This is a genomic window from Paenibacillus sp. CECT 9249 (genome assembly GCF_918697855.1).
In the GTDB taxonomy this organism is placed as follows: domain Bacteria; phylum Bacillota; class Bacilli; order Paenibacillales; family Paenibacillaceae; genus MSJ-34.
Map to the genome: position 1 here is coordinate 287,990 of NZ_CAKKLI010000001.1, position 57,671 is coordinate 345,660.

43 protein-coding genes and 1 riboswitch (2 of these 44 running past the window's edge) are annotated in these 57,671 nt (G+C 51.8%); of the genes, 9 read left to right on the forward strand and 34 right to left on the reverse strand.

Going from position 1 to position 57,671, the window contains the following annotated elements; translation table 11 throughout:
• From LQ229_RS01370 to LQ229_RS01385, 4 genes are all read right to left on the reverse strand, one after another.
• Positions 1–732: the 5' portion of a beta-glucanase/beta-glucan synthetase gene (locus LQ229_RS01370; RefSeq protein WP_230190747.1), read on the reverse strand. The gene continues 102 nt to the left of window position 1, outside the view; the window shows 732 of its 834 coding nt (coding positions 1–732); the start codon lies at positions 730–732; the stop codon falls past the left edge of the window.
• A gap of 256 nt (positions 733–988) precedes the next feature.
• Positions 989–2,308 carry a M56 family metallopeptidase gene (locus tag LQ229_RS01375; protein WP_230190748.1) on the reverse strand — a complete coding sequence of 440 codons (1,320 nt, stop codon included), beginning with the start codon at positions 2,306–2,308 and terminating at the stop codon, positions 989–991.
• Positions 2,309–2,323: 15 nt separating this feature from the next.
• Positions 2,324–2,701 carry a BlaI/MecI/CopY family transcriptional regulator gene (locus tag LQ229_RS01380; RefSeq protein ID WP_216537259.1) on the reverse strand — a complete coding sequence of 126 codons (378 nt, stop codon included), beginning with the start codon at positions 2,699–2,701 and terminating at the stop codon, positions 2,324–2,326.
• Between the two features lie 102 nt (positions 2,702–2,803).
• On the reverse strand, positions 2,804–6,193 hold the full coding sequence (locus LQ229_RS01385; protein WP_230190749.1) for an AAA family ATPase: 3,390 nt from the start codon (positions 6,191–6,193) through the stop codon (positions 2,804–2,806).
• 135 nt (positions 6,194–6,328) lie between these two features.
• On the opposite strand from LQ229_RS01385, the gene LQ229_RS01390 reads away from it, so the two are divergent.
• Entirely contained in the window at positions 6,329–7,102 is a 774-nt protein-coding gene (locus LQ229_RS01390) for a copper amine oxidase N-terminal domain-containing protein (protein ID WP_216537257.1), read from the forward strand.
• Positions 7,103–7,189: 87 nt separating this feature from the next.
• Here the strand turns inward: LQ229_RS01390 and LQ229_RS01395 are convergent, their stop codons facing one another.
• The gene (locus LQ229_RS01395) at positions 7,190–14,458 is read right to left on the reverse strand and encodes a carbohydrate-binding protein (RefSeq protein WP_230190750.1); all 7,269 of its coding nucleotides are present in this window, start codon (positions 14,456–14,458) and stop codon (positions 7,190–7,192) included.
• A gap of 444 nt (positions 14,459–14,902) precedes the next feature.
• Between LQ229_RS01395 and LQ229_RS01400 the strand changes: the two genes are divergently transcribed.
• Entirely contained in the window at positions 14,903–15,193 is a 291-nt protein-coding gene (locus LQ229_RS01400; RefSeq protein WP_230190751.1) for a hypothetical protein, read from the forward strand.
• 1,588 nt (positions 15,194–16,781) lie between these two features.
• On the opposite strand, the gene LQ229_RS01405 is transcribed toward LQ229_RS01400, so the two are convergent.
• From LQ229_RS01405 to LQ229_RS01415, 3 genes are read right to left on the reverse strand one after another with little or no spacing between them, the layout of a single operon-like run.
• A complete protein-coding gene (locus LQ229_RS01405) occupies positions 16,782–17,447 on the reverse strand; it encodes a class II aldolase/adducin family protein (protein WP_230190752.1) in 666 nt (221 codons plus the stop codon).
• Between the two features lie 20 nt (positions 17,448–17,467).
• Positions 17,468–18,955, reverse strand: a complete 1,488-nt coding sequence (locus LQ229_RS01410; protein ID WP_230190753.1) for a rhamnulokinase family protein — start codon at positions 18,953–18,955, stop codon at positions 17,468–17,470.
• 59 nt (positions 18,956–19,014) lie between these two features.
• Complete coding sequence (locus LQ229_RS01415) at positions 19,015–20,805, reverse strand: L-fucose isomerase (RefSeq protein WP_230190754.1); 1,791 nt, start codon at positions 20,803–20,805, stop codon at positions 19,015–19,017.
• Positions 20,806–21,017: 212 nt separating this feature from the next.
• On the opposite strand from LQ229_RS01415, the gene LQ229_RS01420 reads away from it, so the two are divergent.
• Positions 21,018–22,025, forward strand: coding sequence for a LacI family DNA-binding transcriptional regulator (locus tag LQ229_RS01420; protein WP_230190755.1), 1,008 nt, complete (start codon positions 21,018–21,020; stop codon positions 22,023–22,025).
• Positions 22,026–22,086: 61 nt separating this feature from the next.
• Here LQ229_RS01420 and LQ229_RS27070 read toward each other — a convergent pair whose 3' ends face one another.
• The 3 genes from LQ229_RS27070 to LQ229_RS01440 form a co-directional block, all read right to left on the reverse strand.
• Positions 22,087–23,091, reverse strand: a complete 1,005-nt coding sequence (locus LQ229_RS27070) for a globin-coupled sensor protein (RefSeq protein WP_290369998.1) — start codon at positions 23,089–23,091, stop codon at positions 22,087–22,089.
• Positions 23,092–23,296: 205 nt separating this feature from the next.
• Complete coding sequence (locus LQ229_RS01435) at positions 23,297–23,698, reverse strand: hypothetical protein (RefSeq protein WP_230190756.1); 402 nt, start codon at positions 23,696–23,698, stop codon at positions 23,297–23,299.
• 186 nt (positions 23,699–23,884) lie between these two features.
• Positions 23,885–25,780, reverse strand: a complete 1,896-nt coding sequence (locus LQ229_RS01440) for a PrkA family serine protein kinase (protein WP_216538494.1) — start codon at positions 25,778–25,780, stop codon at positions 23,885–23,887.
• A 181-nt stretch (positions 25,781–25,961) separates the two neighbouring features.
• Here LQ229_RS01440 and LQ229_RS01445 point away from each other — a divergent pair, with 181 nt between their 5' ends.
• Positions 25,962–26,735 (forward strand): DUF2161 family putative PD-(D/E)XK-type phosphodiesterase, encoded by a 774-nt coding sequence (locus LQ229_RS01445; RefSeq protein ID WP_216538495.1) that lies wholly within the window; start codon positions 25,962–25,964, stop codon positions 26,733–26,735.
• 57 nt (positions 26,736–26,792) lie between these two features.
• Here the strand turns inward: LQ229_RS01445 and LQ229_RS01450 are convergent, their stop codons facing one another.
• Together LQ229_RS01450 and LQ229_RS01455 are read right to left on the reverse strand one after the other, a co-directional pair.
• Positions 26,793–27,998 (reverse strand): PLP-dependent aminotransferase family protein, encoded by a 1,206-nt coding sequence (locus LQ229_RS01450; protein ID WP_216538559.1) that lies wholly within the window; start codon positions 27,996–27,998, stop codon positions 26,793–26,795.
• A gap of 30 nt (positions 27,999–28,028) precedes the next feature.
• Positions 28,029–29,276, reverse strand: a complete 1,248-nt coding sequence (locus tag LQ229_RS01455; RefSeq protein ID WP_230190757.1) for an MFS transporter — start codon at positions 29,274–29,276, stop codon at positions 28,029–28,031.
• 456 nt (positions 29,277–29,732) lie between these two features.
• Here LQ229_RS01455 and LQ229_RS01460 point away from each other — a divergent pair, with 456 nt between their 5' ends.
• Both LQ229_RS01460 and LQ229_RS01465 read left to right on the forward strand, forming a co-directional pair.
• Positions 29,733–30,134, forward strand: coding sequence for a hypothetical protein (locus LQ229_RS01460; protein WP_216538561.1), 402 nt, complete (start codon positions 29,733–29,735; stop codon positions 30,132–30,134).
• Entirely contained in the window at positions 30,131–31,201 is a 1,071-nt protein-coding gene (locus LQ229_RS01465) for a phosphodiester glycosidase family protein (protein ID WP_216538496.1), read from the forward strand. Before LQ229_RS01460 ends, LQ229_RS01465 begins: the two co-directional genes overlap by 4 nt.
• Before the next feature lie 279 nt (positions 31,202–31,480).
• On the opposite strand, the gene LQ229_RS01470 is transcribed toward LQ229_RS01465, so the two are convergent.
• A complete protein-coding gene (locus LQ229_RS01470; RefSeq protein WP_216538497.1) occupies positions 31,481–31,735 on the reverse strand; it encodes an AbrB/MazE/SpoVT family DNA-binding domain-containing protein in 255 nt (84 codons plus the stop codon).
• A 112-nt stretch (positions 31,736–31,847) separates the two neighbouring features.
• Positions 31,848–32,315 (reverse strand): tRNA (uridine(34)/cytosine(34)/5-carboxymethylaminomethyluridine(34)-2'-O)-methyltransferase TrmL, encoded by a 468-nt coding sequence (gene trmL, locus LQ229_RS01475; protein ID WP_216538498.1) that lies wholly within the window; start codon positions 32,313–32,315, stop codon positions 31,848–31,850.
• A gap of 279 nt (positions 32,316–32,594) precedes the next feature.
• Between trmL and rsgA the strand changes: the two genes are divergently transcribed.
• On the forward strand, positions 32,595–33,656 hold the full coding sequence (gene rsgA, locus LQ229_RS01480; RefSeq protein WP_216538499.1) for a ribosome small subunit-dependent GTPase A: 1,062 nt from the start codon (positions 32,595–32,597) through the stop codon (positions 33,654–33,656).
• Between the two features lie 177 nt (positions 33,657–33,833).
• Here rsgA and serC read toward each other — a convergent pair whose 3' ends face one another.
• From serC to metA, 17 genes are all read right to left on the reverse strand, one after another.
• Positions 33,834–34,922: a 3-phosphoserine/phosphohydroxythreonine transaminase gene (gene serC / locus LQ229_RS01485; RefSeq protein WP_216538500.1), complete on the reverse strand. Its 1,089-nt coding sequence runs from the start codon at positions 34,920–34,922 to the stop codon at positions 33,834–33,836.
• A 167-nt stretch (positions 34,923–35,089) separates the two neighbouring features.
• Positions 35,090–36,154 (reverse strand): 3-deoxy-7-phosphoheptulonate synthase, encoded by a 1,065-nt coding sequence (gene aroF, locus LQ229_RS01490; protein WP_216538501.1) that lies wholly within the window; start codon positions 36,152–36,154, stop codon positions 35,090–35,092.
• Between the two features lie 595 nt (positions 36,155–36,749).
• Positions 36,750–37,697: a 4-hydroxy-3-methylbut-2-enyl diphosphate reductase gene (locus tag LQ229_RS01495; protein WP_216538502.1), complete on the reverse strand. Its 948-nt coding sequence runs from the start codon at positions 37,695–37,697 to the stop codon at positions 36,750–36,752.
• 85 nt (positions 37,698–37,782) lie between these two features.
• Positions 37,783–39,219, reverse strand: a complete 1,437-nt coding sequence (locus tag LQ229_RS01500; RefSeq protein ID WP_216538503.1) for a HAMP domain-containing sensor histidine kinase — start codon at positions 39,217–39,219, stop codon at positions 37,783–37,785.
• A gap of 2 nt (positions 39,220–39,221) precedes the next feature.
• Positions 39,222–39,914 (reverse strand): response regulator transcription factor, encoded by a 693-nt coding sequence (locus LQ229_RS01505; protein ID WP_216538504.1) that lies wholly within the window; start codon positions 39,912–39,914, stop codon positions 39,222–39,224.
• An 87-nt stretch (positions 39,915–40,001) separates the two neighbouring features.
• On the reverse strand, positions 40,002–41,594 hold the full coding sequence (locus LQ229_RS01510) for a trypsin-like peptidase domain-containing protein (protein ID WP_230190758.1): 1,593 nt from the start codon (positions 41,592–41,594) through the stop codon (positions 40,002–40,004).
• Between the two features lie 288 nt (positions 41,595–41,882).
• Positions 41,883–42,533: a response regulator transcription factor gene (locus LQ229_RS01515; RefSeq protein WP_216538506.1), complete on the reverse strand. Its 651-nt coding sequence runs from the start codon at positions 42,531–42,533 to the stop codon at positions 41,883–41,885.
• Positions 42,505–43,563, reverse strand: a complete 1,059-nt coding sequence (locus tag LQ229_RS01520) for a sensor histidine kinase (protein ID WP_230190759.1) — start codon at positions 43,561–43,563, stop codon at positions 42,505–42,507. The genes LQ229_RS01515 and LQ229_RS01520 overlap by 29 nt, the downstream gene beginning before the upstream one ends.
• The gene (gene liaF, locus LQ229_RS01525; RefSeq protein WP_216538508.1) at positions 43,564–44,391 is read right to left on the reverse strand and encodes a cell wall-active antibiotics response protein LiaF; all 828 of its coding nucleotides are present in this window, start codon (positions 44,389–44,391) and stop codon (positions 43,564–43,566) included.
• A 158-nt stretch (positions 44,392–44,549) separates the two neighbouring features.
• Positions 44,550–44,687, reverse strand: a complete 138-nt coding sequence (locus tag LQ229_RS01530) for a hypothetical protein (protein WP_216538509.1) — start codon at positions 44,685–44,687, stop codon at positions 44,550–44,552.
• Positions 44,688–44,708: 21 nt separating this feature from the next.
• A complete protein-coding gene (locus tag LQ229_RS01535; protein ID WP_230190807.1) occupies positions 44,709–45,200 on the reverse strand; it encodes a 3D domain-containing protein in 492 nt (163 codons plus the stop codon).
• A 269-nt stretch (positions 45,201–45,469) separates the two neighbouring features.
• Complete coding sequence (gene thrS, locus LQ229_RS01540; RefSeq protein ID WP_230190760.1) at positions 45,470–47,410, reverse strand: threonine--tRNA ligase; 1,941 nt, start codon at positions 47,408–47,410, stop codon at positions 45,470–45,472.
• Between the two features lie 402 nt (positions 47,411–47,812).
• Positions 47,813–48,739, reverse strand: coding sequence for a putative sporulation protein YtxC (locus tag LQ229_RS01545; protein ID WP_230190761.1), 927 nt, complete (start codon positions 48,737–48,739; stop codon positions 47,813–47,815).
• A 186-nt stretch (positions 48,740–48,925) separates the two neighbouring features.
• Complete coding sequence (mqnC, locus tag LQ229_RS01550) at positions 48,926–50,059, reverse strand: cyclic dehypoxanthinyl futalosine synthase (RefSeq protein ID WP_230190762.1); 1,134 nt, start codon at positions 50,057–50,059, stop codon at positions 48,926–48,928.
• 164 nt (positions 50,060–50,223) lie between these two features.
• Positions 50,224–51,399, reverse strand: a complete 1,176-nt coding sequence (locus tag LQ229_RS01555; protein ID WP_230190763.1) for an aminotransferase class I/II-fold pyridoxal phosphate-dependent enzyme — start codon at positions 51,397–51,399, stop codon at positions 50,224–50,226.
• A 5-nt stretch (positions 51,400–51,404) separates the two neighbouring features.
• Positions 51,405–52,574 (reverse strand): PLP-dependent transferase, encoded by a 1,170-nt coding sequence (locus tag LQ229_RS01560; RefSeq protein ID WP_230190764.1) that lies wholly within the window; start codon positions 52,572–52,574, stop codon positions 51,405–51,407.
• 32 nt (positions 52,575–52,606) lie between these two features.
• Positions 52,607–53,548 carry a homoserine O-succinyltransferase gene (gene metA, locus LQ229_RS01565; protein ID WP_216538515.1) on the reverse strand — a complete coding sequence of 314 codons (942 nt, stop codon included), beginning with the start codon at positions 53,546–53,548 and terminating at the stop codon, positions 52,607–52,609.
• Positions 53,549–53,630: 82 nt separating this feature from the next.
• A riboswitch (SAM riboswitch) is annotated at positions 53,631–53,739 on the reverse strand.
• Between the two features lie 452 nt (positions 53,740–54,191).
• On the opposite strand from metA, the gene corA reads away from it, so the two are divergent.
• A complete protein-coding gene (corA, locus tag LQ229_RS01570) occupies positions 54,192–55,127 on the forward strand; it encodes a magnesium/cobalt transporter CorA (protein WP_216538516.1) in 936 nt (311 codons plus the stop codon).
• Positions 55,128–55,237: 110 nt separating this feature from the next.
• Here the strand turns inward: corA and LQ229_RS01575 are convergent, their stop codons facing one another.
• Positions 55,238–56,245: an HRDC domain-containing protein gene (locus LQ229_RS01575; RefSeq protein ID WP_230190765.1), complete on the reverse strand. Its 1,008-nt coding sequence runs from the start codon at positions 56,243–56,245 to the stop codon at positions 55,238–55,240.
• Positions 56,246–56,493: 248 nt separating this feature from the next.
• Between LQ229_RS01575 and LQ229_RS01580 the strand changes: the two genes are divergently transcribed.
• On the forward strand, positions 56,494–56,784 hold the full coding sequence (locus LQ229_RS01580) for a DUF3055 domain-containing protein (RefSeq protein ID WP_216538563.1): 291 nt from the start codon (positions 56,494–56,496) through the stop codon (positions 56,782–56,784).
• A gap of 490 nt (positions 56,785–57,274) precedes the next feature.
• Here the strand turns inward: LQ229_RS01580 and LQ229_RS01585 are convergent, their stop codons facing one another.
• Positions 57,275–57,671: the 3' end of an ROK family protein gene (locus LQ229_RS01585; protein WP_290369999.1), read on the reverse strand. It continues 485 nt past the right edge of the window; 397 of the gene's 882 nt are visible here — the last part of the coding sequence; its start codon lies beyond the right edge, outside the window; the stop codon is at positions 57,275–57,277.

The window sequence follows — 57,671 nt, forward strand, 5'->3', positions numbered from 1 at the left end:
GTCCTCCAATTTCTCCAGTTCAATCTCGGCATTGAACACCGCCACATCGCCTTTGGTCAACATCGTTTCGAAGAATGTGCCGTCCTTGGCGCTGATGGCTTGATGGTTGATGTAAAACGTATTCCTGTAACGCACCCCGGGATGGCCGAACAGTTTGAAGGTCACGTGAAGAGCGCCTTTTTTCCCGACCTGATAATGGTCTTGCCGCTCAGCGCCGTCTAGTTGCAGTTCACTGTACACATTTGTATCCAGCGACTCAAGATCGACCGTTCCAAACCCGCTTCTCTTCTCCAGCAAATCCTGCGTCACCGGTTCGCTTGACAGCCGGACATCGCGTAACGCCTCTTGCCGCGGAATGGAGGAAGCATCGAGCGCATCGGCGTCCTCGTTAAAGTGCAGCAATCCTTCCATCCCAAGCGTCGTATGAAAGCCTCCGTAGGAAGCCGTTTCCTTCATATCCGGCATAAACTCCGGGTTGTATACGCTGGCGATACTGACGGGAAGGGTATCCCCCTTCTTGCCTGTGACCGGGGTAAACACGAAGGTGAACAGCGTGTCCTGATCCTCCCCCTGCAGATCAAAAACATGCATGTACTCGTAAGGAGCGTCGCTCGTATTAAACTTGTAAGGCTGCGGTTTTCCGTCAACAAATACGAGAAAACCGACATTTTTGGCGTTTCCGGAAGCATGCACTTTATAATCGATTTTCAATTCGCCCCCATGATATTGCAAGGGGAGTCTCCTCCCCTGTTCGTCTAGCGGAGGGTCGGCCAACCCATGACCTATACTGTTCATTATCTGGCTATTGGGTTCGTTCGCCTCGAACGGGTTCCCAGCCGGTTCGACGGAAGCGTCAGTTTCGTCAGGCTCGATATTCTTGGGGGAACACCCCGCCGCTAATATCGCAATAATGGCCAGAAAGAATAGAAGTCTATATCCCCTTTCCTTGTTCACAATGTTCCACTCCCTATTCTTGTTTTTCTACCTGTTATCGGCGGGAATCGCCGGGACCGTCAAACAACCTAAGCGTCGGCTTATTCTCCTCCCGCTTGGCTTCCGGAGATGCCGAAACGGAAGAATTCTGCTCGGAATCCTGCACAAGTGTAAAGATGTCATCGGAAGCGCTCGGCGCTGGTTCTCCCTTACTCTCCTTCGGGTCGACCGCCTGTAATCGCGTCGTATCGTCTTCAACGGCATCGCTGCCTTCCCGGATGCCGGATTCCATGCCGTCCCCGCTCTGCTTGTCTTCCGCCGTGTCCGCCGGGGTTGCGGAATCGTCTAACGAATCGTTTGTTTCCCTTTCCGCCCCATCGACCGTCGTCATGGGCCATGTCTGTTCCGGCGTTGCGGTTTCAGACGGCGCAGGGCTTAGCTGCAACACGACCCCGGTGCCTACCGTAGCCACTACGATGACGGCCAATAGGGAAATTCCCCATTTCTTGCTTCGGGTATCCATAATCGAGAGCACCCTTTGCTTCATGCTTAGCTTGCTGTCGGAAAAACTGGTGGAAAAGGCGCTTTTTCCCCTAGATCGTTGTCTCATCACACCAATAATGGCTTCGACATACTGTTGCCGCTTCGTCAAATCGGAATGCTTGATTACTTCCTCATCGCACGCAAGCTCGCATTGAAGCGCGATCTCCCGGGCGATACGGTAGACGAGCGGATTGAACCAATGCAGAGAGGCGGCCAACAACACAATGGTTTTGAACCATACATCCTTGCGTTTCCAATGTACCAATTCGTGTTTTAATATGAGCGAAAGCCCGTCTATGGAAATAGAGTCTGACGGAAGCAATACGGTTGGGCGGACAAAGCCGAGCAGCATGGGACTGGAAATGCCGGGACAAGCGCGTAATCGGACTTGCTGCGTTACCCCCAACTTCGCTTGCACCTCATGCAATACGCCCAGCGTTTCCCGATCGGAAACGGGGGCGCCCCAACGTCTCACCATTTTCAGAAAACGTCTGTGCCGAATGGCGTGACAAGCCAGAAAAACGATCGCTCCCGCAAGCCATATGCCGCCGGCAAGCATATACCACGGAAAATTCGGCGAAGTCGCAGCCGTGTGAGAAACCGCCTGGTCCAGCGCGGCATTCGTCGTCTTCATAGCGGGTATGAGCGTATCAAGGCGGATAACCGCAGCTTGCGGATGCAATCGGAACGGAATAATAAATCCGACGATAATGACCAACCATGTATAGTAACGTCCCTTGGCCGAGAACTTCTTGGCCAGCCAAGGCGTAATCGCGATGTATAGGAGCGCAATCGCGGACATCGTAATCGAACTCTCAAGCAATGCAATCATAAATTCCCGCAACGGTTACTCCCTCCGTTCTTTGGCCCATTTCAACAGATCGTCCAATTCTTGGTCTGTCAGCCGTTTGCCGTTATACAACGTATTGACGAAACTTAAAAACGAATTTTCGTGATATTGCTTCATAAAATGCTCCGTTTCCAACGCAAGGTAATCCTCTTTGCGAATCAGCGGATAATAAGTTCGTTCTTTCCCTTCCTTTTCCGTTTGCAAAAAGCCTCGCTCCACCAAACGCAGCATCAGGGAAATGACGGTCGGAGCTTTCCACTTCCGTTCGTTCCCGATTTGCTCCATAATCATTGCGGTCGTGATCGGCGGCTCGTTCGCCCAGACCACCCGCATAATTTCAAATTCGGCATCGGGCAGCTTTTTTATATTTTTCATGCGCATACACTCCTTTTTAGACAATTGTCTTTTTTATATTTTACACTTGTCAAAATTAGACGTCAATAGCTGGCGCAAATATTTTTTACAGTTGTCGTTATTTTAAAATTCGGTTTCAAGCAATCGATCGAGTTCCGCCAGAACGTTTGCGGCGATCCTTTTGTTCCGCGCGGCCTCCGCCGCAAGCTGCGGCATCGGGCGCGCCGCGGCCGCAACGCCCGGACCGCCAAGCTCGCGGCATCGGTCGAGGTATTCCTGCTTGGCCGACTTCCGGTAAAGCTCTTCGTTTAACCGGAGCGCATCCGCCCGCTGCCCGGCAGCTTCGGGTTCCAACTTCCACGCCGCGAAGCGGACGGCAGCCTGTTCCCGCCCACCCGGGTATTGGTCCAACAGCCGTTCCAGCCGATTCTTCGCTTCGTCCGGACTCAACCTTCCGATCCCCGTCTCCAAATCGCATAACTGCACACGAAGCCTGACCTGCATGTCTCTGCGTTCGAGACGGTCGGCGATCGCCAACGCTTCTTCCGCTGCCTCTACGGCGCTCTCATATTGATTCTGACGCTGCCTCAATATACACATGAAATAAAGCGCTTCGCACGCAAAATAAGGGGTGCGCAATTGTCGAAACAAACGAACCGAGCGCCCGAGCAGAAGATCGGCCTCCTCCAACCTTTGCTGAGCCAGGAGGTTGCGCCCTTCAAAACTGAGCGCGATAGCCGCGATTCGCAAATCCTTGACCGCGACCGCTTCCTCGAGACAGAAAGCGAGGCAAGGAGACGCATGCTCATAGTGCCCGAGATACCAATAATACTTGCCAAGCATACAAAGGGCGATGGCGAACCCCATGCGGTCCCCGATCGATCGGCTAATTGCCATTTTGTCTGCAAGAAAGCCGAAAGCAAGATCCATTTCATCGATGTCCATATAGATCATCGCCAATACGCCCATGGCTTGCTCGATTGTATAATGATCCCCGCTCTCCGCGGCGAGCCCGATCTGCTTCTTGATCCAATGAATCGCTTGCTCATATTCGCATTGATCATAAAATACATGCCCTATAATACCGAAAAATCGGCAATCCTCCTGGGACCGATTTGCAACAGGCGGCAATTCCGCTCTTTTCACCTGATAATCGAGCACCTTGTCGTAATTTCCTAAATAGTAATCCAATATCCCGAGCGTTACATAGACGGAACTCAGTCCCGAATGATCGTCGATCAGTTCAAAACAGCGCAAGGCTCTTTCCAAATAAAATTTCGCTTCTTCGTATTTGGCCTGCAATCGCAAACAATTGCCCAGCGCAACATCGCATAGCGATCGTTCACGGATCGAGACGGAGTGATCGGAACGTTCGAGCCATTGTCTGTACGTTGTCTCCGCTTCGCTCCAATTGCCCGCAATGATTAACGCATCGCCCAGTTTCATCAGGACGGGCAATATTCGGTCCGTAGGCAGCAAAGTGCGGAGCTTCCGATAATACTTGATCCTTGTTTCGTTGGCGTATATTTTCTCCGCTGCCGATGCGGCCATCTCGTAATAAACGACGGCCTCCTCTTGCATGCCGGCAAGCTCGTAGTGAAAAGCGATTTCCGCCGCGACGGCTTCCGTCTTTCCTTGGTGAAACTCGAGCAGGCCGCTTGCGATTTGCCGATGGCGTATGCGGCGCCTGTTTTTCTCGTCCGCCCGGTACACGTTTTCCCTTAGAATATCATGGGTGAATTCGTACAGGCCGCCGGCTGCCTCCTGCAAAATTTTCATTTGCGTCAACCGATCGATGCTATCGAGAATCGCATCTTCTTCCATGTCCGTCAACAGCGGCAGCAGCGCAGCCGATACGGGCCGGCCGACGGCGGCGATTGCGGAGGCAAGCCGCCGCTGGTCCGGCGAAAGCCTGGCTAAGCGGTTTTCGATGACGGTTCTGGCCGTAGACGAAAGCCGAAATTCGCTCTTCCCCCCAACCGCTTGCCATTCGCTTAACATTTCCGCAATGAAGAGCGGGTTGCCGCCGGTTTGCGCGTATATAACGGGCCCATGACGGTCCGCCGGATCCTCGCCGACGGTCTCGGCGATCAACCGCTTCGTGTCTTCCTCGTTCAGCGGAGCAAGCTCGATTTCGGTCAGCTTCCGTTCGATTCGCAGCCCGGCGAGGAAATGTTCGACCGCCTGACCCGGACTCTCGTCCGTTCGCATCGTCGCGATCACTAGCAGCTTCGTTCCGGAATCGCTGCGGAGAAGGTAGGAGAGAAGCTGCAACGTTTCCGCATCGCTCCATTGAAGATCGTCAAGGATAAGCAGCAGCGGTTGCTTATCCTGCAGCGCCCGTTCGATCGCCTCATACCATCGGTTCAACTGCCAATTCTCCTTAATGGGATTCGGCATCGGCAAATCGGGGTGGCGTTCGTACAGTTCCGGCAGCAAACGGGCAAGTTCCGACAGAACCGCCGGAGCAAGTTGCGTCATGGGAAAGCTTCTAAGCCATGCCGCAACCGGAACGTAGGACAGCGATCTGATCGAAGGAAAACAGCCGGCAAATGCGGTACGTCCCCCTCTCCGTTCCATGTTCGCTTTGAACTCCTGAGCCAATCTTGTTTTGCCGATTCCCGCCTCCCCCTTCATCAGCAGCAGAACGCTTCCCTGTGCCGTTGCTCCCTTCCAAGCGCCGACCAGTCGCTCCCATTCGTCGATTCTGCCGATGAGCGGCGTCGGCTTGTATGCAGCGTCCGAACGATTGCCGTCATTACGCATGAGTCGTTCCAACAGGTTCATCGTTTCCTCCGCCGGTTCGACCCCGAGTTCGGTTTGCAATACGTTGCAAAGCTCCCGGTAAGTCTTCATAACGCCTGCCCTGTCTTGATTCAAGGCATACAGACGCATTAGGATACGATAGGTTTCCTCCTTTAACTTGTTGTGAATCAGCAGCTTATCGGCCAGTACGATCGCCGACACATATTCCCGCCGGCTTTCCAAAATCGGAATAAGCTTCGCCAACACGTTTCCGTACATTTGCGCAAGCTGGCCGCGCTTCGCTTCGAGCCATTCCTCGTAAAAACCGGGCAGCAGTTCCCCCTTGTACAATTCCTCCGCTTTTCGCAATTCGTAAAGGGTGTGACCTTGCGCCGCCTGTTCAAACTCCCGCACATCCGAATAGAAAGAAAGTTCCTTATTCCACTGAATGTAAGTGGGGGTCGCAATCAGGTACCGGTCCAATTGCGGAAGACATTCCCGCAGATCGTGAAGCAGTTTCCGCAAGTTGGAAAGGGCTTGTTTCTCGGTTGAATCCGGCCAGAAATCAAAAGCGGTTTTTTTCCTGCCTTGCGGAATGTCATAGGCGAGAGCCAAGTACGCCAACAACAGCCTCATTTTTCTGCCCGGAATCGCCGCTGCGGCCGTCACGCCGTCAAAGGCGACGTTCATACCCCCTAAAAGCTGAAAACTGCAACCTTCCAATACGATCCCCCCATTCCTTAAACCGATCGTGATCTTGACACTCATTGATTTCCATATTGAAGCGCAAATTCCTGTACATTTTCATGAGGCTAACATCTTGATTTTGAAGCGTTTTTGAAACGCTCTCCTTCTTAAAATTAATATATCGGTTTTCATTACACTTAGGAAGGATGAACAAGATTGAAGAAGCAGATAAAGCTAAACAAATGGGTGAGGGTTGCTTTGCTTGCAGCGGTTCTAGCGGTCAGTTCCCTCGGGTCCGCCTATGCGGCGGCCAATCTGGAGCCGGTCAATGCGTTTTTCAACCGGGGCGTATCGTTTGTGTTGGAGGGGGAACGATGGCAGCCTAAGAATGAATCCGGCGAACCGCTGACTCCGCTATATTACAACGGCAGTAACTATTTGCCGATCCGCGCCGTAGCCGAAGCGTTAAAAGTCGCGATCGAATACGATGCCGGAACGCAAACCATCTACATTGGCGAAACGCCGGGTGAAAAAATGCCGATATTCGCCATGCCGATGGAAATCGACAATATTTATGTGACCCAATCGAAAGATCCGAAGGAAACGAAAATAAAAGGAAAGAAGTTTCAAGAAGTGCTGAAGATCGATCAATACGGGGATATTTATTTTACTCTTGACCGCAAATATAAGCGCCTCGTCTTGGATGCCGCAGTCATAGATCCCGGAGAACATGAAGTGGACTTTACCCTGTACAACGCGGGGAAAGCGGCGGGAAACACGGCCGATACGGTTCTTGAGAAACATACTGTCAGTCCGGAGGACGATGTGAAACAGCTCATCTTTAACGTCGAAGGTCTGGAAAAAATTAAAATCCACGTGCAAAGCCCGCAGTTGAATCCTTATATTTATGCGCGAATCGTCGATACTTCCTACTTCGATAACGAGGATTATGCAGCCACTGACAGCCAGAAGGAGCCGGTTATCAAATAAAAATCCACGATCAAGAGGCTTTATCCGCCAGGCTTTCTCAAACGGCAAAAGGCCGCCCGCAGCGTGTTGCTGCGGGCGGCCTTTATGTTACATAAGCTGCATCATTCGGTACAAGATAACGGCCACTTCGGCTCTCGTCGCGTTAGCCATAGGTTTGATGCGGTTTCCGTCCCCTTGCACAATTCCTTTATGAGCCAGAATCGAAACGCTCTGCCGCGCATAGGAAGCTACTTGCTCGTAATCCGCAAAGCCGCTCGGACCCGGTTCCGTCTTTTCCCGTTGCAATTTGCCCGCTACTTCCAACGCTCTTGCCGCGAGCGTCATCATATCTTGCCGCGTTATTTTCGCGGCCGGGCGGAACTCGTCTCCCGTTCCTTTGGCAATGCCAAGCGCTTTCGCAACGGCGAGGTCGTCGTAATAATATTTCGAACGGTCCGCGTCGGCGAAATTAGTGTCCGTTTCGGCCTTGAAACCGAACGCCCGCACCAGCATAACGATGAAATCCGCTCTGGTAATATCCGCTCCCGGCGCGAATTTGCGGTCGCCGGTACCCTTCAGGACGCCTTTCGCGGCGAGTTGTTCAATCGCTTCCTTCGCCCAAGGGTAAGCGTCGATATCGTCGAATGAAACGGGAGATTCATACACGAAAGCTACCGCGTAAGTGCCTTTTTGCGCCGCTTGGAACGTGATGTCTCCGAGTTCGGCGTCATAGGTTCCGTCCAAAACGGCGGCAACCTTGCCTTGCTCGTCGAGCAGCCAGATCTTCAAATATTCCGTATGATTGCGTTCATCCGCTTTCAGCTTGTACGGAATCGTAATCGTTGCCGGCGCCTGCGGGTTATTCCAATCCAGCGCCAGGCCGTCTGCGGTTACTTGCCATGTCACGACAGGTCTGTTCCCGATGGCGCCTTTCGTGTCGGGGCTTGCCGCATCCGGCACAATTCCTTTGCCGATCGTAAGTCCGATCGTCGAAGGCGAATCAAGGCCGCTGCCCGCAAGCATCCCCGTAGACACAACGAAGCTCCCCAATTCCGTGTTCACGCGTATGCGGTCTGCCCGTGTATCGCCGGAGGCCAACGCTTGCTGCGGCAGCTCCAACGTATAGGACGTCGCGCCCGCCGTCTTTTCCATCTCGACCGTAACGGTTTTCACCCCGTTCGCATCCGCTCGCGCTTGCCGCAGCGCTTCGCTTACGGCATTGGCGGTCAGTGCGCCTTTCGCGTTCCCCGTTGTTCTGTCGAGGGTCGGGCGAATGCGGATGATTCCGTCCTTAGCGGCGCCCGGCTCGTTGGCGTTCGTACCCGAACCGCCCGCGGAACCGCCGCCCTGGCTAGGCTTCTGGCCCGGATCGGGATCAGGCCCCGGACCTGGGCCCGGTCCCGGATCGGTTCCTCCGTCATACGCGAACTCGATCCAGTCCAAATTAAATCCGTCTCCGGCAATTTCAATTTCGATCGTCTGCACGCCCGCACTTAGCCGTACGCGATCCGAAACGGTTTGCCATTGCTGCCAACCGCCGGTATTCGTCACGTTCGTCGTTGCGAGCGTTTGTCCGCCCGATTTCATGACCGCCTTCGCATTGCTTTGCTGCGTGGCGATCCGGTAACGCACCTCGTATTCTCCTGCCCTGCTTGCTTGGACTTTATATTGAATGATGTCTCCCGCATTTACAAATCCGAGATTCGTAACGCCGTTCTCTCCGTCCTGAATCGCCCCATGCGTAATCGAATGGAAATCTTCCGCTTCGATTTTGCCCGGCAGGACATGCGGCTCCGGTATCGGTTCGAACTTCAGCCAGCTAATGTCATACGTTCCGCTGCCCGCGTTATAGAGCCGCAGCGTTTGCCGGCCTTTTTCCAGACGAACGGCGCCTTTTAATACGACCCAGTTGCCCCATAGCTGCATAATGTCGAGCGTTTTGATCGCCTCGTTCCCGCGTCTGAGCTCAAGCCCTTGCGGCGCGCCGTTCTCGCTATTGACGCGGAAGCCGACCATATACTCTCCCGCCGCAGGCACATCCAGCTTATAATCCATCCAATTACCGCGCTTCGCCACCCGAACGACGGTTCCTTCTTTCCCCGCCGTCTCAAGCGTTACGCCCGACATCAGGGCGTACGCATCCGCACGAATCTTGCCCGGTACGGGATGATAAGGCATGCTGCCTCCGTCGCCTTCCCGCATGAGTTCCGCGGCCAGTTCCGACTTCCCTTCCGAATCGGAGTAGGCCGTGGTCGGAACAACGACTTGAAAACGCAAGTTTTCGCGTATATCCGTCGCATTCCACTTTAAATCGATATGGACATGCCTGTTATCCGCATAGATTACATCCGTCACGGTTGCCGTTCCGTTGTCGATGGCGAAACCGTTCAAACGGATATCCCCGATTCTTTGTTCGACAAATGTTCCTCCATCCAATTCCAGAACGATACGATCGAAGTTGTCGCCGTCCCAATCGGCCAGAAGAGACGTTTCCTTGTATTTCCCCTTGAAGAACAACGTATCGGTGAGCCGTTCGTACACCGCATCCGTCGCCGTCAGATCGTATACAACGGCCGTAACGCTCACCGGGCGCTCCGAATCGTAGGCTTCCAGCGTATTGCCGATCAGCGGAATCGTCGCGCTTCCGCCGTCTTCGCCGATTTCGGCATCTCCGGCCTGCACTCCGAGCGGCAAGTTCCCTACAATCCATTCGGATACGCCAAGTTGCGCGAAACTGTTGTTGATCAATTCAACGCGAATTTGCTTGCCGTCCTCGCTGCCTTCCTCGATATCGCCCGTGGCGTTGATCGCATTGCCGACGGCGAACCAAGCTGCATTAAAGCCTTTGCCAACTTCGATCGCGATCGTCTGCTCTCCCGCTTCGAACGTCGCCATGCCCGTAACCGTCTCCCATCGTTGCCAACCGCCGGTGTTCGGGACGGCAACGGAAAGAAGCTCTTGCGAGCCGCGCTTCAATTTCAAGCTTGCGCCTTCCTGTTCCGTCGCGACCCGGAAACTAACCGGATACGTTCCCGCTTCGGCCACATTCACACGGTATTCGAGCGTGCCGCCGTCGCGCAGATCGCCTACGTTGGTTCCGCCCTCGGCGGAAGGCTCGATATAGGCGTTGCTAGCCTTGTAATATCGATCCGCGTCGATTTTACCCGGGAGCGCAAGCGGCTCGGCGACGCGGTCCAGCCGGAACCAATCAAGATTGAACGAGCCCCCTTCGAAATTCAACCGCAGTTTTTGCAATCCTTTGTTCAACTCGACAGGCTCTTTGATTGTTCTCCAGTTGCTCCACCACCAAGTGGTGGGCACTTCGATTCTGCTTACAAGCCGGCCGTCGGACTCCAGCCGAATCGCCCGCGCTTGATCTGCCCAATCTCCCGTCGCGACCCGGTACTCGATCGCGTATTCGCCGTCTTCCGGCACGTTCACGAAATATTCGGCCCAATCGCCGTCGTCGATTTCGCCGATATATTGGATCGGCCGCTGCCCTTCAGGCTTCTCTTCTCTTACAGCCGCGCCCGACACGCTCTCGTAATTTTCCGCTTCGATACGGGCAGGTATGGCAACCGGTTCGCTCATCCGTTTCCACAGATAGGTGCCGACCGTCTTCGCCGGCAGCTTCGCTTGAAACTGTACGCCGCCGTTTGCAACCTTGAACCATTGGTCTTCGGAGGTCTGATTAATGACGACGGCAACGATCGTGTCGTCAGGGTTGAGGAAAGCGACATTGGTCACCGTGTTCGGCGAGCCGTAATTGCTCTCGATCCGTTTCGCTCCCCGCTGCACGAATTTGGAGAATTGTCCCGTCAAGTAATACTCCGGCAATTTCCAATACCGGTTCCGGTCGGCCGTATCCTGAATCAGCATCGTCGGATCCGGCGTTCCGACCCATTGCTCCGGCTCGATCGCTTTGTCGAGCATCGTTACCCAAGCGTTATAGCTAATCGCCCAGTTGCGGAAATATTGCGCGATCCGGTCGGCCCCCGCCGTACCCCAAACGGAACGTTCGGACAGCATGACGTCCTTGTCCGGATACTCGTTATGCATATCGGTCATCGTCTTCGGATCGCCGCTGTAATCGTGGAAAGCGATGCCGTCGATCGCGTCGTAGCCGGCCTGATCGCTCAGGATCGGCGTCATATAGGAGAACGCGTCGCTGAAGTTATGGTCGAACGCCCATAATTTCGTGGATAATCCGTGCTCCTCCAATTCCTTTTTCAAGGCGATCGCAAGCCGCTTTTGCTGCTGCGCCGTCATCCCCATACTCGGGTATTCGATTTCCAGCAACGGCTCGTTCTGCATCGTCATGGCGTAGATCGGAATGCCTTGATCCTCGTAGGCTTGCACGGCTTTGCGATAATAGGCCGCCAGTACGTCGACGTATTCGTCCTTCAGTTTCCCCGCGATCAGGCTGTCGGACGTCTTCATCCATCCCGGCGGGCTCCACGGCGAAGCCAGAAATTTCACGTCCGGATTGATCTCCATCGCCCGCTTCACCGTGCTAATAATATGATTGTCGATGTCCTTCCGTATCGAGAAGCGGCTTAACGCCGGATCGGTTTCGCCTTTCGGCATATCGTTATAGGAGTAGAATTGCTGTGCCGTAAAATCCGGCGAACCGAAACTGATCCGCAAAAAGTTAATGCCCGCCCCATCCTGCCGATCGAGCAAATCTTTCAGCACTTGATCGCGTTTATCCGCAGACATGAGAGAAAGATTGTAAATCGTCGATTCTTCCAAGGAAGTGCCGATGCCCAAAATTTCCTGGTACTGCTTGCGCGGATCGATTTGAATCGTCGGAATGGTCGCGTCGCCCCGTTCGGTCAAATTCAGATTCGCTTGCCGCTCCAGCCTGTACGCAATTCCACTTTCCTTCTCCTGCGGCTGCAAATACCAACGGTAATCCGAAGGGTCCTTCTCCGAGCTCAGCCATACTTGCACCGCATCTTGAACGACCACGGGCGGTTCGGACGGATCGGGCTCCGGACCCGGATCGGGACCCGCTTCGCCGATAAGCGTCAGCTCGAACCAGTTAAAGTTCCATCCTCCGTTCCCCGCCGTAATCCGCAACGTCTGCGGTCCGGCGTCCAAGACGATTTCCGCAGAGACGGTCGTCCAATTTTGCCATCCGCCCGTCCGCGGTATGTCCGCCGCGGCGGCTCGCGAACCGCTTTTCGCCCGGATCGCTCCCGGAGAACCGTCCTGGCTGGCTACCCGGAAATCGATCCGGTAAGCCGCTTTCTTCTCCGTGCGAATCCGGTATTCCATCCAATCGCCCGGGTCGATCCAGCCCACATTTTTACCGCCGCCGGCATCTTGCGTATTTTCCGTATCGACGCCCGCGCCGGCATGATAGTTTTCGGCCTCGATTCTCGTCGTTCCGCTTGCCGGCACATCCGTATATTGCGGCTCCGGCTTCGCCGGTTTCGGCGGCAACGGTTTCGGCGCGTCTTTCAGGCTCATGCCGAAGCCGTACTCAAACAGCGGTTTGTAGTTCGCATCGCCGACATTGAGCGGAATTTGCTCCATATACCACGGCCAACTCATCGGCAGCTTGCCGGTAAAATCGTAATCGCCGAACAGCACTTGGGCGATCCCGTCACCTTCCGTGCCCGGCAGCCAAGCCGCCACGAAAGCGTCCCAATCCGCGATTTGTTCGTCTACGATCAACGGGCGCCCGGAGATCATGACGACCGCCATCGGCACGCCGGACATCTTCACGCGATGCAGCATAATGATGTCGTCTTTGGTCAGCCGCAAATCCTGGGAGTCGCCGAACATTTCCGCATACGGCTTCTCGCCGAGCACGACAACCGCCACATCATGCTTGTCCTTGCTCGCGCCCCTGCCCTCGCGATCGTAAGTCACTTGCGCTTCGGGCGCGACTTTGCGGATGCCTTCCACAATCGTCGTCCCCGGCGTAATATCGCCCTCTTGCCCTTGCCATGCGATCGTCCAGCCACCGGATTGCAAGCCGATATCGTTCGCATGCCGTCCGGCCACGAAAATGCGCTGATTTTTCTTCAGCGGCAACAACTGCCCGCCGCCGTTCACCTTCTCGTTCTTAAGCAAAACGGCGGATTTGCGCACCGCTTCGCGCGCGATATCGCGATGCTTCCCGGAACCGAACGAACCGGAAGCTAGCAATTCCCGATCCGTAAGAGGATGCTCGAATACGCCGGCTTCGAACTTCACCCGCAAAATACGGGAGACGGCATCGTCGATGCGCGACATCGGAACTTTCCCTTCGCCTACGAGCCCGGTGAGCGTCGCAATGAACGGCTTCCAGCTTTCGAGCATAAACATGTCGATGCCCGCATTGACGCTTTTCTCGACAGCCAGCTTATATTTTTGCTCTCCGGTCAAGTTCGGATCGCCCCAATCGTGATGGTCGGCCAAATTGTTGACGCCGTTCCAATCCGAGACGACAAGTCCGTCAAAATTCAGCTTACCTTTCAAAACGTCCGTAATTAAGTACTTGTCCCCGTGCGTTTTCAGCCCCTTCCAACTGCTCAGCGTCACCATGACCGAGCTTGCGCCGGCGGCGATCGCCTCCTTGTACGGTTCCATATACTTCTCCAGCTCGGCTTCCTCCAGCGCGACATCTCCCTGATCGACGCCGCCTGTCGTCGCTCCGTCGCCTACCCAATGTTTGATCGTGGCGACCAGTTTCGTTCCTTTCATAAATCCGGGAGACTGCGGTTCGCCCTGCAAGCCTTTCACATAAGCGGCGCCTAAACGGCCGGCCAATTCCGGCGTCTCCCCGAAGCCTTCGTACGTTCTGCCCCACCGTTCGTCGAGCGGAACGGCAAGCGTCGGCGCGAACGCCCAATGGATCCCGGTCGCCCGCACTTCCTCGGCTGTGGCTGCGCCGATTCTTTCCGTCAACGCCGGATCGTTCGCCGCCCCGATTCCGATATTATGCGGGAAGATGGTCGCCCCTTTGACATTGTTATGCCCGTGCACCGCATCGACGCCGTACAGGATCGGAATGCCCAGCCTTGTCTGCAAGGCGCTTCTTTGATACTGATCCACCATATCCGCCCATGCCTGCGGCGTATTCGGCTCAGGCAGCGAACCGCCGCCGCTAAGCAGCGAGCCGATATAGTACGTTTTGACATCTTCCGCTGTCGTAAACTTCCGTTCCGCCTGAACCATTTGGCCGATCTTCTCCGGCAGCGACATCCTTGCCAGCAAATCCGCCACTCTCCGTTCGACCGGCGCATCGGCGTCCCGGTAGACGGGATCCGCAGCCGCCGAAACCGTTTGCATGAATCCCGTCAGCAACGTTCCGCCCAGCATTGCCGCTATAGCGGTCAAGGCGACCGTGCGTTTCAGCTTCCGGATCGGTTTGAACCTGTTCAATGGTTAGCCCTCCTTTGTTCATATCGCTTGAATAAGTCAGCGTAGTTTTATCATAAATGGCGGCTAACGGAACAAACATGTAGCATTATTTAGAAGAGGTATGCGATTTTTACAATCTTTTCGCCGAACGTTCGCCCACAGGGATTCAGAAATGATTCCACATCAACACACTGTATCGCCTAAAACTCATTTTCCGTCGGATTAGCTCCAAAATCTGGAGGTAATTTACGTTTATCGACTGAATCTACTTCCTTAACGGTAAAAACTACCGCTATCTATTGCATAGACAACCCTTTCGCCCAACCCGCTCGAAATTACCTCCGCAAAATACCGTTCGTTTCGTTCCTTCCTCGTTATGAACAAAATTAACTCCATCATTTACAGCTAAATGAATGCATTAACCTTTCATTCAGAAACCTGCAATTGTGCATCCTTTAAATCGTTTTGATCGTTGCTGGGGCAAAGCCTGCGAAAATGCGCGAAAATGCATCTTTTTTCTCACTTCGAAGGGGAATGGGCTGGTTTGGGGCGGAATTCCTGCACAATGAGTCAATTTCATATTTCGCCACCGTTGATGAAACTGGCTTTATTGCTCATACAGAAGGAGATGCCCCCCTACGTTTCGAAGGCGTTTCGCGCGGCGCTCTGTTTGGCGCTGACGAAACTGACAATCCTTATTGGGCTCAAAATGAAGACGCTCCCAACCTAACGAAAGTGCGTATCGTTATTCATTGAAAATTGGCCGTTTTGCCGCCTTTTTCCCCTTCTTAGCGTGTTTTAGTTTCGTTACACTGGCAACAAGGTGATTTACGGGCTAATAGCGTGTATATGTTTCGTCCCTCGCCCGCCCGACGGGTCGTCAGCCGCTGCGGTATGATGGAAATTGACGCTTGCATCAATCAATATGCCGGAAAATCCCGGCGCATGAGACCCGTTTCGCTTTTCGACGCGTCTGTTCGAAGCCGTTGTATACTTGTAACGGATCTCACAGCCGTTATTGCGGCTCAATAGGCGGTTTTGCAAAATGCAACGGATGTAGGGGACGTTATTGTGCCAATAGAACGCCTTTCCGAACATTTACGAGCAAATAGCGTCGTCTGGATCCGTTACATTTTCAATTATGCTAAAAAATCGAAAATAAGAGCGCTCATTTCCGTTACAGTTGCTCGACCGGCGATTCAAGGCTCGCAGCAGGGCGCATAGGCAGCATTACGCGGCTAAGCAGCTCGCACCGCGAGGCACGGGCTCGCAGCGTCCCGCGCCCACGGCGCATAGCGCCCATACCGCGTAGCGCCTCTCGCCCGTGCAGCCCGAGCGCGGCGTGCGGCAACATGCATCTTTTTTCTCGCTTCAATGGAAAATGGGATAGTTTGTAGCGGAATTCCTGCATTATAAGCCAATCTCATAATTCCTTTCGTTCAAAGCGGGTTGTACCAGACCAAGATGGCGGATTCAATTTTTTAACATTTACGAAGCTTTCTTCGCTTTACGGATGCTTTGGTTCGACGGTCTAACGCGAGTTTGCATAGGTTGGATGTCAAACAGCTTAAGTCCAGCTCGATAAAAGCGCGCTTCTTAAGCTTTCGGCTTGAGCCCAATTCCATATACAGTTTCAAATAGCAAAAACACATTCAATCGCTGTTCGCTGCTTGAATAGTTTGGCAAACATCTTGCTTGCAGGTCGGGCGGAAGTGCTTATCCACGCCTCCGGGTAGCTTGCTTCGATGGATAAGCGAAATGACCGGAAATCAATCCACCAAGAGATTCAATTTGTTGCCATGCCAATAAGTAAATAAAGGCAGAGCCCAAAAAATCGGACTCTGCCTAATTTAGTTTAGATCAATTGCGATATACGGTCGGGAAGTTTTTGTCATGATATTAGAATAAACATTGGAATTTGTTTGAATTCGTACACTTCACCAAATATTGCGTTACCATGGCGATATGGCTCCATGATCGGATCCGTATCAAATATCATATCCGGTGGAACATTCCCTGCTACATGAATAATTAGTTTCTAATAACTATAAAATTGCATATTATATCCCTTCTTTGATTTGTACAAATATAATTTTGCTTGATTTGCAGCCGTTGCCAAATTACTCGCTCATAATGTTGTTGGAAACAAGAAAGTAGCTATGCAGCTATCCCACTTCCAATTTTTCATAAAATCCACCTTCATATTATTGATATTTTACAACCATAACGTTATCTACGAAGAAATATTGCCGATGTTTAAGTAAAAATTAATAGCTTTTGAATCATTTCGTCCCCACAAAAAAAGCGGTCAGGACTCGTGCTCCCGACCGCTTTTTATCAAGGCTTATTTCATCTTCTGCAACAGTTCCACCCGGTACGCTTCGCTCTCCAGCGAGGCGATTTCCTTATATTCCTCTTCCGTCAGCACCTTCGGATTGCCGACCGATTTGGCGATCAAATAAATTTTGGAGCTCTCCTCCACGACTTCCGTTCTGTAGTAAGCCTCCCGTAAATTTTTGCCGACCGTAACGAGACCGTGGTTTTCCAGAATGATCGACGTAAACTCCGGCACCTTGGCGGCCACGGCGTCCGCGAGCAAATCCGTCGTCGGCAGCACGTACGGCACGAACGTTAAATCGCCGACAAGCGCCGCCTGGTCGGGAAACAAGGTGGGCAGTTCGTTCGCCACAAGGCTTAATGCGATACAATACGGCGGATGCGTATGAACGATCGCCGTCATATCTTGGCGCGCGCGGTAACAGTATAGATGCATCAATACTTCCGAAGAAGGACGGAACGTCATATCCAAGATTTCTCCCGTCTTGACCGAGACCGGAACCCATTGGTCCGGCTCGATCTCCTCCAAAGCGAATCCGCTCGGGGAGATATACATCGTATCCCCCCGGATCGCGCTTATGTTGCCGCCGGGGCCGACGACGAGTCCTTTATCGACGATTTTTTTCGCATATTTGCTTAATTCCAATCTTATTTTCACATCTGCGTTTTGCATTTCTGACATCCTTTCTACGATCATAAAGCGAATTGCCGCACGACCGCTTTATACCGTTCGTATCCTTCTTCCCAATGCGCCGCATGTTCCGGTTCGTATCGGACGATCGGGAAGGAGTTGCGCACCACTTGCCGAATTTCTTCGATCGTGCCGATCTCCCCATGGGCCATCGCTTGAATTAATATATTGCCCGCGGAAGTCGCTTCGACAGGCCCGGCGATAACCGGCCTTCCCGTCGCATTCGCCGTCAATTGGCATAGCAATTCGTTCTGAATGCCGCCCCCTACCATATGAATGACGGGAAGACGATAGCCGACCAGCTCTTCCAATTCGTCCAACGTTTGCCTGTATTTCAGAGCCAAGCTTTCTACGACGCAGCGAATCAGTTCCGCCTTGCTATGCGGAACCCGCTGCCCGGTATCCGAGCAGAAGGCTTGAATCCGCGCGGCCATTCCTCCCGGAGCCATAAACCGGTCGCTGTCCGGATCGACGAAGCAAGCCAGCGGCGTTGCCCGCGCGGCTAGCGACTGCATATCGCCGTAGGACAACCCGCTTCCCGCGGCATCCCATTCGCGCTTGCATTCCTGCAGCAGCCATAGACCGGTTATATTTTTCATGAACAATAACTTCCCCGCAGCCCCTCCCTCGTTGGTAAAGGACAACCGGGCCCGATCGTTAATAATCGGAGTATCGCTTTCCACTCCCATTAACGACCAAGTTCCGCAGCTGATATAAGCATAAGACGAACTTTCCGCCGGTACGGCGGCCACGGCGGAGGCCGTATCGTGGGAAGCGGTGTTTACGACTTTCATATCGCCTGCAAGCAGTTCCTCCCTTACCTTCTTGTCCAGCGATCCCAAGACAGCGCCCGGGAAAGCGACCGGCGACAGCAAAGACGGCGGGATGTTCAACCGCTCCAGCACTTCCGTCGACCATGTCTTCGAGTAAGGGTCCAATAAACCGCTCGTACTTGCGATGCTGTATTCCGCCGCCTTCTCCCCCGTCAAGAAGTATTGGAACAAATCCGGCGTAAAGAGAAGCGATTCGGCGGCCGCGAGCATCGGCGAAGAACCGCGGATCATCGAGTACAGTTGAAACACGGTATTAATCTGCATCGTTTGAATTCCGGTCAGCGCGTACAGCCGGTCTTCAGGCAATAATTGGAAGACTTGCTCCATGATGCCGTCCGTGCGCGTATCCCGATAATGGTACGGGTTGCCCAGCAAATGGCCGTCCCGATCCAGCAATCCGAAATCGACGCCCCATGTATCTACCGCCAGCGAAGCGGCTGAACCGCCGGTTTCCGCCGCGAAGCGCCGGATGCTTTGCTTCAATTCATGGAACAGTCTCGGAAAGTCCCAGTACAGCCCCGAGCCGATGTGCACCGGTTCGTTCTGGAACCTGTGAATTTCCCGAAGCGCCACCTTATTCCCGTCATAGCTCCCGACGACCGCCCGTCCGCTGCTCGCGCCGTAATCGACGGCGAGCATATTGAGCGTTTGACTCACGTTACTCACTCCCATGCTGCATAGTAATGCGCGATCGCGCGATGAACCGGGGACTCTTCTTACCGGTACAGCGGTCCGAACGCGGAGCAAGCTCTGAAATCGGCCGATTCCGGCGACTCCGTGCCGAACGATCCCCATACGCGCGGACGAAAGCATTGATCATCGGCCACATTATGCATCGCGACAGGAATGCGCAGAATGGAAGCGAGCGTTATCAAATCCGCTCCGATATGGCCGTAGCTGATCGAACCGTGGTTGGAGCCCCAATGGTTCATGACCGAGTACACGTCGGTAAAGGCGCCCTTGCCTGTAATATTCGGGGCAAACCAGGTAGTTGGCCAGGTCGGATCCGTCCTTTGATCCAAAATGTCATGCACCTTCTCGGGAAGATCGACCGTGTAGCCTTCCGCAATTTGCAAGACGGGACCGAGCCCCTTCACCAAATTGAGGCGGGACATCGTGACCGGCATGCCGCCTTTGGTCAAGAAATCCGAAGAGAACCCGCCGCCGCGGAAATATTCGACAGATGCCGGTCTCCACGAAGTCGCTTTCAAGCATTTATCCGCTTCTTCCTGCGTAATTTCCCAGAACGGCTTCATGACAGGCTGGCCGTCGCGCGTCTGTTCTCCCGTCCCGTCCAATGTCGCCGGACCGGAATTGATCAAATGAAGGATTCCGCCTGCGGCTTTGCCGCTCAGCGTATGTCCCGTCACTCTTTGCACCGCTTCCGGACTCCAGTACGTTCTTACGTCGGCGAATATTTGCGCCGTATTCGTCAGCAAATACCCGAACAGCATCACGACGCCGTTAAGGCTGTCGTTCTCCGTCGCCACCAAATACGGCGCGCGAATTCCGTTCCAGTCGAACGAGGTGTTAAGCATCGCTTCCATGAAGTCCCCGTTCGGGAAATGATCCGTCCATTGCCGCTGCCCCTGAAAACCGGACAAAATCGCGTTATGGCCAAGCGCTTCTTCCCCGAAGCCCAACTCTTCCAATTTCGGGTTGCCTACCATCAAATCTCGGGTAATGATCGTCATCTTCACGACCGTTTCCCAGTCCGCGTCTTTCTTCTCGCGCGATTGCCGCAGATGCGCCGGATTGTTGTCCGGTCCTTCCGCGCAATTCTCCTTAACCCACGCGAGCGCTCTCTCAAGCTCTTCTTTATCGTATATTTCCTCTTCGATTCTGCGAATCAATTCGGAACTGTCGACATATTCGTTGCGCATGCCGAGATATTCCTGAAAAAACGTATCGTTGACGATGGAGCCTGCTATTCCCATCGAGACCGAACCGATCGAGAGATACGATTTGCCGCGCATCATTGCGGCGGCCAGTCCCGCCTTGGCGAAACGAAGCAATTTGTCCCGCACGTCCGCCGGAATGGAAGTGTCGGAGGAATCTTGCACGTCCTTCCCGTATATCCCGAACGCGGGCAAGCCTTTTTGGGCGTGGCCTGCAAGCACGGCAGCCAAATAAACGGCGCCTGGCCGTTCCGTTCCGTTAAATCCCCAGATGGCCTTCGGCACGAGAGGATCCATATCCATCGTTTCCGTGCCGTAGCACCAGCAAGGAGTCACGGTAATGGATACGCCGACCCCTTCTTTCCGGAATTTGTCCGCCGTCTGGGACGCCTCGGCCACACCGCCGATGCAGCTGTCTGCAACCACGCATTCGACCGGTTCCCCGTTCGGATATCGCAGCGACTCGCTCAACAGCGCGGCTACCGATTGCGCCATCGCCATTGTTTGCGCTTCCAAAGATTCTCTTACCCCTTTGCGCCGTCCGTCAATCGTCGGCCGAATCCCGATTTTCGGAAATCCTTGCTTCCATCTGAAATGCTCGTTTGCCATCTTACATGCTCCTCCCTATCGATTGATTGTTCGCCTTGAATGTAATACAATGATGTTATCGATAACCCTATATACATGAATAATAATTGAATAAATAAAATTAAAACAAACATTATAATAGAGTTACCGATATCCCTAAAATACCAATTCGTTCTTTGTTCGTCAAGAAAAATCTGTTATGATAATGAACAGTACTTTTTAGAGGTGGGTTCATGGTTACGATTTACGATATTGCCAAAAAAGCGAACGTCTCGCCGATGACCGTGTCGCGCGTGCTCAACAATACCGGCCGGATTAGCGAAGCGACGAGAGCCAGAGTGAAAAAGATCATGGAAGAATATAATTATGTCCCGAACTCGATGGCTAGAAGCCTTGTGAAACAAGAAACGAAAATTTTCTCGCTTCTGATCACCGACATTACGAATCCGTTCTATACGACGCTGGCGCGGGGAGCGGAAGACGCCGCCAAACGGTACGGCTATAAAGTGATGTTCAGCAATAGCGATGAAGAGTTGGACAAGGAAAGCGATTATTTGGAGGCAATTCTTTCCACCAAAGTGGACGGCGTATTGTTCGCGCCCTCCGGCGATCGTTCGCTTGAGCATTTGCAAATGCTGCGCAAACATAACATACCCTTCGTCTTGCTGGACCGCGAAGTTCCCGGCATCGAATTCGACGCCGTCGTGGGGGACAGCAAAGAAGGAGCCAAAAACCTTGTCCACCATTTAATCGGTTTAGGGCACCGGAATATCGCCTTTATTAACGGATCGCTCGAAGTGTCGACGGCCAGACTGCGGCAGGAAGGATATGTAGAGGCGCTGATCTTAAACGGCATTTCCGTGAATAACGAGTGGGTCATGGAAGCCGGATACAAGCAATTTGACGCGGACGCTTGCATCGACCGGTTGCTAGCGAACGAAGAGCGGCCGACCGCCGTATTTGCCGCCAACAACCTGATTGCCGTACGCGTCATTCGCTCGCTGCGCAAACGCGGACTCCTCGTGCCGGACGATATGTCCGTCGTCTGTTTCGACGATTTGGACCCGGATATGGTCGTCGATCCGTTTCTGACGGTGGCGGCGCAGCCGGCTTACGATTTCGGCAGCATCGGCATCGGGCTTTTGATGGAACGAATTCAGGGCATTGCGGGCAAGGAATGGAGAAAGGTTATTCTTCCTTCCAAACTGATTATCCGCGATTCGGCGCAACCGCCGAAATAACGGAACAACATGAACAACCCCGTCCGGCAAGCGGGCGGGGCTAATGTATGTATAACTTTCATTACCTTTCCTGCAATTGTTTGAGATCCGAGGCCACTTTTTCGATCATTTGCACGAAAGCGTGAAGCTCTTCCGAGCTTGCCGCCTGATGACGCGCATTGACGGAAGTTTGCTCCGATTCTTGCTTGACGGTGACGAGCTTTTCCGAAATTTGCTCCAGCTTCGCTTGAATTTGCTCTTGCGCCTGACGGGACGTTAGCGCCAATTTTCTGACTTCGTTGGCCACCACTTCGAATCCTCTGCCGTGTTCGCCTGCGTGGGCCGCTTCAATGGCGGCATTCAATCCGAGAAGATGCGTTTGATTGGATATATCGCGAATCATGGTGCCCATTTCGTTGATTTCTTCCACTTCCGCGTTCAAGCTTTCAATCAATTCATGCGCATGATCTTGCGATTCCGCCGTCGTAATCGCCGTTTCGGCGATCGTTTGCGCGCTTCCGTCCAATTCTTCCATCATCGCCGCCAGTTCTTGCACGATTTGATTGATCGCGGTGAGCATATGCTGCTTTTCGTCGACCATCGATTGAATTTTGGCCGTCTCCTTCTCGTCGTATGCTTCCAGGACGAGCTGGGAATCGAAGTTGAACATTTTCGTCAACGCGTGAATGACGCTGATCCATTCGTACGGCGCTTCGTTTTTTAGCAAATCGGCAGCAATATCCAAATAGATCATATACATGCCCAAATACCAATTCGTCGTAAGTCCGATCCGGGAATGGACCGCGCCGACGCGAATCCGGTTTTGGATGAACGATTCGTCGATCGTGCCGGAGCATAATGACAGCCAATATTCGCTTTGCGTATTTTTCAAACGTTCGATCGTGCTGAACCGGTCGATAATGAGCATCAGTTCGGGCTGCTTCTCGATATGGGCGTAAAACCGTTCCACAACTTGATCCACCACTTTTTGAAAAACGGGTTGATGACTGGCAAGCAGCTTCAGATCTTCTTCCGTAATCCCCGTATAATCCAATTGCTTTTTCCGTTCCGCAGAGACGTTGATCATTCTACTCTCCCCTTTTCTTAATGCTTTTGCCGTTCCCTAGAAGCCGTATCCGCTTACAAAGAAAATCGAGCCGCTCTTTTCTTTAATATCGGATCGATCTATCTATTTTGCAATAGAAATCGGAATTATTCAACAAAAAAATGCAATGGGCTAATCGAACTACATGAAAAAAGGCGCTTCGCAGCGCCCTCTCATTATGATCGAATTAATGTCCCGTGTACCCGCTTTGGCTGCCCGTTTGGCTGCCGATTGGCGTACGGTATTGGCTGCCGAATTGGTTATTCGTATAGCTGCCGGTTTGCGTACCGAAGGCGTTAGCCGATTGCAACTGTTGGGAATAGCTCGAGAGCGTGTGCTCCAGTTGGTTGCAAATTTGCGAAATTTGCTGCAGCTGTTGGATGGCCGTATGATGTCCTTGCAATACGGACTGAATCGTTTGGACCGCTTGTCTTTCGCGTTGTGCAATCTGCTCCAATTGCACGGCATTTTGCTGCTCTTGCTGCATTAATTGCTGATACGTCTGGCTCGCTTGATTCGTTTGCTGAATCATTTGCCGAACGATGTCCTGGCATTGATGCAATTGCTGATTTCCGCCCATCATATGCATGTCGAATCCTCCTTGGAAATGTAAAATAGGCACCTTGAGTATTGTGCCACGGTACAACGCTTTTCTATGCCTCGCCGCCTTTAGCAAAATATAGAAACAACCGTTGGATCGCGCGCAAAATAAAAACACCCCCTTGCGGGAGTGCGGAGTTGCCGCGATATACTTCACGGCGAATCATCGATGCCGCTATCGGTTTAACAAGCTTCCGACATAGCGGAGCAATTCGTTCGAGCAGACGGGACAATAGCCGTGTTCGTCCATCAAACGTTTCGAGACTTCGTTGATGCGCTTTAATTGCTTCTCGTCCGGCGTTTTGGTCGAGGTCGTAATTTTGACAATATCTTTCAAGTCGGCAAACAGCTTTTTCTCGATTGCTTCCCGCAGCCTGTCATGGTTGTTGTACTCGAATTTGCGGCCTTTGCGCGAATAAGCCGAGATGCGAATCAATATTTCCTCGCGAAACGCTTTCTTCGCGTTTTCCGAAATTCCGATTTGCTCTTCGATCGAACGCATCAGCCTTTCGTCCGGTTCCATCTCTTCATCCGTAAGGGGATCGCGAATTTTGGTCCAATTGCAAAACGCTTCGATATTGTCCAAATAGTTTTCGAACAAGGTCTTGGCCGATTCTTCGAACGAATAGACGAATGCTTTCTGCACTTCTTTTTTGGCCAAGTTATCGAATTCTTTCCGGGCGATCGCTATAAAATTCAAATAACGTTCGCGCTCTTCTTTCGTAATGGAGGCGTGCTGATCCAATCCGTCCTTCAACGCCCGGAGCACGTCGAGCGCGTTGATGCACTGCAAGTCCTGCTTGATCAGCGCGCTGGAAATGCGGTTGATGACATAACGCGGATCGACGCCCGACATACCTTCCTCCACATATTCGCTCTGCATTTCTTTTAAATCCGCTTCCTTATATCCTTCCACTTCCTCGCCGTCGTACATCCGCATTTTTTTGACGAGATCCATCCCCTGTTTTTTCGTCTCCTTCAAGCGGGTCAGGATGGAGAAGATCGCCGCGGCGCGCAGCGCATGCGGAGCGATATGGATATGTTTCATATCGCTTTGCTTGATCAGCTTGGCGTATATTTTCTCTTCCTCGGACACTTTCAAATTGTACGGAATCGGCATGACGATCATGCGCGATTGGAGCGCTTCATTTTTTTTGTTGGCGATGAATGCCTTATATTCCGCCTCGTTCGTATGCGCCACGATTAGTTCATCCGCCGAAATGAGCGCAAACCTGCCTGCCTTGAAATTGCCTTCCTGCGTCAAGGACAGCAAATTCCATAGAAATTTCTCATCGCATTTCAGCATTTCCTGGAATTCCATCAACCCCCGGTTCGCCTTGTTCAATTCCCCGTCAAAACGGTACGCTCTCGGATCGGACTCCGAGCCGTATTCCGTAATGGTGGAAAAATCGATGCTTCCGGTTAAATCGGCAATATCTTGCGATTTCGGATCCGACGGGCTGAACGTACCGATTCCGATGCGGTTATCTTCGGAGATGAGCACGCGCTCGACCAAGACTTGTTCGATATCCCCGCCGTACTCCGTCTTCAGCCGCATTTGGCAGGAAGGACATAAATTCCCTTCGATTCTTACGCCGAGCTCTTCCTCCACATCCTGCCGCAGCTCATGGGGAATGAGATGAAGCGGCTCCTCCTGCATCGGGCAGCCTTTTATCGCATAGACGGCGCCGCGCTCGGTCCTTGAGAATTGCTCCAAACCGCGCTTCAGCATCGTCACGATGGTCGATTTTCCGCCGCTTACCGGCCCCATCAACAACAAAATGCGTTTGCGGACATCGAGTCTGCGGGCGGCGGAATGAAAGTATTCTTCTACCAATTTTTCAATAGCCCGATCCAAACCGAATATTTCTTTGCGAAAGAAATTGTATTGTTTATGACCGTTGGCCTCTTCCACCCCATAAGAAACGATCATTTCGTGAACTCTGGCGTGGGCGGTCATAGCCGGAGCCGGATTGTCGCGAAGCAGTTCGATATAATCCCGAAACGTTCCCGTCCAAGCTAACCTTTCACTTTCAGCCCGATGTTCCGAAATTCGTTTAAAAATGTCCATCCATCTAACCTCCCATGCTTGACGTTTCCTACTAATATCACCGGCCCTGAGGTTATCGCTGCATTCGATTAATAATAAAGTGTATTACATAACTATGCGAAGTTATTGGATTAGTTGCTCGAAATTTTGAAGCGTATGCTATAATGATGGCATTCATATGTGACGGAAGAGGGGAAGTATCGTGGCCGTTCAACATGAAACGGAGCTGTATGGTCCGATCAAACAATATTTCGAAGGATTCGGCTATGAAGTCAAGGGAGAGGTGCGGCATTGCGATTTGGTCGCCGTTGCGCCGGGGGATGGCGGCGAAGACGACGATATCGTTATCGTTGAAATGAAAAAAACGTTCAATCTCGCCCTGCTGCTGCAAGGGATCGAACGCCTGAAATCAACCGACCAAGTCTATTTGGCCGTCGAACGCAATCGGACAAAGCGCGGCGCCGTAAACCAGCGTTGGTCGGCATTGACGGGGCTATGCCGCAGGCTGGGTCTCGGGCTTATCACCGTAACGTTCTATAAAACGAAAAAACCGTTCGTGGAAGTGCTCTGCAAACCGGAGAACGCCATGAACGGGGCAAGACGGAACAAATATCGCCAATCGCGGCTCATGCTCGAGTTCAAGGAGCGCAGCGGCGATTATAATGTAGGCGGAAGCACGAAGCGCAAGCTCGTAACGGCATACCGCGAGAAGGCGCTGCACGTTGCGGCGCAGCTTCGGGAGCACGGGCAGCTCAGTCCGCGCCGGCTGCGCGATTTAACCGGGATCGGCAGCGCCGCCGCCATTCTGCAGCATAACTATTACGGCTGGTTCGAGCGGGTTTCCCGCGGCGTTTACCGGCTGACGCCGAGCGGCGAGCAGGCGCTCGCGCAATACTCCCACGTCGTGAGCGAGCTTGCGGCTGCGGAGGGCAGCGGCAACCGCCAAGAAGACGGCGGTCCGGAAGAAGTCGAATAAACGATCTTCCCGGGGCCGATTGCCGCTCGCGGCTCATACATAACCTTTCACATCAGGTCAGCTGCGCGCCGTAAATTCCTCCACCGCTTCGCTCAGCAAATTCATTCCCCGCGCCAACTGTTCGCGCGACGAATGCGTGAAATTAAGCCGCATCGTATTCCGCTTCGGTTCCGCCGCGTAGAAATCGGTGCCCGGCACGAACGCGACGCCTTTCGGGACGCTTGCGCGCAGGAGCGCCTCCGCGTCGAGGCCTTCCGGCAGCTCGACCCAAATAAACATGCCGCCCTTCGGCTCGATCCAACGCGCGTCCTGCCACACGTCCTGACGCAGCAAGCCTGCCATCACCTTCATGCGCTCCTCATATTCGTGACGAATCTTCGCAATATGGTCGTCCAGCTTGAAATGTTCCAGGCGGAGCAGTTCGCTTAGTATTTGCTGATCGATCATGCTCGAATGCAAATCGGTCGACTGCTTCGCGCGAGCCATCATTTGAATGACGCGGCGGTCGCCGATCGCCCAACCGGTGCGCAGCGCAGGCGCAACGGTTTTGCTGAACGTGCTCGTATAGACGACGGCGCTGTCTTCCGGCTGTCCGTCCAGCGACAGCAGCGTCGGCACAGGCTCATAATCGCCGAAGCTGATTTCGCCGTACGGATCGTCCTCAACAATTAAGATGTTATTCGCTTTGCATTGCCGAAGCAATTCCTTGCGTCTCTCCAAACTCCAAACTTTCCCCGCCGGATTCGAGAACGTCGGAACGACGTACGCCATTTTCGGCGAGAAACGTTTTATTTTGTCCGCCAAATCGCCAGGATCCATGCCGTCCGCATCGCTCACCACCGGAACAATGCGCGCTCCTCGGAACCGCAATGCCTGCAAACAGGCCAAATACGTAGGGTTTTCCACCAATACCGTATCTCCAGGCTCCAAATATACGCGCGCCAGCAAATCGATCGCCTGCTGCGAACCGGTCGTCAGAATCGTTTCGTCAACGCCCGCTTTCACTTGCTCGGCGGCAGCGAGACGCTCGCCGATTTGCTCCCGCAGCGTCACATATCCTTCGGTCAGCCCATACTGCAGCGCCCCGTTTCCAAGCGCGAAAATGCGCTGCGCCGCTTCCCGAATCGCTTCCGCCGGAAACAGCTCCTCGGCGGGCAATCCGCCCGCAAACGAAATCACCGATCCTCCCTGCGTCAATTTCAAGATTTCGCGCACCGACGAAGCCTTCATTTGCCGAACGCTTTCATTGAATAAATACTGCATGCCGTTCACTTCTCCCTCTCCAATCTGAAATTACTCGCTAATCTCCGTCTTTTCCATAAAAGCAACCGTCGCGAACTGGATCAGCGAAACGGCCAGCAAAATCCACGGGATCGCCCCGGCCTCCAAATTGCTTGCAAACGACAGAAAAATCACGATAGAGCAAATCCGCCCCGTATTCAAAAACGTCTCCCGCAAAATAATCGTTTCGACCCGAACGTTGTCCTTGAGCGGAAGATTGCCGATAATGCGGTACGTATACGCCGAATACGTATTCCCTTGCACCGGATTGAATATCGAGTATAATGCCAAGAAGACAAGCACCGTCCATACCGATGTATGCATAAACAGCAAGAGCGAGCCGAACGTGAAACCGAGCGCAGCCGCCGCCATATATTTGCGGGCCGAATGTTCATTGCCGATACGGGTCAGAACGTAGCTTGACGCGATGACCAATCCTGTCAGGAATACGCCGGTATAGCCGACCAAGCTTTCCTGCTTTAATTCATTATACAATAAAATGTTGGGCAGGAATAACATCGTTCCTTGCAATAAGCCGATCACGAGCCATCCGCACAGCGATTTGAGCCATCTTTTATCCCTTTTCATAATCTTCGGCACCAAATGCAAGTAATATTTGCGGTGCAGCGAAGATTTCGATTTCAAGCGGAAGCTGCCGAGCGCCGTCAAGAAAAACATGACGAACGCAATGCCGAACACGACGACATATCCGTTCAGCCCTTGGCTTAAGCTGATCAGGAAGCCGGCCAATGCGGGCCCGGCCAATCCGGCGAAATTGAAGAGAACCGAATTCATGCCCAAGTATCGAATCCGGTTTCGATTGGTTGAGACGTCGTACATCAACGTCAAATACCCTAGCCAATAAAAGGAATTCGCAATGCCGTTCAGTACGGCGAAGACGGGCATATACTCGACGACTTTCTCCCGCGCGATCAGCACAAGCAAATAAAATAGTACGGTAAAGACGATACCGAGCCGGTAAACGAGCAGCCGGTCTTTCGTCTTGGCGATCCAGCCGCCTAGCATAAAAACAATCGGAGAAACGAAGTACAGAATGATGTTGTACATTCCGTTCACGAAAATATCTTCGGTCAAACGCCATAAATACAAACTTAAAAAGACTCCTGCCATCGAAGCGCCGAGCTGATACAACCCGTGAATGGCAATCGACACTTTCGCTTCCTTTGAAAGCTTCTTATCCGGCGGCAACGGCATGCGGCTTCCGAACAGTTTCGTATTTCTCCAATTGAGAGCAAGCATCTCGCAATATCCCCTTCGCTGCCTGAAGGCAAGCATGTTGTCAAAATCTTAAGGCGATTGTATATCAGCCCCCTGTTTCCCGCAACCTCCTTTTTCACGTCAAATAAAGCGGATTCATAGACATTCGATCCCTTTGCGGGGGTCGGATGCCGTTTTTCACTGCCTGATAAGAAATTGCTTGCAAATGATGCCATTTTGACGAGCCTTGGCGGATCGTGATAAAATATGTAGCTATAAGTGCGTGTTCAAAAAGTCGACTTTTCAGCACCGAGAAGGTTGCGAGAACCCGAAGAAGGAGGAGCGGAGTGTAGGCAAAACCTACATGAGCACCGGACTTCGAGGGTGAACGCAAGATTCGATGTCGAGTTCGCTCCCAGTTCACCTTCGTGATCAAAAGTGGGCTTTTTGAACAACCTCTATAATGTGGAGTTGGGAGTGATAGAATTGGATTCTTCTTTGGAGCCGAATACCGACCAGCAAATGCAACATCGCCGGGCGACAAAGCGGAAAGGTTCCGCCAAAATCTTTTTACTAATATGGGTGTTGATGATTGGCGGCGGCGTACTCGCCACTTATCTATATAGCAATCATATGAAAGAGGAAATGCTGCAAACAATGAAAACGCAAACGGACGAACAAATCGCCGTCATGAGAGCGGATTACGAAAGCCGGATGAATACGATCGCGGGGCAACTGGATACGTTGCAGAGCAAAGTGGACTCATTTAACGAACTTCTTACCTTTACGAAAGATAACGCAAGCGATAAAACCGATAACAGCAATAAGCTGTATACCCAATTGGCCGAAGTGAAGAAGAAGCTCGATCAGCTTCAGAAACAGATGGATTTGTTAAAATGAATGTTTCCGTCAAAGAGGTCAATCGGTTTTTTATGCTTGCAAGCGCCCCGTTTCTAGGCATGCTGTTATTTATGCTGTTCTCTTCGCAGACGCTGCAGATTCGTTACGATCCCGGAGAGCCGGCAACGACCGCTGAATTCGAAGCCAGAGCGGCGCAAATCGCCGGCGATCTGGATGACGCGGCGCAAACGGCGCTTTATGTGTCGGAATCCATCCGCAATATATCGGCGCTCTATCAGAAGACGACGCAAACGATGGCTGCGATCGTCAAAGTTGCCGGCGCGCAAGCCGACCGTCCGGCGAAAATCTATAATGACCGGATCACCTCCAAGCTCGGCAAAGCATCGCAAAAGATCGAGTCGGATAAAATCCGGATGGAATTGTTTTATCTGAATCAAGATACATACAAAGGATACGCGTTAAAGGTAAAATTGAAAGATCCGAAGGCGATGACGATGGCGCTCGGCAAAGATAAGGTCGGCGGCGCGGAAACGACGCTGCAAGCGGTGAAACGGTACGGGGCGGCGGCCGGCATCAACGCGGGCGGCTTTGCCGACGGCAAAGGAAATCGTTATCCGCTCAGCACGACGGTTCTAAACGGGAAATATATCAACGGCGGATTTGAAGCGAGCTATAAAGATTTAAGCTTTGTCGGCTTAAACGAACAGGGCAAATTAATCGGCGGGAAATTCCAATCGCAGCAGCAATTGGACAAGCTGAAGCCGTCGTTTGGGGCGACATTCGTCCCCGTCTTACTGAAAAACGGCGTGAAGCTCGCTATTCCCGACAAATGGAAGTCTTCGCCCAAACGGGCGCCGCGCACCGTCATAGGCAATTATAAGGACGACCAGTTATTAATCATCGTCGCCGACGGCTACGACGAGAAAGGAAAATCGGGAGCAACGCTTGAAGAACTGCAAAATAAACTGAGCAATCTCGGCGTCATCGACGCATATAATTTGGACGGCGGCGGATCTTCCACGCTGATCTTTAACGGCAAAATCGTAAACAAACCGTCCGACGGCAAGCTTCGCCCGGTGCCGACGCATTTTTTGTTTTTCAAATAAGCATCACATAATTGCGGACATCATCGGTAAAAATAGTTCTATGAAAAAGTTCACACAATTATAATTTCCTTCATGGAACATTTTAGGTATAATAGACGTATAGTTGGAGGTGGGCGCATCGTGTCGATCAAATTTATCATTGTATTGCTCGTCATGCTCCTTTTTTTGACGGCCATATTAACATCTTCTTATAACGAAGACAAAACGAAAGGCCTGTAAACAAACGATAATGCAAAAAGCTTCCCCGCGAACCTTGTTGGGGAAGCTTTTTTCGTTGTGCTACGCATGTCTTTGCAGATGATTCATTTCGCCTAAACAGCCGGAGCAAATATGCCGCTCTTTAAATTCGTTCACACTCGTCATCGAGCCGCAAAAAATGCACTTCGGCCGATACCGTTCCAAAATAATGTGATCTCCTTGCACTAAAATCTCTACCGGATCTCCTTCATTCATTTGGTACCTTCTTCGCAACGATTTCGGCAAAACGATGCGCCCTAGTTGATCCACTTTCCTAACTACACCGGCAGGTTTCATAAGTACTGTCACCCCTCTTGTTCGATCTGAATATCGCATACCCTTGAAAACTCTACACCTACTACTTTCGCTGCCGTCTGACAAAATCCTGCTTTTCCGGCAATTTTATCTGTTACGTTTCCGAAAAATTGAAATCAAGCTGGCGCAGCGCTTCATACACGACGATCGCCGCCGAGTTGGACAAATTCAAGGAACGAACTTTGTCCGTCATCGGAATTTTCATGCATGTTTCAGCGTTGGCCGTTATCAATTCCATCGGCAAACCTTTCGTTTCTTTGCCGAACACGAGAAAATCGCCGTCTTGAAATTGAAAATCGCAGTATCGCTTGCTTGCTTTCGTCGTGGCATAAAAAAAGCGGCTACCCGCATACTTTTCTTTCAGCTCCGCAAAGGAGTCATGATACTCAATATGAACCGCGTACCAATAATCCAGGCCCGCCCGCTTTAACGTCGCGTCGTCGGTACGGAAACCGAGCGGCCGCACCAAATGCAGATGCGTTCCCGTCGCTGCGCAAGTTCTGGCGATATTGCCCGTATTCGCGGGAATTTCCGGTTCAACCAATACAATATGCAATGCCATCCGTCTATTCACCTCACATCCTTATTATTATACAACATGTCCTGTGGAATATCGATGCATATGCGTGAACGGGAGGCGATTGAATTTTTTATTGAATGTCCTTATAATATAAGCAATTCGTTGGAAGGAGTGATGTAGTATGAGCAAGACTTATACGATGGATACGATGTCACATGTCGGTGAGGCTGCGGAACTCCTCGATTGAACACCCGGACAATCGGGGACTCTCCGTAGCTTGGCTCAATTTCGCTTTTCAAGCTTTCGGAGGAGGAAACCTGATTGAATTTAAACGATTTAGGCTGGAATACGGCGTTTGCGGACGCATTTGCGCCCTATTCGGAGCAAGGATACAGCGCGGGAAGAGTGGCGCTGGAGCATAAACATTTATATACCGTCTACACGGAACAAGGAGAACTGCTTGCGGAAGTGTCGGGCAAATTCCGGTATAACGCCTACGAGCGCGGGGATTATCCCGCGGTCGGCGACTGGGTCGCGCTCGATGCGCGGCCGGCGGAAGGCAAAGGGACGATCCATGCCGTTCTGCCGCGAATGAGCAAATTTTCGCGCAAAACGGCAGGCCAGACGACGGACGAACAAATCGTCGCCGCCAATATCGATACCGTCTTTTTGGTCAATGCGTTAAATCACGATTTCAACGTGCGCAGAATCGAGCGCTATTTGATTTTAGCTTGGGAAAGCGGAGCCAATCCGGTTATTATTTTAAGCAAAAGCGATTTATGCGACGATCTATACATGCGCAAGGAACAGGTAGAGGCGATCGCTTTCGGCGTACCGATTCATGCGGTCAGTTCTACGGCGGATATCGGCTTCGACGAGCTTGCCCGTTATTTGCAGCCTGGGAAGACGGTCGCGCTGCTCGGTTCGTCCGGCGCAGGCAAATCGTCGATGGTGAACCGGCTCATCGGCCGGGAAATCCAGAAAGTAAGCGAGATTCGTACGGGAGACGACCGCGGACGGCATACGACGACGCATCGCGAATTGTTTCCGCTGCAGAGCGGCGGAATCGTCGTCGATACGCCGGGCATGCGGGAGATCCAGTTATGGGACGCGGAGGAAGGGCTGTCCGATTCCTTCCGCGATATCGAAGAGCTTGCGGCGCAATGCCATTTCAACGATTGCCGCCACGAACGGGAACCGTTATGCGCGGTCAGGGCGGCGCTGGAAGCCGGGCAACTCGATGCGCGCAGATACGCCAATTTTAATAAAATGAAAGCGGAGCTCGCCTACTTGGCGCGCAAAGAGGATACGAAATTGAAATTGTTGGAGAAGGAACGCACGAAACGATTGCATAAATCTTTGAAGCATCAACCGCATCGATGAAATCACCGTCGAAACCGAATTTGTGGACTTGATTATGGCGATCGATGCGATCAACTGCTGGAACCGAAAAGCCGTCTCCACGGGGATGTTCCCCGGTTGTTTCTCATAATATGCCGAAAAGCCGTCAGGGCAGTGCGCCCCGACGGCTTTATTGTATGGATGGACGGCAATTGGCAATTATCCGTTTCGGCGCGCAAAATCCGCCATAAAATCCGCGAGCGCCTTGCAGCTCTCGTAAGGAACGGCATTATAGGCCGAAGCGCGCAAGCCTCCTACGCTGCGATGCCCTTTCAAGCCTACAAAACCTTGCTGCTCCGAATCTTTGATGAATTGCTTCTCCAATGCCTCGCTTTGCAGGCGGAATGTGATGTTCATGATCGAACGGCTGCCCGTTTGCGCGCATCCGCGATAGAAACCTCCGCTTTGATCGATCGCATCGTAAATAAGATTCGCCTTATCCCGGTTTTTACGTTCGACTGCCGTTAATCCGCCTTGTTCCGTCAACCATTTCAAGACAAGATTGACCATATAAATCGAGAATGCAGGCGGCGTATTGTATAGGGAATTGTTGGCATAGTGCGTATCGTAACGAAGCATCGTCGGGACGTTCTTCGGCGATTCGGCAATCAAGTCTTCGCGCGCGATCACGACAGTGACGCCCGACGGGCCGAGATTTTTTTGCGCACCGGCATAGATCATGCCGAATTTGGAGACGTCGACCGGACGGCATAAAATGTCGCTCGACATATCCGCAATCAACGGTACGTCGCCGGTTTCCGGATACTGTTGAAACTGCGTTCCTTCGATCGTCTCGTTCGACGTAATGTGCAAATAGGCGGCGTTATCCGCAATTTCAATCTCGCCCGTTTCCGGAATGCGCATATAGTTGTCCGCTTCGGAGGATGCTGCGATATGGGTCTCGCCGACCAGCTTCGCTTCTTTGATCGCTTTGTTCGCCCAGCTTCCCGTCTTCACATAGCTTGCCGTTTTGCCTTCGGACAGCAGGTTTAACGGTATCATCGCAAATTGCGTGCTCGCCCCGCCCTGCAAGAACAAAATTCGATACCCTTCCGGTATGCCGAACAATTGTTGCAGCAACGTTTGGGCTTCGTTATGCACCTGCTCGTAAATGGCGCCGCGATGAGACATTTCCATAATGGACATTCCCGAATTTTGAAACTCTACAAATTCCGATTGCGCCTTTTGCAATACTTCCAACGGAAGCGCAGCCGGTCCGGCATTGAAGTTAAACGCTCTTTGACTCATATCGTCCTCTCCACCTTGTCTCTATTTTCACAAATTAGATATGGATATGATAGCAATATTCCTATCTTCGTTCAAGTAGTATTTTTACACAAATGCAGCGGATAGAAACGGCAAATTCCCGCTGCCCGGAGCCGGGCCTTTGCGGGAATTTGAAACCGAACGTACGATTATACTTTTTTCCACGTTTGAAACGCTTCGGCCGGCTCTTTCGGAGTATCGAATGTTTTGCCCATCAGAGCGGCGAGCTTCTCCAAATCTTTGAGCAAATTGGCGAATTGGTCCGGGAACAAGGATTGTACCCCGTCTCCCGTCATCGAGTTGTCGGGATCGGTATGCATTTCGATAATCAAGCCGTTCGCTCCGGCCGCCACCGACGCTTTGGACATCGTTTCAACCAATTCCCGGCGGCCCGTACCGTGGCTCGGATCGGAGATGACCGGCAAATGGCTTAATTGCTGCAATACGGGGATGGCCGTCAAATCGAGCGTGTTGCGAGTATACGTTTCGAACGTGCGGATGCCGCGTTCGCACAGCATAACGTTAGGGTTGCCACCGGCAAGAATATATTCGGCCGCATTCAATAGCTCGTCGTACGTAGCGCTGAATCCGCGCTTCAGCAGCACCGGCGCATTCGTTTGCCCGAGCTTGCGCAGCAAGTCGAAGTTCTGCATATTGCGCGTCCCTACTTGCAAAATATCCGCGTATTCCGCGCAAATGTCCACATATTCCGGCGTCATGACTTCCGTGATCGTAAGCAAGCCGTGTTTCTTGCCCGCTTCGGCCATCATGACGAGTCCTTCCACGCCGACGCCTTGGAAGCTGTAAGGGCCGGTTCTCGGCTTGAACGCTCCGCCCCGCAGCACTTGGCCGCCGGCAGCCTTGACCAGGCGGGCGATCTCGTCGATTTGCTCGGGCGATTCGACCGCGCATGGCCCGCCCATGACGGTCAGATTGTTCCCCCCGATTTTCACGCCTTTGATCTCGATAATCGTATCGTCCGGATGGAAATCGCGGCTTGCCAATTTATACGATTTCGATATTTTAATGACGTTCTCCACGTCTTTCATTTGCCGTAAATGCTCGGCCAGCGTCGGCTCCGCTGAGCCGATAATGCCGATGACCGTTCGGTCCGTGCCGCGCGATACATGCGCCTGTACGCCTGCCTTTTCAATGACGCGGACAATTTCCGCCACCCGTTCTTCCGATGTTTTGTTGGATACAATCGCGATCATGTTTAGCTCTCCCCCATGTTTCATAATTAATTCCGGTACAGCGTTTTATGGAACTTGCTTTTTACCGTTCGCTAACTCGCTTAAACGCTTCGACGCTTATACGCTTTTAAGTATTAAAGTAATTATATAAAAAGATGCGTTGAACGTCAACCTGAAATGTTGGAATCGAGAAAAAGGGGCGCAGCGCCGTGTTCCCCTGGAAAGGTCGCGCTGTGGCTCCCGCACGTTGTATGGAGTGTTTTGCTTGCGTTTCAAGCCGATTGTTCTTCAAAACACCCCCTACTGCTGCCAACGCAATGTTGTATAGAATACAACATTTGAGGACGTTTAGAGCGGAAATGGGACGTTATGTTGTAGAAATTACAATATAATCTTTTGAAAATAGTCGAAATGGCTCCCAACCTGCTTCAACTGTTGCACTTTATGCAACATACGCCCGTCCGGTGCGCCTGTTAATCGTTTTATATTGCACTTTATACAACATGCGCGCGATGACGTGGCGGCATATGACTCCGCCAAGGGAACGTTACGCAAATCAAGCCGTCCGCCATGGAGTTCCATTGCGAACGGCTTGCGCTTTGACTTCTAACGTTACTTACTTTGCTTTCTCACGGACCGTCGGAAGCAGCTTCTTCATATTGACCGTTCGGCGTAGTTCCCACGTTTCCGGATTGTCCGGATCGTATTGCTCCAAGTAGGCGATCACTTCTTTCGTGATCGGCGTCGGAGTCGAAGCTCCGGAGGTAACGCCCACTTTGCGCACGCCTTTCAGCCATTCCAAGTTCAATTCCGTAATATCCGCAATCCGGTACGCTTTCACTCCGGCGATTTCTTCGGATACTTGCGCCAAACGGTTGGAATTGTTGCTGCGCGGATCGCCGACGACGATGACCAAATCGGTTTCCTTCGCTTGTTCGGCCACCGCTTCCTGCCTTGTTTGCGTCGCGAGGCAAATTTCGTTATGAATTTCCGCGGTCGGAAACTTCTCGATCAAGCGGTTCATCAAATGCTTGATATCCCATTGGCTCATCGTCGTTTGATTCGTGATGACGATTCGTTCCGTATTTAGCGACAGTTCCGCAATTTCCTGCTCCTTCTCGATGAGATGGACATGCTCGGGCGCAATGCCGATCGCGCCTTCCGGCTCCGGATGCCCTTTTTTCCCGATATAGACGATCTCGTATCCGTCCGCCACCTTGTCGCGGATCAAATCATGGGTTCGCGTCACGTCCGGACATGTCGCGTCGACGGTCGTCAATCCCTTCTCGCGGGCAATCCGCCTTACCTCCGGCGAAACGCCGTGCGCGGTAAAAATGACCGTCCCCCGGTCTACCTGATTCAAGATGTCGAGACGGTTGTTTCCGTCCAGCGTAATGATTCCTTCCCGTTCGAACGCCTCAGTTACGTGGCTGTTATGAACGATCATTCCCAATATATAAATCGGACGCGGCAAATCCAAATTTTTGGCCGTTTGCATAGCGAGCACCATCGCGTCGACAACGCCGTAGCAATAGCCGCGGGGCGTTATTTTGACAACTTCCATCGTCGCACCTGCTTTCTATTAAGCGAAACTTCCACTATAATAACGTGTTCAAAAAGGGGACTTCTTGAACTTCCTCTATTATAGCCTATTCGAGGGCGGGAAGGGAAGCGATGGGCAGCCACACGATGAACGTCGTGCCTTTCCCCAGCGTCGTCAATACTTCCACGGAACCTTTATGCTCGTCAATAATCCATTTTGCGATCGAAAGCCCGAGCCCGGTGCCCGCAATTTTGCCGCGCGACTCGTCGGCGCGGTAGAAACGGTCGAAAATATGAGGAACCTCTTCGCGATCCATTCCGATTCCCGTATCGGCGATCCGGATCCCGATCTGGTCGCCATGGCGGACCGTATCCATCGTCACACTGCCTTCCGGCGTAAATTTAAAGGCATTTTCGATAAAAATAAACAGCATTTGCTGTAAATATTCTTTCTGCCCGTTCACGAATATCCCTTCCAAACCGGAAAAGTCGCCTGTGATCCATTCCGCCTTCCGCTCTAAAAATTGCGCCCGCCGCGCTACTTCCTCCACGATCGGTTTCAGCTCAAGCTGCTCCATCTCCATCGTAAAACCGGCGTCGGCACGCGCCAGCGCCAGCAAATCGTTCACGAGCCGGCTCATGCGCTTCGCCTCGTCGGCGATATCCCGAATCGCTTCGGCCGACATATGTTTGAGCGTCTCCTCATCCCAACGCGATTCCTGCAGTTGATTCGGTTCCCACATTTTTTCGAGCAGATCGACATTCCCGCGAATCGTCGTGAGCGGCGTACGCAATTCATGCGACGCGTCGGATACGAAGCGGCGCTGCGTCTTGTAAGCATCGTCCAGTTCGTTATAGAACGTCTCCATCCTCGACAGCATGCTATTCACCGTATCCACCAGCCGTCCGATTTCATCGTTCGGCCCTTCCCGCTTAATGCGAACGCTTAGATCGGTGCCGCTCTCGATTTGATTGGCCGCCCGGATAACATTGTCGATCGGTTTCAACGATTTGCGGGCAAGGAATAATCCGAGCGAGAAAGCGATCATAAGCGCCAGGATGGAAACGCCCGTCAATATGTTTTTCAGTTTCGCCAGCAGCAGCTCTTCCTTCACCGACAGCACGCCGATTTGAACGAGTCCGACCACCTGATTGTTCGAAGTGAGCGGCATATTGTAAATGAGGAAAGGTGCGCCCTCCACAGTAACATGTTGAAACGCTTGTACCGCTTTCGAATTTTTTTGCGGATAAGGAAAATGGAACGGTTTCAAATTAGCCGACGTCTGAATGTTGGCATTCAAATAGTTTACCGTCTGCACAAAAAATTCCTGGCTAATGAATTTGCCGACCCGGAGTTCGAACGAACCGTTCCAAAAATCGATATTCACATCGAACGGTCTTTGACTGGCCTGCGCCACGATTTTGGACTTCAAATCGCCGTATATGTTCTGGGCGACAAACCAATAAACGGCGAAGCCGCATACGATAAACGTAAACGCAACAATCGCCGAATACCATAACGTCAAGCGTAAACGAATCGACATCGTTACGAATCTCCCCTCAATACATAGCCCGCACCGCGAATCGTCTGAATGATCCGTTTGCCTCCATGCTCCTCCGTTTTTTGCCGCAGCATCGCGATATAGACTTCCAGCACGTTCGATTCGCCGCTGAAATCGTATCCCCAAATTTTTTCCATAATGATATCTCTGGCCAGCACCCGGTTCGGATTTTGCATCAGCAAATGCAGCAGTTCGAATTCCTTTGTCGTCAATTCGATTTTATGCCCGCCGCGCGTCGCTTCCCGCGTATCGAGATCAAGCGCCAAATCTTCGAACGCAAGTCTGCGGACAGGCGTCTCCGCTGCCGGCTCCGCTTTGCGGCGCAACAATGCGCGCACTCTTGCCAGCAACTCTTCCAGCGCAAACGGCTTGACCAAATAATCGTCCGCGCCGAGATCGAGCCCTTTCACCCGCGACTGCACCTCGTCCTTCGCCGTCAGCATCAAGATCGGCACGGAACTGCCCGCTTCCCTGACCCTGCGGCATACTTCCCATCCGTCAAGCTGCGGCATCATGACATCCAATATCATAATATCCGGCTCGCTCTCCGCGATCAATTTCAATCCTTCGGCGCCGTTGCGCGCCGTTACGACATGATATCCTTCGAACGCCAAACCTCTGCGCAGCATCGAGGTGATTTTCTCGTCGTCGTCGACGACCAATACGTTTGACCGCATCGGACCAACTCCCTTCCTCTCTATAATAGCGAAAAGGAAGCGAAGAAGATATGACTCCCCCGCTTCCCGTCAACACGCTTTTTGCAATTATTGCTCAATCGCGCCGAATTTGTTTTTGTCACCGATCGTCACTTTCAAGTCCATCGTTTTGCCGTCGCGGATAATATGCAGCGTAATTTGTTCGCCGACTTTTTTCGTTTGAATCGTATCGATCAAATCCTGATTCGTTTTATACTTGGTGCCGTCAATGCCTGTAATGATATCGTACGGACGAAGATCCGCATTGTATGCCGGCGATTTGAAATAGACCCGCGATACGATGGAGCCTTCTTTAAAGTCGACTCCCAATTCCTTGGCAATATCCTCAGTCATCGTTGCTAGATCCGCTCCGATGAACGGAACCGGCTCCTTGGGAATCTCTTTGTTCGCCTTGAGCGGCTCGACCACTTCAAGGATCGTTTTCGAAGGAATCGCAAAACCAATGCCTTGCCCTTGCGCGCTAACGGCAACGTTCATGCCGATCACTTCGCCGTTCGTATTGAGCAGCGGGCCGCCGGAGTTGCCCGGATTGATCGATGCGTCCGTTTGCAGCAAATTTTTGTAATTGCGGTTTTTACGTGCCTCCTGATCCGGAATGCTGATTTTGCGGTCTTTCGCGCTTAATACCCCGGCCGTCACCGTATGGTCGAATCCGAGCGGATTCCCGATCGCTACGACCCAATCGCCGACTTGGATTTGGTCCGAATCGCCCAAGTTAACGGAAGGAAAATCTTTATCCCCTTCAATTTTCAGTACGGCCAAGTCCAGATCGAAGTTGGATCCGAGCAGTTTCGCCGTAAACGGCTCTTTGTAATCCTGCAGCGTCACTTTGATCGAGTCCGCATTTCCGATCACATGCTGGTTCGTCAATATATAGCCGCTTTTATCGAAAATGAACCCCGAACCGATACCGACTTGAACCAACGAATCGTTCTTGCCGCTATCTCCGTTATCCGACTGGCCGGGGTAATTATCGCCGAAAAATTGCCGGAAAAACGGATCGTCAAAAAACGGATTGTTCGAGAAGCTCCGCCCGCCGCTGCTTTGCTTCTGGAACGTCTCGATCAGTACGACCGCCGGACTCGCCTGCTTCGCAATCGCCGCTACGTTGCCCGGTTTGTCGATCGTAAGACCGCTCGGATTGGCGCTCGCCGTCACGGCGTTCTCGCCGTTGCCGTTGCCGTTCGGCGAAGCCGTCTCGCCCGGAGTGAACCAGTTGCCGCGATCGGCGGCAAACATGAGCGTACCGACAACAAGCATTCCGGCCAAAAACGAAGCGACGATCGATTTAAACGGCGACTTCGCTTTGCCGCTGTACTGCCAATTGGGGTTCACTTGCCCCGGCGCCGGATATCCTCCGTGATTGGCGCCGCCGTTTCCCGCGGGGGCGGAAGAGTTGTAATAGGACCGCACCGGAATCGAGCGAATCGGCTCGGGCGGCGTTATATCCACATCGGACGTTTCGCCGTCTCCGGAAACCGATTTCGTTGCCTGAGGCGACTCCGGTTGAACGGACTTGAACGGTCCGTAAGAATAGTAATAGGATGGTCTTTCCTGTTCCTCTTCTTTCGCAGGCTCTTGGTCTAGGTCTTTATGATTATGAAATAAACCTTGTTCATCATTGCGTTTGTCTTCGCTCATCACGAAAACCTCCTTCAACATCGACTATATCTTCTTTACAATGATTATCATGTACTATAAACCTTAAACCAACCTTAAAAATGAGTAAAAAGAAAATAAAAGTGCGTGTTCAAAAAGTCGACTTTTCAGCACCGAGAAGGCTGCGAGAACCCGAAGAAGGAGGAGCGCAGTGTAGGCAAAACCTACATGAGCACCGGACTTCGAGGGTGAACGCAAGATTCGATGTCGAGTTCGCTCCCAGTTCATCTCCGTGATCAAAAGGGGGCTTTTTGAACAACCTCTAAAAAGCTATTCTACCCAGCCTTTGCGGTGCGCATAGATGGCAAGCTGCGTCCTGTCCTCCAGCTCGCACTTCATCAATAAATTGCTGACATGCGTTTTCACCGTCTTAATGCTGATATGGAGTTCTTCGGCAATATCTTTATTCGTTTTCCCTTCCGCGATCAAGAGCAGCACTTCTTTTTCCCTATCGGTAAGACCTTCGTCCTCCCCTTTGGCCGTTCGGGACCGTAGGCCCCGCGACAACGCCTGCGATACGTCCCCCGTCATGACCGGCATGTTGCGGTAAGCGCCTTGCAATGCGTAGATCAGCTCTTCCGCGGACACCGTTTTGAGCACATAGCTGACGGCTCCCGCCTCGATCGCTTCGACAACTTGCTCATCTTCCAAAAAGCTGGTCAAAATGACGATCCGCATATTCGGAAACTGTTCCATGATCGCCTTCGTCGCTTCAACGCCGTTCATCTTCGGCATCATCAAGTCCATCAGAATGACGTCGGGCAATCCGTCGTCAAATCCCTTCCGCAACGCGGCCAATGCTTCTTCTCCGTCTCCCGCCTCGCCGATCACTTTACATTTCGGCTCCAACATCAAATAGGTGCGAAGTCCCATACGCACCATCTCATGATCGTCAACGATCATGACTTTCATCTGTTCCATGTCCGTCTCGCTCCTCCTCGAATTTAGGGATATGCACGCGAATGGTCGTTCCCGCGCCGGGTTTGCTAATAATTTCGGCATCTCCGCCTAATTTCTCCGCTCGTTCGCGCATCGTGGACAAACCGTATGAGCCGGTTTTGTTCTCCATTTGTTGAAAGCCTTGCCCGTCGTCGCTAATAATTAACGAATATTGGCTGCCCCGCTCCGTCAACGACAAACTGACATGTTTCGCCGAAGCGTGCTTGACGATATTGGCCATCGCTTCTTGGATAATAAGAAATAACTGATGCTCCTTCCCTTCCGACATTTCCCCTTGCAGGTCGATATCTTTCTTGCCCTGCAATCCGTTCTGGCGGCAATAATCGGGAAACCAACGGTCGAGCGCTTCGGCCAGCGTCTTGTCCTCCAATTCGAGCGGACGGAGCTGGGCGATCAAGCCGCGCATTTGCTTTTGCGCCAAAAACGACATATTGATCAATTGCGCAAGCACCGCTTTAGCCCGATCCATATCCAGATCGAGCACCTTCGGCAAAGACGAGGCGGACATATGAATCGCGAACAAATGCTGGCTTACCGTATCGTGCAAATCTCTTGCCAGCCGCTTGCGTTCTTCCAGCACAGCCGTTTCCGCTGTTTTCTCCAGCTCCAACGCCTCTTGCTCGCCCAATTTTTGCAGCAATTTCATCTTCTTCTCCATCGAATCTACCATCGCGTTAAATTCATAGTATAGCCACGAAAAGGTAGGATCGTCCGAAGGAGGAATCCGTTCGGACAAATTCCCCTTGGATACTTGAAGCATACTCAGATGAAGCGTGTCGATCCGGCGTTGAATCGCCCGCGAGACCACATAACCGATAAAGACGTTCAAAATGACGATTCCGAGCAAGTAATAGATCCAAGCATGGGATTGGAAAAGTTCATCATACCATTTCAACCAACCGACGAATAAGGCCGCAATAGTCAGAACGCTTGACAAAGCGAAATATAGCAGCAATCTCCATTTCGTGCTTTTCAATATCCGTGTGATCATCTATCCTACCCTGCTCACTTTCACGTCGCCGATAAAGGTGCTGACAATGATCCGCACTTTTTTGCCGGCTTCCATGTAGTAAGGCGTTTCCGATTGCACGCTTCGCATAAAGCCTCCTTGCGATTGATCCAGCACCTTCACATCTCCGATAAAAGCGCTGGAGGAGACCGTAACGCCGACTTCCACATCGTTCGGAACGAATACTTTGACATCGCATATAAACGCTGAAATATTCACTTTTGTTTCGCCGTAAGGAATTTGCGCTTTCGTTAAATCAAGCACGGTGTCACCGATGAAATGGGAAATGTTCATCGGCCGCAACTCCCAATAATCCTGCCCCATGTGGACCTCGCCGATAAAGCCCGATTTGTTGATCGCTTTCGAATCCCATCCCCAATCGGTCCAATCGTCATGATGACTTTGGTGATGAGGATCGTCGCCGATCGGCGGCATGGACGAATCGTAATGCCGCTCTCTTGAGCGCGGTTTCAGCAGCACATATAATCCTATGAGAATCAATCCCGCCGGAATGATATATTTAATCATATCCCCGATCGAAAAGGTGTACCAACCCAAATTTTGTCCGAGAAAATAACATCCGATCGCAATCATGATGAAACCGAATAGGGAAATGGAGCGGTTGTTAGGGTGCCTGCCCGTCCCGACGAGATTGCATAACCCGATTACGATCAAAATAACCGGCCAAAACGTTCTAATCAAATCTCCTATGCTGAATGGGAGAATGCCCATTTGCCGCAATAGAAACAGTACGCCAATGCCGACAAGAAACAGTCCTCCGATCAGCCTGGAAAAAATATTTGAATTCATCTGCAACGCCCTCCGCTTGATAAACATCTTTCATTATATACAGTGTAAAGGTTGTTCAAGCAAAAAGACAGCGCCCCGGGGTTGAACTGTAAATCGGTCTCAAGACCGATTTACAAAAAGAGAGGGCATATCGTCGTTATGCCCTCTCGTCTGACAATTTATTTATTATTGTTACGTTCCGCCGTACGCCCCGCCCGTTTCGCGGCGGCATTCGTAGAAGCGGCGTCAGCCTCTTCCGCAAATTCCGCGTTAAATTTTTGGTTCACGCCCATTTTCGTATTTTTATTTTTAGCCATTTGCGCTCACCTCCACGGATATTATGCGGCGTCTTTTGGCGTTTTATGCGTAATGAAGGCTTCCTTGACCTGTTCGACCAGTTCCTCGGTCACTTTGCCGTCGCCGCGCTTCAGCACTTGGACGTTGACCGTTTTTTTGCCCCATTCTTTATATACTTGCTTCGTCGTATTATAGTAAAGATCGATTTTTTTTCCTTTAATGGCCGAGCCCGTATCGGCGACGATTCCGTAGCCGTAGCCTGGAATATAAAGAATCGTTCCCATCGGAAACACTTTCGGATCGGCGGCAATTGTCGAAATGCCCGCTTGATCGCGCCTTACTTTAATGCCCGAATACGTAATGCCGTATTCCGGATGGCCCGGTTTTTTCCCCGTCGATTCCACGCCTGCGGTATAACCGGTTGCAACGACTTTCACCGTCTCCAACACTTGATCCTGGCTCGGCGCGCTCACCGTCGTCGATTGCGGCTCCCTAGGCTTTTCTTTAACCTCCGGCGCTTCTTGCGCAATCATAAGATGGTTGCGGATATCGGATGTGTAATACGTTTCCTGAAATTTCTGTTGTTTCAAATATGAAACGACATCCGGCGGCAAACTTTGCGAATAGACGCGGCTTTCCGCCATTCCGAACATCGCAACCGCAACGGCCGCGATCACAACGATCAAGATTCGCCTCGGCAAATCGCAACATTTGGTTATCATATGGATACCTCCCCCTTATTGCGAAGGATGTCCAGGGATAACGCAAATTATACGCCGGGGCGAAATTTTTTATCTATTCCTTAGAAAATGCTGTGCGTGCGGATTTCTTCGGACAACTCGGCGATCGTCTCCTCGACCGGCTTCATGCCAATATCGCCCTGGCCCCGTTTGCGCACGGAAACGGAGCCCGCGTTCTGCTCGTTCTCGCCCACAATGAACATGTAAGGCACTTTCTCCAACTGGCCTTCGCGAATTTTGTAGCCGAGCTTTTCGTTCCGCAAATCGGCTTCTACGCGAATGCCCGCTTCTTTCAACCGCTCTTCGACCCGCTTCGCATAATCGTCGAACGCCATCGAAACCGGGAGCACCTTCGCTTGAACCGGAGCAAGCCAAAGCGGGAGCGCGCCGGCGAAGTTCTCCAGCAAAAAGGCGGTCATCCGCTCCATTGTGCTAACGATGCCGCGGTGGATCACGACAGGACGATGTTTCTGACCGTCATCGCCGACATATTCCAATTCGAACCGCTCCGGAAGCAGGAAATCAAGCTGCGCGGTGGAAAGCGTTTCTTCCTTGCCGAGCGCGGTGCGAATTTGCACGTCCAGCTTAGGGCCGTAGAACGCCGCCTCTCCTTCCGCCTCGAAGAACGGAAGCTCCAATTCCTCGACGACCTCGCGCAGCATCCGCTGCGACATTTCCCACATCTCGTCGTTTTGAAAATATTTTTCCGTATCTTGCGGATCGCGGTAAGACAACCGGAAACGGTAATCTTGAATGCCGAAATCTTCATATACTGTCCGGATCAGATTGACGACGCGGGCGAATTCTTCTTTGATCTGATCGGGACGGCAAAAGATATGCGCGTCGTTCAGCGTCATCGCGCGCACGCGATGCAAGCCCGTAAGCGCGCCGGACATTTCATAGCGATGCATCGTGCCGAGCTCCGCAATTCGGATCGGCAAGTCGCGGTAGCTTCGCATTTCGCTCTTGAACACCATCATATGATGCGGGCAGTTCATCGGGCGAAGCACCAATTCCTCGTTGTCCATGACCATGGTCGGGAACATATCTTCCTGATAATGATCCCAATGTCCCGATGTTTTGTATAATTCGACATTGGCCAGAACCGGGGTATATACGTGCTGGTATCCGAGACGTTCTTCCAAATCGACGATATAACGTTCCAGCGTGCGCCGAAGCTTCGCGCCGTTCGGCAGCCATAGCGGCAAGCCTTGTCCCACTTCGCGCGAGAAGCCGAATATTTTCAGTTCTTTGCCAAGCTTGCGATGATCCCGTTTTTTCGCTTCCTCCAAAAAATGCAAATGCTGTTCCAACTCGGATTTTTTCGCGAAGGCCGTTCCATAAATCCGCTGAAGCATTTTGTTCTTCGAATCGCCCCGCCAATAAGCGCCGGCTACGCTAAGAAGCTTGAACGCTTTGATCCGGCCGGTCGAAGGCAAATGCGGCCCGCGGCACAGATCGAAGAATTCCCCTTGATCGTACATAGTAATGACGGAATCTTCCGGCAAATCGCGAATTAGTTCCAGCTTTAAATTGTCGTGAAGCTCCGTATAAATGCGGAGCGCCTCCTCGCGGCTGACGACTCTGCGGCGGATCGGCAAATTTTCCTGCACAATCTTCTCCATTTCTTTCTCGATCTTCGCCAAGTCTTCGGGATTGAGCGAATGCTCCATATCGATATCGTAATAAAACCCGTCTTCGATGACCGGACCGATGCCGAGCTTGACGGCCTGATTGCCGTAAATCCGTTTGATCGCTTGCGCCATCAAATGCGCCGTACTATGACGGTATACTTCCAAACCGTCCTTTGAATCGAGCGTTACGATTTCGACCGCGGCGTCTTCCGTAAGCGGCGTATATAAATCGACCGTTTTACCGTTTATTTTTCCTGCGATCGCATTTTTCTTCAAGCCGCTGCTAATCGAGCCGGCTACGTCCTCAATGGTGCTTCCGCTCTCGTATTCCCGCACCGCGCCGTCCGGCAAAGTAACTTTAACTGACATGGATTTAACCTCCTCAACGTAGTGAAAGGACCTTGAAAAACAATCCTCCCTGTAGTCGCTTGAACGCAAAAAAACCCGTCCCGCAAAGGGACGAGTTGTCGACTCGTGGTTCCACCCTAATTCGATCCGGCGCTGTCCTGCAGCGGCATCGGATCCTTAAGCGCATTCGGTAACGGGAATGAATCGGCACGCCTTACTGCTCTTTCGCCCGCGGCAATCCATCCGCCTGGCGCGCAAGGTTCAAACGTGCAGCTACAAAGGGGTAAACCGCCGGCGGTTACTGGAGGAAATTGCAGCCTACGTTTCCTCTCTCTGGACAGACCGGAGGGCGATTCGTTTCTTTGTCAACGCTGTTCAAGCTCCATATAATATCAGTTATTATAAATCCATTTGCGCCGGCGGTCAAGTGCATTGATCCTGGTGCTGCTTGTCGGTGTGCAAATACGGCGCGCAGTCCGAGCAATACACGCATACTTGGACCCTGTTCTCGAATATTTGCCGAATCGTTTGAATGACCTGCTCTTCGGGATGGCGCGTATGAATATAAATGTTTTGCGGCGAAACGGAAATGAGCGTGCTGACGATCATATCCTCCATCTCCAGCTCTTGATCGGGGAGCTCGATCACGATTCCTTCCGTTTGCGTCGTTTCGATTTGAACCATATGCTCGTTGAGCAATTCGAATTGATGTCCGCCTTTATGCATCAAATGCGCGACCGGAATTTTCGTTTCCTGCAAATACACGAAATATTTCAAGAGTGCGATAAATTCGTGGTATTGCTGGTCCAATATATATTCGTCCACGGCATATTCGACGATTTCGCGCAGCTCTTTCGCATACTGTTCCATCCGAAAATGAATAAATCCGTCCAAATGCACTTTCGTATGCTTATCGCGAAAATATTGCAGAAACGAAGAGGCTACCGTTCTTTTCCGGCGATCCCGGTTTTCGTACTCGCTCATTTCGAGATCCGTCCCATTCAACAAACGCATACAGTACTCCTCGACTTGCTCTACCGCATCTGTTCCTTCGAAGCGGCATTGTTTCGCGATCATTTTCCGCAGCAGCATGCTTTCCTTTTCCTTCAAGACGTATTCCGCCAACGCATTTGCCGCTTTTTTATATATTTCTTCCGTACCGGAATCGCCGTTTGCATCGGATGAAGGTCCGTAACAGATGAAATTCGTTTCACCCGCTCGCGTCGCGAAACGAAAGTGGACTCCTTCCTCTTCTGTATGTAAATCGTCGAATTCACGGGTGAAGCAATCGTATAATTTGGAAATGTCTTTCGCGGAAGTTTCCGTCATCGATACTGTAAAAAGTTCCATGGACTCACTCCTCAACGTTTGGTATATCCGTTAACGCGATTTCTTTGATGCCTTATTCAGTATATGGGGTTTCCGAAACAGATATACGACGATGAATTTGGAAACTCCGCCGCAAGAAACAGGAAAAAACCCCGGAAAGCGTCAAGCTATCCAGGGTTAAAAGCGTAATCTAATCCGTCGAACTATTTAATTTTGCATGACGAAATCGCGCTCGACCCTCGCATTCTCGTCAAAGATTCGCAATATATTATATTTGGTATCGCGCTGCGCCGGCGTTTTCCCCGCTTCGCGGATGATTTGCAACGTCGAACCGATGTTGACTTTATGCGTTGCCCCGGCCGCGGATACGACATTCTCTTCGATCATCGTGCTGCCGAAGTCGTTGCAGCCGTAAGACAACGTTAATTTGCCGATTTCCGGCCCCATCGTAACCCAGGAAGATTGGAAATTCGGGATATTGTCAAGCGTAATGCGGCTGATCGCGAGCGTCTTCAAATATTCTTCCGGCGTCGCGCGCTCGACCCGAATATTGGTGTTATCGGGTTGGAACGTCCACGGGATGAATGCCAGGAACCCGGCGGACGGGTATTTATTCGCAATGCATTCGTCCTGCGCCTCGCGGACGCGCAGCAAATGCAGCGCACGCTCTTCCATCGATTCTCCGAATCCGATGACCATTGTGGCCGTCGTATTCATGCCGATTTTATGCGCCGTTTGCATAACGTCCATCCAATCGCGCCAGGAGCCTTTTAATTTGCTTATTTTGCTGCGCGTACGGTCGTCCAATATTTCCGCTCCGCCGCCCGGCAACGAATCGAGTCCCGCTTCGTGAAGCTCGCGAATGACTTCTTCCAGCGACAAACCGTCGGATACCTCTTTCATCTTCAAAATTTCCGCGGGAGAAAAGGAATGCATCGTAATATCGAACCGTTTCTTAATTTCCCGCAGCAAATTCGTATAGTAGCTGAACGGCAAATTCGGGTTGGTTCCGCCTTGCATCAATATTTCCGTTCCGTTCACGTCGATCGTTTCTTGTATTTTTTGGAAAATCGTCTCATCCGGCAATACATAGCCTTCCTCATGCCCCGGACGACGATAAAATGCGCAAAAGCGGCAATATACGTCGCAAATGTTGGTGTAATTAATATTTCGGCCGATAACGAACGTCGTTATCGGTTCGGGATGCCATCGCTTCATGACTTCGTTGGCGACATGGCCCATTTTCTCGACTTGATCCGATTCGAACAGCGCGATACATTCCTCCAGGCCGATCCGTTCCCCTTGCAAAGCTTTATCCAGTATACGATCTATCGAACCCATCGTAGTATAGCATCTCCCTTGTTATGAATTTTACAATATACGAATTCCGTCCGTTTGTTTCATCGTAACATAATTTGCAAAGAAAAACAGCACCTTTCGGCGCTGTCGCTTATCGAAAAAATGCAAGGTTCCTGCGCGGGCTTCCTTGACATCCTTATACAAGATCAATCTTGCAGCGCTTGGGATAAATCGTCGATCAAATCGCCGATATGCTCCAATCCTACCGAAAACCGCAGCAATCCGTCGCCGATCCCCCGCTCCAACCGAACTTCGCGCGGCATCGCCGCATGGGACATCATCGCCGGGTAGGACAAGATGCTTTCCACCGCACCCAAGCTAACGGCAACAAGCGGAATCTGCACTTTGCCGAGCACTTGCTTCGCCTTCTCTCCCGATCCGACGTCGAAGGACACGACGGCCCCGTAGCCGGACGATTGCTTCTCGTGAATGGCCCGTCCAGGATGATCTTCCAATCCCGGATAGTATACTTTGACGATATTCGGATGCTCCGCAAGCCAAGCCGCCAGCTTGCGGGCGCTCTGTTCCGAATGAGCCATACGGGCTTCGAGCGTTTTCATCCCTCGCATAAGGAGCCACGACTCCTGTACGCTGAGCACCGTCCCCATCCCGTTCTGCAGCTGCTTCAGCCGGCGGCCGAGGGACTCGCTGCCGGCGACGGCCAGCCCGGCCAGCACATCGCTATGGCCGCCTAGAAATTTGGTCGCGCTATGCAGCACGATGTCGACGCCGAGCTCGATCGGCCGTTGATGATACGGCGTCATGAACGTATTGTCGAGCAGCGTGAGCAGGCCATGCGATTTCGCCCATGTTGCGACCGCTTCGATATCTGTAATTTTCAACGTAGGATTGGACGGCGTTTCCAGGAAGACCGCTTTCGTATTCGGTTGCAAAGCCGCCTTCACCCGGTCGAGATCCGTCATATCGACAAACGTCGTTGCAATGTTCATTCGATTCAAAATCGTCGTCAGAAAACGGTAAGTCCCCCCGTAAACGTCTTCCGTCACAATGACATGATCGCCGCTGGAAAACAACATGAACGCCGTGGAAATGGCCGCCATGCCCGAAGCGAACGCGAAACCGCCCGCCCCTCCTTCCAAAACGGCAATGTATTGCTCCAAAGCGTCCCTCGTAGGATTGCCGGAACGGGAATAGTCGAACGGCGGCGGATCGTTAATGTCGCGATGATGAAATGTCGACGCTTGATATATCGGCATGCTGGACGCGCCGGTCGCCCCGTCGATCTCCCCGCCGAAATGCAGCAGCCGGGTTGCGAATCTGCGCTGCCGATCCGAAATTTGCTTCTTGTTCTGATCTTTCATATCGTCTATTCTCCTTCGATTTCCCGTCTTGCCGCTTCGATCGCCCGGCCAAGATCTTGAATGAGGTCGTCTACATGTTCGATGCCTACGGAAAAACGCAGCAATCGATCGTCGACGCCTACTTTTTCCCGTATTTCGGGCGGAATGTCGGCATGCGTTTGCACGGCCGGATAAGTCATAAGCGATTCGACGCCGCCCAAGCTTTCCGCAAAGGCGATTAAACGAATATGGCGCAGTATCGGCTCGATATACCGTTTATTTTTCATTTTGAACGAGAAGATGCCGGTGTTGCCGGAAGATTGCTTGTTCTGCACCTCGTAACCGGGATGATCCGGCAGCGCGGGATAATACACTTGTTCCACTTGCGGATGCTCCCGCAAATATTCGGCAATGCGGAGCGCGTTATATTGATGCCTTTCCATCCGCAAAGCCAGCGTTTTCATGCCGCGCATCAATTGGTAGGAATCGGACGGGCCCAGCACCGCGCCGATCGAGTTGTGCAGAAACGCCATTTGTTCGGATAACGACTGTCCTTTCGTCACAATTATGCCTGCCAACACATCGTTATGGCCGCCCAAATATTTGCTCGCGCTGTGTATGACAATATCCGCGCCGAGTTCTAGCGGACGTTGGAAGAAAGGCGTCAGAAGCGTATTGTCCACAATGGTGAGAATTTGCTTTTTGCGGGCCCATGCCGCCACCGCCCCGATATCGGTAATCATCATAAGCGGGTTCGTCGGAGTCTCGATCAGCACCGCTTTCGTATTCGGCAAACAGCTCGCCTCGAGCGCGTCGAAATCGTTCGTATCCACATAAGTGGCCGTTACGCCGAACCGGCTCATCACGCGTTCCAACAAGCGGTAGGTACCTCCGTATAAATCGAGGGAAACGATCAGGTGATCGCCTTGCCCGAACAATGCGAATATCGTCTGCAGCGCCGCCATCCCGGAGCTGCAAGCGAATCCCGCGTCTCCGCGCTCCAAATCCGCAATCGCTTCCTCCAGCACCGCGCGGGTCGGATTTTTCGTGCGGGAATAATCGAATCCCGTGCTTTCTCCCAACCGCGGATGCCGAAAGGCAGTCGCTTGATAGATGGGAAAGTTAACGGCCCCGGTTGCCGGTTCGTTTACGGAGCCGATTTGCGCCAAGCGGCTCTCTATTTTTAAATCTGACATAGGATGGTGCTCCCCCCGATCGTGGTATTCGCTCAAATCCAAGCGCCGTAGTCGACTTCGACTCCCGCATTCAGATCGTATGGCGTTTCTTGATAGACATAGTAGTTCAGCCAATTCGAGAACAACAGGTTTGCATGCGACCGCCAAGTGGAAAGCGGCGGCTTTGTCGGATCGTCGTCCGGATAATAATTTTTCGGAACCGCAATTGGAAGCCCTTTGCTAACGTCGCGGTCATACTCCCATTTTAAAGTACAAGGATCGTATTCGGAATGGCCTGTGACGAAAATTTGTTTGCCGTCTTTCGTCGCGGCGATATAGACGCCCGCTTCTTCGGATTCCGACAGAATTTCCAGCGACTCGACCGATTCGATGTCCTCTTTGCGCACTTCCGTATGCCGCGACTGCGGCACGTAGAAAATGTCGTCAAAACCGCGCAGCAGCTTGACGTTCTGCTTATTGACCGTATGGGCGAACACGCCGAAGCATTTTTCCGCGAGCGGATATTTCCGAATTCCGTAATGATAGTACAGCCCCGCTTGGGAAGCCCAACATATGTGCATGGTCGAAGTAACGTTCGACTTGCTCCATTCGAGAATTTCTTTTAATTCTTCCCAATAATTCACTTCTTCGAACTCCATTTGTTCGACCGGCGCCCCGGTGACGATCATCCCGTCAAACCGCAAATGGCGGATCTCATCAAACGTTTTATAAAAGGTTTCCAAATGTTCGGCCGACGTGTTTTTCGACTTATGCGATTTCGGATGAAGCAGCACAAATTCCACCTGCAGCGGCGTATTTCCGATTAAGCGCAATATTTGCGTTTCGGTCGTTTCTTTCGTAGGCATCAAATTTAAAATAGCAATGCGCAAAGGCCGTATATCTTGATGGTATGCCCGCGATTCATCCATAACGAAAATATTTTCTTGAATCAACACTTCTTTGGCCGGAAGCGAATCCGGAATTTTGATCGGCATAAAGCTCACTCCTTTGTCTCAAATATAAAATGAGAAAAACCTTTCTCATACGAGAAAGGTTGTCATGTTCGTTCATGAGCCTTTCTCATCTGTCAGAAGCTACGCTTCCGCAAGAATTAGCACCGTACTATACTTAATAGCCGGTTGCCGGGTTTCATTGGGCTAGTCCCTCCACCTACTCTTGATAAGAATTGCTATGCAATATTCAGTTAATTTTAATAACTACTTTAATCGAAATACAGGCGGCAGTCAAGACTTTTTCGAGCATCCGGCGTGCGAACGATTCGGCCTTGCCAACCGCCGCACATTTTGCCGGCGGACGCCATAATTTATGATAGGTCGACGTCATGATTTTGTCTTGAAACATCAATGGACGCGCGTTATACTAAACAAGTGCTTGAATAACGAAATGGAGAGGTGAAGCCGGAATGGATGGCGATCCGAGGCCGAAAGGGGTTCGCAACTTCCCGCAACTGCATAGGAACGAAGTCAGCGTTCGATGTTTGACGTCCGGTGGAACGAACCGTTATCGTTATTGCTTGCATATTCGGTAAACCGCGGCGTTATATTCGCATGCCTGATTTCTTCCTCTGCTCTTGCGCGCAATGCAAGCAGTAAGGCAATCGAAGAGGAGTGAAATCGGATGAAAATACGTTTGGTACACGACGGCGCGTTTACATTGATCGATAACATCCATCAAGCGTTGGATGCGCCGAGTCAAGGTTTTTACTGGATTGACGCCGACGTCGACGATCTTGTCGTTTTGCAGCCGTTGTTCGGCATGCATGATTTGGCGGTGGAGGATTGTTTAAGCGAAGAAGAACAACGCCCGAAAATCGAAATTCATGAGAGCCATTATTTTATCGTCATCAACAGCATTCGTTTTGACGATGAGGAAATTTTCCTGCGCGCGCTGAATATATTTCTGGGCAGGCATTACATCATTACCGTTACAAAGCAAAAAATCAACGAGCTTCGAGCGGTCAAACCGCTGCTCTGGGAACAAGAAGTCGACAAGCCCGACCGGTTCTTGTATCATCTCGTCGACCTGGTCGTAGACAACTACTTTTCCGTCGGCGATCGGATCGAAGTCCGGATCGAGAATTTGGAAGAAGATATATTGATGCATACGAAGAAAACGCATCTGAATGAAATTATCGGATTGCGAAGCGAAATTTTATGGTTGAAAAAAGTGCTTAACCCGCAAAAAGAAGTGATCGCTACATTAAATAAGAAAGATTTGAAATTGATTGACGACGAGTTGCAAAAATATTTCAGCGACATTTACGAAAACGCGGTCAAAATCTCGGAAACATTCGAGACGTACCGCGACTTGATGAGCAACTTGCGCGAAGCTTACCAATCGAGCATCGCGAACCGCGCCAACGATATTATGCGCGTATTCACCGCGATGACCGTCATCTTCCTGCCCCTAACGATTATAACGGGCATATACGGGATGAATTTCGACAATATGCCGGAGCTTCATTGGAATTTCAGCTACTACGTTGTGCTAGGCTTCATGCTGACGTTAGGCCTCGGCATGTTCTATATATTTCGCAAGAAGGATTGGTTGTAAAAGGCTATCAGCCGATATATCGGCTGATCTCGGATAAGGCCGTCCCCATCGGCAAGTTGAACCGCCGCCAGGGGACGGCCTTATGCCGGCTTATGCCGGTATGAATGGCGCTACACCGCCTGTTTCACCGCTTCGCCTTGGCGCCGGAAACGAAGCCGCAGCAAGCGAATCCGCTCATATAACAAATCGATATTGTCCGCTTTCATAATATCGTCTCCGTACGCTTGCAATAAGACAGGCTTTACATATTTATCGCCCCTCGTTTGCATCGCCTCCCAGATCAAAGCCTGTTCTTCCGCCGGCATATCCCGAAGCTCGCGTTCGATCACCGGTTCTACATCGTAGCCGTCCCGTTCAAGCTCTTCCAGCATTTGCACCAATTCGCGGCGCTGCATGCCGCACTGTTCTTGCAGTTCCGCAATGGACCGGCCTTGCTGGACCCCCTCGAGAAGGCGGCGACGCCCGGTTAGCTTGTCCATTTCCTGCTTATATTTCACTTCCTTCTGCTTGTACAGCCACTGCGTAAATTCCAGCGGATCGAGTTTCTCCTTCACCCAATCGAGCGGAAAACGATGCTCGCGCGGTACCTCTTTCGTAATTTCGATAATGCCCGTTCCGTACAATTCGACTTTGTTCTCGCCGAAACCGGGGATTTGCAGCAATTCCTCCGGCGTTTGCGGAATAAACGTGCCGATTAAGCGCAGCATTCGATTGGTGGCGACGAAATAAGGGGCTTTCTTCACGGCGGCGGCCTGCGAACGCCTCCATTGGGTCAACGCCGCATACAGCGCTTCGTTCGGATTCAAATCGCTATAGCATGCGAGCATTTGCGCGCCGTACATTTTCGACGTTTTGTCCGTACGGTCGTCCAACATCCCGTCAATAACCGGCGAATATCCTTCTCCAAGCTTCACCGCGATTCCATGGCGAAATACCGACAGAAGCTCTTGCCAAGATCCCCCCTCGTACCACACGGTTTGCTCCGCATGGCCGTCCGGTTTCGGCTCGTCCCAGAACAAATGCCACTCACCGTGCCGTTCGCAGATCGACACCTGAGCCGTAACGATCCGGTCGTGCTCCGTCCGTTTCTCCAAACTGTTCAAAAACACAATATTCATACTGCTTGCTCCTCCTTTATTCTCGTTTGAAAAAATTCCGGACAAACAAAAAACACCCCTCCTACGTCATGTAAGAGAGGTGCTTCCTCCGTCCGATTTTTCAATTACCCTTATTATACCATGCAACCGCTTCCTGTCAATCCTGCATCGAAAACTTCCGTCATGCCTCTTCGGATTGGCATCGCAGAAGGTTTATAATATAATGAGTACGAATCTACGAAACCTTAAAGGAGCTTAATGCGATGTCCATGCTGGAATTTGATTTTTTATCCGATCATACGGAAGATACGTCCACCCGATTCGTTACCTTTATCGGAAACAGCTATAAACGATTCGATCTGGCCATTACGAAAACGAACCGCTTCTACGGCAAACAACTGGTGGTCGATCTACAAAACGGAATTACGGCCATTATCGGGCCTGACGACTTGGAAGAAGAAGGCTATTTGGAGCATGTGTATAAATTATCCGAGGAAGAAGCGGCAGAATTGCGCGAATTTTTATCCCAAATCGTCGGAACGGTCAATTTTACGGATTGATTGAAGCGCAAGGCGAAGGTTCGGTCGTATAACGGGGTATCGCTTCGATCGAAGCGATTCGCTTTCGTCCGATGCGGCCGGCCTTGGCAGCGGATGAATGCGCCGCTCCCCTTTTGTCGAAATCCCCGTCGTTCAGACGGGGTTTTTATCGTTTCCGGGCTGGGGAAGGAACGCTTCCAATCCGGCGGCATTGCTTCGATTCTTAGTCGGATGAAGCGCTCGTTATCCAACATGATAGCGCAGCCCCCTGCGTCTCCCCCTATCTCGAAATAGCTCCGAAATCCGGCGTTAATCTGCGACTCGATCGCCGAACCGGGAGATTAAAAGGAAAAACCGGAGCTAACCCATAGCAGATTCGCCAATTCATGAAATCCGCACGAAATTAACTCCGTAAAATACCGCAAAATCTCACTTTCCACTCGACGAGAACAAAATAACTCCAAGTTTTACCGTTAAATAAAAGGTTCGTTCCTTATGCGTACGTCGGGCGCTATTGTTCAAGGAGCGTCTGTCTGGCCAGCGCGAGCCCGCCGCATAAGCCGGCGTTGTCCCCCAGTTTCGGCGGAACGATATATTGATCGATCCGTTCCAAAATGGCGGCATGATGCACATAACCGTTCAACAGATGCTGCACTTTCGTATGGATGAGGGGGAACATTTGCTCCTGCTTCATGACGCCGCCCCCCATGACGATAATTTCCGGCGACAGCATCAATATGCTGTTCATGAGCGCCTGCGCCAAATAATCGGCTTCCATCTCCCATGCAGGATGATCCAAGCCGAGTTCGAACCCTTTCTTGCCCCAACGCTGCTCGATCGCCGGCCCTGCCGCCACGCCTTCCAGGCAATCGCGATGATACGGGCATTTGCCCTCATATTTATCGTCC

Excerpts from the sequence above, each read along its gene's own strand:
- trmL (WP_216538498.1), bottom strand. The coding sequence starts at position 32,315 with ATGGCATTGCATATTGTATTGGTTGAACCGGAAATTCCCGCGAATACG.
- LQ229_RS01470 (WP_216538497.1), bottom strand. The coding sequence starts at position 31,735 with ATGAAACCTGCCGGTGTAGTTAGGAAAGTGGATCAACTAGGGCGCATC.
- mqnC (WP_230190762.1), bottom strand. The coding sequence starts at position 50,059 with ATGGGTTCGATAGATCGTATACTGGATAAAGCTTTGCAAGGGGAACGG.
- metA (WP_216538515.1), bottom strand. The coding sequence starts at position 53,548 with ATGCCGATCAAAATTCCGGATTCGCTTCCGGCCAAAGAAGTGTTGATT.
- LQ229_RS01420 (WP_230190755.1), top strand. The coding sequence starts at position 21,018 with ATGGTTACGATTTACGATATTGCCAAAAAAGCGAACGTCTCGCCGATG.
- LQ229_RS01515 (WP_216538506.1), bottom strand. The coding sequence starts at position 42,533 with ATGGAACAGATGAAAGTCATGATCGTTGACGATCATGAGATGGTGCGT.
- LQ229_RS01545 (WP_230190761.1), bottom strand. The coding sequence starts at position 48,739 with ATGGAACTTTTTACAGTATCGATGACGGAAACTTCCGCGAAAGACATT.
- LQ229_RS01455 (WP_230190757.1), bottom strand. The coding sequence starts at position 29,276 with ATGCTTGCTCTCAATTGGAGAAATACGAAACTGTTCGGAAGCCGCATG.
- LQ229_RS01575 (WP_230190765.1), bottom strand. The coding sequence starts at position 56,245 with ATGAATATTGTGTTTTTGAACAGTTTGGAGAAACGGACGGAGCACGAC.
- LQ229_RS01535 (WP_230190807.1), bottom strand. The coding sequence starts at position 45,200 with ATGATTGCGCAAGAAGCGCCGGAGGTTAAAGAAAAGCCTAGGGAGCCG.
- aroF (WP_216538501.1), bottom strand. The coding sequence starts at position 36,154 with ATGATCGCGATTGTATCCAACAAAACATCGGAAGAACGGGTGGCGGAA.
- LQ229_RS01405 (WP_230190752.1), bottom strand. The coding sequence starts at position 17,447 with ATGCAAAACGCAGATGTGAAAATAAGATTGGAATTAAGCAAATATGCG.
- corA (WP_216538516.1), top strand. The coding sequence starts at position 54,192 with ATGAAAATACGTTTGGTACACGACGGCGCGTTTACATTGATCGATAAC.
- LQ229_RS01580 (WP_216538563.1), top strand. The coding sequence starts at position 56,494 with ATGCTGGAATTTGATTTTTTATCCGATCATACGGAAGATACGTCCACC.
- LQ229_RS01555 (WP_230190763.1), bottom strand. The coding sequence starts at position 51,399 with ATGAAAGATCAGAACAAGAAGCAAATTTCGGATCGGCAGCGCAGATTC.
- LQ229_RS01415 (WP_230190754.1), bottom strand. The coding sequence starts at position 20,805 with ATGGCAAACGAGCATTTCAGATGGAAGCAAGGATTTCCGAAAATCGGG.
- thrS (WP_230190760.1), bottom strand. The coding sequence starts at position 47,410 with ATGTCAGTTAAAGTTACTTTGCCGGACGGCGCGGTGCGGGAATACGAG.
- LQ229_RS01560 (WP_230190764.1), bottom strand. The coding sequence starts at position 52,574 with ATGTCAGATTTAAAAATAGAGAGCCGCTTGGCGCAAATCGGCTCCGTA.
- LQ229_RS01530 (WP_216538509.1), bottom strand. The coding sequence starts at position 44,687 with ATGGCTAAAAATAAAAATACGAAAATGGGCGTGAACCAAAAATTTAAC.
- LQ229_RS01380 (WP_216537259.1), bottom strand. The coding sequence starts at position 2,701 with ATGAAAAATATAAAAAAGCTGCCCGATGCCGAATTTGAAATTATGCGG.
- LQ229_RS01465 (WP_216538496.1), top strand. The coding sequence starts at position 30,131 with ATGAATGTTTCCGTCAAAGAGGTCAATCGGTTTTTTATGCTTGCAAGC.
- LQ229_RS01520 (WP_230190759.1), bottom strand. The coding sequence starts at position 43,563 with ATGATCACACGGATATTGAAAAGCACGAAATGGAGATTGCTGCTATAT.
- liaF (WP_216538508.1), bottom strand. The coding sequence starts at position 44,391 with ATGAATTCAAATATTTTTTCCAGGCTGATCGGAGGACTGTTTCTTGTC.
- LQ229_RS01500 (WP_216538503.1), bottom strand. The coding sequence starts at position 39,219 with ATGTCGATTCGTTTACGCTTGACGTTATGGTATTCGGCGATTGTTGCG.
- LQ229_RS01375 (WP_230190748.1), bottom strand. The coding sequence starts at position 2,308 with ATGATTGCATTGCTTGAGAGTTCGATTACGATGTCCGCGATTGCGCTC.
- LQ229_RS01450 (WP_216538559.1), bottom strand. The coding sequence starts at position 27,998 with ATGCAGTATTTATTCAATGAAAGCGTTCGGCAAATGAAGGCTTCGTCG.
- LQ229_RS01495 (WP_216538502.1), bottom strand. The coding sequence starts at position 37,697 with ATGGAAGTTGTCAAAATAACGCCCCGCGGCTATTGCTACGGCGTTGTC.
- LQ229_RS01385 (WP_230190749.1), bottom strand. The coding sequence starts at position 6,193 with ATGAGTGTCAAGATCACGATCGGTTTAAGGAATGGGGGGATCGTATTG.
- serC (WP_216538500.1), bottom strand. The coding sequence starts at position 34,922 with ATGAGTCAAAGAGCGTTTAACTTCAATGCCGGACCGGCTGCGCTTCCG.
- LQ229_RS01440 (WP_216538494.1), bottom strand. The coding sequence starts at position 25,780 with ATGGACATTTTTAAACGAATTTCGGAACATCGGGCTGAAAGTGAAAGG.
- LQ229_RS01505 (WP_216538504.1), bottom strand. The coding sequence starts at position 39,914 with ATGCGGTCAAACGTATTGGTCGTCGACGACGACGAGAAAATCACCTCG.
- LQ229_RS01435 (WP_230190756.1), bottom strand. The coding sequence starts at position 23,698 with ATGCATATGATGGGCGGAAATCAGCAATTGCATCAATGCCAGGACATC.
- LQ229_RS01510 (WP_230190758.1), bottom strand. The coding sequence starts at position 41,594 with ATGAGCGAAGACAAACGCAATGATGAACAAGGTTTATTTCATAATCAT.
- LQ229_RS27070 (WP_290369998.1), bottom strand. The coding sequence starts at position 23,091 with ATGATCAACGTCTCTGCGGAACGGAAAAAGCAATTGGATTATACGGGG.